Consider the following 56,380-nt stretch of genomic DNA (forward strand, 5'->3'; position numbering starts at 1 on the left):
ATGAAGGAAAGCCTGCGCCTGACCCGTGGGCATTTCTGGCGCATCCTCGTGTGCCTGCTGTGCGTGATGACCCCACTGTGGTTGCTCAAGGGCGCCAGCGTGGCGGTCTACCCGGATCCGAACCCGCTGCTGGGCCTGCTGATGGACAGCGCGCAAAGCTTCCTGCAGCTGTTCACCAGCGTGGTGTTGTTCCGCCTGTTCATGTTGATTGGTGGCGACGCCGACGCGCGGTGATATGCTCCGGGCCTTGTCCTGCAACGCCATAAGCCGAGCCGATGACCCGATTACTGCGCATTACCTTGCTGGGCCTGCTGATCCTCGCGGCCCTGCTGACCGGCTTGATCTACAGCCTGACCTGGCGCCCTGCCGACAAGGAAACCCTGCCCATCCGCTGCGTCGCGCCCCGTGCGCCGACCCTGCTGCCGGGCCAGGCCCTCAAGGTCATGACCTGGAACGTGCAATACCTGGCGGGCAAGAACTACGTGTTCTGGTACGACACCGCGGACGGCAGCGGCCCGGACGACCGCCCCACCGTTGAAGACATGGCCGCCAGCCTCGACGAAGTGGCACGGGTGATCCGCGACGAGCAGCCAGACATCCTGCTGTTGCAGGAAGTCGACGAAGGCGCCAAGCCTTCCAGCTACCAGGACCAACTGGCCTTGCTCCAGGAGCGCCTGGCCGACCTCTATCCGTGCAGCGTCCAGGCATTCGACTGGAAAGCCGACTTTGTGCCCGACCTGCACATCTTCGGCAGCGTCGGCCGCAAGCTGGTGACCATGAGCCGCTACCAGATCGAACACGCCGAACGCCTGCAATTGCCCGTGGCACAGGCCAATCTGATCAGCCGCCAATTCCAGGCCAAACCCGCGTTATTGCTGACCTACCTGCCGTTGAGCGACGGCGGCCAGTTGGCCGTCCTCAATACTCGCCTCGACGGCACGGCCCCATGGCACAACGCGGTGCTGGAACAGGTGCAGGCGACCGTCAAGCTGGTGGATAAATTCGAAAGCCGTGGCACGCCATGGCTGATGGGCGGGGATTTCAACCTGCTGCCCCTGGGGCAGTTCCTGCGCCTGGACGCCGGCAAGCGCGTGCAATATTCGCCGGACAGTGAACTGCATCTGCTGTGGGAAAAGTACCCGATGATCCCGAGCAACAACGAATCCAGCGGCATTGATCGGGATAAATGGCTGACGTATTTCCCGAATGACCCGACCGTGGACGGGCCGGATCGTACGCTGGACTACCTGTTCTACAGTTCGCGAATCAAAAAGGTTGAGAGCAAGGTGCGACAGAGCGATACGGTGCGTATCTCCAATCACTTGCCGGTGATTGCGCGGTTCCTGTTGCCCGCCGCGCAGTAAGCCACACTGCAAATACTCTGTGAAAACCGATTTATGTGGGAGCGGGCTTGCTCGCGAAAGCGTTGGGTCAGTCGACATCTACATTGACTGACACTCCGCTTTCGCGAGCAAGCCCACTCCCACATTTGATCTTCATCGCGCTTACTTTCTCGGTTTGATCCGAGCAGTCGGTTCAGCGATCAACGGATCATCCGGCCAGTAATGCTTCGGATACCGCCCTTTCAAATCCTTCTTCACCTCGGCGTAAGTACTGCGCCAGAAGTTCGCCAGATCCTGGGTTACCTGCACCGGACGCCTTGCCGGTGACAACAGGTGCAGCTTGACCACCTGCCGCCCGCCGGCTATCCGTGGGGTGTCCGCCAGCCCGAACAATTCCTGCAAGCGCACCGCCAGAATCGGCGGCTGCTCGCTGTAGTCCAGACGCACCGACGAGCCCGACGGCACCTTCAGATGGTGCGGCGCCAACTCGTCCAACCGCGCAGGCAACGGCCACGGCAGCAAGTTATGCAGGAAGCTGGAAATATCCAGATTGGCAAAATGGCTCAGGCGCGACACCTTGCCCAGGTAGGGCATCAACCAATGTTCCAGGCTGGCGAGCAAGGCGCTGTCGCTGACATCCGGCCATTCACTGGCCTTGCCGGTGTCCAGATGACGCAGCAGCATCACCCGCGCCTGCCATTGGCGCAGTTCAGGGGTCCAGGGCAGCAGTTCGAGGCCTTTGCGCCGTACCAGGTTTACCAGCGCCTGGCTGCGGGCAGACTCGTCAAGGCCGGTCAGCGGCTCGCGGCTGAGCACCAGTTCGCCAACCTTGCGCTGGCGTTCGGCCCGCAGTACGCCTTCGCGTTCGTCCCAATCCAGCTGGTCGACGTTGCGCACCTGCTCGGCCAATACCGAATCAAACAACGCCGGATCAAAATCCGCCGCGAGGTAAATCCGTTCTTCGCGCTGGCCCTGGCGGCTGCCCAGGTCGGCGATCACCAGCCAGGGTTGTTTCATCAGGCTGTCGGCTTCGGCGAACAGCGCGGCGCGGCCATTGGCGAGGCGGTATTCGGCACCGCCCGCACGCCGTTGCTGGGCGACACGGTCCGGGTAGGCCAGCGCCAGCAACGCGCCGAGCCAGCGCGGATGATCGGGATCAGCGACCGGTTGCTCAGCCTTGCCTCTTAAATAGCCACGGTACTGCCGAGCCAGTTGTTTGGCACGCTGCACGCCACCTTGGGTTCCACGGGCCTTTTCTTCGCCGGATAACAACGCCAGGCGACTGTGCAAATCCGCGCCGGCACCGCGCAAGATATCGCGTTCACCCAGCAGCGCCGCTACGTCACAGGCCATGTTTGCCAGGCCCAAATCCTGACCACGCAACAGCAAATGAGCGATACGAGGATGCGCGGGTAACCCGGCCATTTTTTGGCCGTGGGCGGTCAGCTTGGTATCGCTCAACGCGCCAAGACGCTCGAGCAAATCCTGGGCCTGTGCATAAGCGGCGGTTGGCGGCACGTCGAGCCACACCAACTGAGTCGGCGCTACGCCCCAGCGGCCTAATTGCAGCGCCAAACCGGAAAGATCCGCCGAGAGAATTTCCGCGCTGGAATACGCCGCCAGCCCTTCATGTTGATCCTCGGACCACAACCGATAACACACCCCCGGCTCCAGTCGCCCTGCCCGGCCGGCACGCTGGGTGGCGCTGGCGCGGGAGATGCGCTGGGTGTCGAGACGGGTCATGCCGCTGCCCGGGTCAAAGCGCGGGACCCGCGCCAGCCCGGCGTCGATCACCACGCGCACGCCGTTGATGGTCAGGCTGGTCTCGGCAATGTTGGTGGCCAGCACCACTTTGCGCTGGCCGGCGGGCGCCGGGTCGATGGCGGCGCGTTGGGCCGCCAGGTCCAGTTCGCCATGCAACGGGCACAGCAGCACGTTGGTGTTATCACCCAGTGCGTCAGCCAACTGCTGATTGACCCGACGAATTTCCGCCTGGCCCGGCAGGAACACCAGCACGCTGCCGGTTTCATCGTGCAGGGCTTCAAGGATGGTCTGCACCAACCGCGGCTCGATAAATTCGCCGGGCTGGAATGGCCGACCCCAGCGCGTCTGCACCGGGTACATGCGCCCTTCGCTGCGCAGGATCGGCGCGTCGTCCAGCAACCCGGCCAGGCGCTCGCCTTCCAGGGTGGCGGACATCAGCAGGATCTTCAGTGGCTGCTCGTCGCGAAACAGGTCTCGGCCATTGAGGCTCAGGGCCAACGCCAGGTCGGCGTCCAGGCTGCGTTCGTGGAACTCGTCGAAGATCAACAAACCCACGCCGTCCAGCGCCGGATCATCCTGCAAGCGGCGAGTGAGGATGCCTTCGGTGACCACTTCGATACGGGTGTTGGGGCCGACCTTACTGTCCAGGCGAATACGGTAGCCGACGGTTTCGCCGACCTTTTCACCCAGCTCGCTGGCCAGCCTTTCTGCCGCTGCGCGGGCGGCCAGGCGGCGGGGTTCGAGCATCAAGATGGTTTGCCCGGCCAGCCAGGGTTCATTCAACAGCGCCAACGGCACCCGTGTGGTTTTACCGGCGCCGGGCGGTGCTTCGAGCACGGCTTCATGGCGCGTCGCCAAGGCGTCACGCAGGGCGGGTAAAACATCATCGATTGGCAACGAATTCATACTGGCTCCAAAGCAGAGCGGCGAGTATAACGGCGAACTGCCGGGTGTCAGTGGTGGTCTCAAAGGCATACCCTTCACTTGTAGGCGCGAGTTTGCTCGCGAAAAACCCGAGAGCGCCGCGCGCACTCAGGCAGTACGCGTTATCGTTGACGTTTTTCGCGAGCAAGCTCGCTCCTACAGTTCATTTCAGGAGAGTCCCATGCGTGTTGCTTCCCGTGTCATCGGCAGTGTTCTGGCCGTCACCCTGCTGAGCCAGTTGACGGCGTGCGGTTCGATTTTCTACCCCGACCGCCGTGGCCAGATCGACGGCAAGATCGACCCGGCGATTGCCGTGCTCGATGCGGTCGGCCTGCTGTTCTACGTGATCCCGGGCCTGATCGCCTTTGGTGTCGACTTCGCCACCGGCGCGATTTATTTCGAACCGGGCAAAACCGCCCAAGTGGCCCCGGAAAAACTCCAGCAAGCCATCGGCGCCGACGGCAAGGTCGACAACGCCAAGCTGCAAACCATCATCCAGAAAGAAACCGGGCGTAACCTGCCGCTGGACGACCCGCGCATGATCCAGTTCAAGGGCAGCGTGCAACAGCTCGCCACCCTGGGCCTGCAACCCGCCGCTTAAGGACTGACCCGCCCCATGACCACCAGTCCCGAACACGCCCGGCTGTTGCGCCTGGCCACCCGCGCGTCCGTCGGCGTGGCCTGTGTGCTGATTGTGACCAAGGCCATCGCCTGGTGGCTCAGCGGCTCGGTGAGCATGCTCGCCGGGCTGACCGACTCGCTGCTCGACGGCGTCACCTCGCTGCTGAATTTGCTGGCCGTGCACTACGCGTTGCGCCCGGCGGATGACGATCATCGTTATGGCCATGGCAAGGCAGAATCTCTGTCGGGCATGGCCCAGGCGCTGTTCATCGCCGGCAGTGCGGTGTTGATCGCGTTCCAGGCGTTCCAGCGCTTGCAGCATCCGGAGCCGGTGGGCGCGCCATGGCTGAGCATTGGCGTGATCGTTCTGTCCCTGGCGCTGACGGCGGCGCTGCTGATCCTGCAATACCGGGTGATCCGCGAAACCGGCTCGAATGCCATCCGCGCCGACTCGCTGCACTATCGCTCAGACTTGATGCTCAACGGCAGCATCCTGGTGGCGCTGGTGCTGGCGGCGTTCGGCTTTCATCAGGTGGACGCCTGGTTCGGCCTGGGCATCGCGGCCTACATCTTGTGGAGCGCCATCCAGATCGCCCGGGAAAGTTTTTCGGTGCTGATGGACGAGGAACTGCCGCCGGATGTCAGCCAGCACATGCTCGAACTGGCGTGCAGTGTGCCCGGTGTATTGGGGGCGCATGATTTGCGCACGCGGATTTCCGGCAGCCACTGGTTCGTGCAGTTGCACCTGGAGTTACCGGGAGAGTTGAGTTTGTCCGTGGCCCACGGCATCAGCGATCAAGCCGCCGATGCCATCCACAAAGCCTACCCGCGAGCCGAAGTGCTGGTGCACGCCGACCCGCAGGAAGTGGTCAAGGGCGCGAAGGCCTAGTACTGCACCTGATAGCCGCGACTGCTCAGGCAGTTGCCTTGGGCCTGGCGGTAGGTTTGCACCACGGCCGGGTCTGGGGCGTAGGTGACGGTCCTTGGGTCAAAACCACTTTGTTGCACCGCCCAGCGATAGCAGTCGTAACCGTCCTGCTGGACCTGCGCCGGTGATTGGCCGTTGGCCGGGTAAGCCACCACGTCATACCCATTGCCTTGGGGAGCAGGCTGCGGCGCTGGCGCGGCGGGTGGCGGCTGCACCACCACGTACTGCTGGCTGCTTTCCTCGTAGGTGTAATAGGCACCGGCGGCAAGGAAAAACAGTGCGCTGCCCACCCACACTTCCCGTGCGTAATCCGGCAGGTATTGCACGCGAATCCCGTATGGCGGCGCCACTACGACATAGCGCGGGCCTTGTGGGCGATACCAGTAGCCACCCGAGAAAAAGTAGTCCTGGCCACGATACGGCACGCGGTAGTTGCGGTCGGGGAAACGGTCGACGGTGTAACCGGGACGGTACTGCGGGCCGGGACCCCAGCCATTACCGTGCCCGTCGGGACGGCCCGGCCAGCGGTGATCGTTGGGGTGGTTATTGCCACCGCCATTAAAGCCGGGCCGGCCGGGACCACCTTGGCCGCCATTGCCGGACTGCCAGTGCTGATTGCCATCGTTGCGACGCGGAATGTCCTGGTAGTTGCCGGGACGCGGTTCCTGGGTCTGGCGCACGGTATCCGGGCGGCCCTGGATCGGCAGATTATTGGCCGGCTGGGGCGCCTGGTGCGGAGGTTGTTGCTGATTGCCTTGCGGGCGACCTTGCCACTGGCCACCACCGTTCGGGCGCTCGAAATTCTGATTCTGCGGCCGTGGCTGATTATTTTCGAAATGCTGGTTCTGCGGACGCGGCTGATTGTTCTCGGGACGAGGGGCTTCAGGACGTGGTTGATTATTTTGCGGTCGAGGCTGGTTGTTCTGCGGCCGCGGCTGGTTATTGCCCGGGCGCCCTTCCTCACGCTGGCCACCGCCTTCAGAGCGAGGCTGTTCGTCGGCCATCACTTGCGCACCAACGGTTACCATCAGCAAACCAACACCTGCCAAACGCCAGATGCGCTTCATGCTATTCCTCACTGCGGATTAGGGCCTACTCGTAAGACTGGAAAACCGGGGCCCGGTTCTGCGACAGGTTATCAGTCACGAGAATTATTTTCGCAGGCAATAAAAAGGGGCGACCCGTCGGTCGCCCCTTGAGAACTTCGTCCTGGCTCAACGCTTTTGACGTTGGCTCACCTCACGCCGTCTTGTGGACAGTGTGCAGCCCGGGGGCCGGGGCAACCCGGTGGGGTTGGCGGCCGCAGCCGGCGGTATGAGCGGGCTGCAGTGGACTGTATGTCCGGGCGGTGATTCTGTTGATAACTTTACGCCCCAGGCCCGGACAGAGGATTGCGAAGATTGCGTCAATAAACAGTGCTTGCGCAATTTTTAACCCTGGATAGATAATTCGCCGCAATAGTTACGACAAAGGCCAGCCCCATGAGCAAGCTTGACCGATACGACCTGAGTATTTTGGCGGAATTACAGCGCGACGCGAGGATCTCCAACCAGGAGTTGGCCGAGCGCATCGGCCTGTCGCCTTCGCCGTGCTCACGCCGGGTCAAGCAATTGGAGGACGACGGCTACATCGCCCGCCAGGTCGCCCTGCTCGACCGCAAGATGCTCGGCCTGAGTCTCACGGCCTACGTACTGATCGGCATGGACCGACACACACCCGAGCGTTTCGAGAACTTCGAAGCCGCCATCCGCACCTTGCCGCAAGTGCTGGAGTGCAGTTTGGTGACCGGGATGGACGCTGACTACCAACTGAAGGTGGTGGTGCCAGACATGGACCACTACCAGAAACTGCTGCTGGGGCACCTGACCCGCATCGAAGGCGTCACCAGCGTGCGCTCAAGCTTTGTGCTGAACCAGGTGCTCAACAGCACCGAGTTGCCGCTGACCCACTTGCGCACTTAAGGCCAGCGCGGAACAAATGTGGGAGCGGGCTTGCTCGCGAATGCGGTGTGTCAGGCACCGAACATGCTGGCTGATCCACCGCATTCGCGAGCAAGCCCGCTCCCACATTTTGACTGTGTTTCAGCAGGGTGATAAGTCTGCGGCGGACCGACGCAGGTCAATGATGAGCTGATCATGCTGGCGTATACTTGCCGCCCTGCCTCAGCCGGAAACGACCCGATGAACTCGATTGATCCCGCCGTGCTTGAAGAATGGATGATGACCGGCCTGGTCAGCATCCTGATCATTTTCATGGGCTTTATCGTCTGGGACCTGGCGAAGAAATCCAAGGCCGGGCGCTTTGGCTCGATGATCCTGTTCTTCGTGCTGGGCCTGGGCGTCGCCGCGTTTATCATCAAGAGCGTGGTGATCGGCCTGATCGAGTCCGGCGCCTTATAAGCGCGCCGGCACTTCCTTCCACTGGCCTTGATCCAGGCCGTCGATCGACCAGTCACCAATCCGCACCCGCACCAGACGCAGCGTCGGCAAGCCTACGGCGGCCGTCATGCGCCGCACCTGGCGGTTACGCCCTTCTCGAATCACCAACTCCAGCCAATGGGTCGGCACGCTTTTGCGAAACCGCACCGGCGGATTGCGCGGCCACAACTGCGGCTCGTCCAGTTGCCGGGCTTCGGCGGGCAGGGTCATGCCGTCGTTGAGTTCCACGCCGTCGCGCAGGCGTTGCAGTTGTTCTTCCGTCGGCTCGCCTTCCACCTGCACCCAGTAGGTTTTCGCCAGCTTGTGCTTGGGGTCGGCAATGCGCGCCTGCAACTGGCCGTCGTTGGTCAGCAGCAACAGGCCTTCACTGTCACGGTCCAGGCGTCCGGCCGGGTAAATACCGGGGATGTCGATGAAATCCTTGAGGGTCGCCCGCCCGCCTTCGTCGCTGAACTGGGTCAGCACGTCGAAGGGTTTATTGAACAGGATCAACTTGGGCTCAGCCGGTGGCGCCTTGGCGACACGACGCGGGGCCGACGAAGTTTGCGGACTTTTCACACCAGGGCGGCGGGAAACGGGACGGGCAGGACGGGACATGGCAAAGGAACATCTAACGGTCAGGACCGACAATGCTAGTGGCCTGACCGTTAAATAACCATCCCAACCGTTTAGCGGAACGGCGGCTCGTCGAAGCTGCGCAGTTTGCGCGAGTGCAGCGAGTTGAGTTCGGTGCGCAACAGATCCACCGCCTCGATGCCGATCTTCAAGTGCTGGCTGACCGCACGCTCATAGAACGCGTTGGCCGAACCCGGCAGCTTGATCTCGCTGTGTAGCGGTTTGTCCGACACACACAGCAACGTGCCATACGGCACCCGCAGGCGGTAGCCCTGGGCTGCGATGGTGCCGCTTTCCATGTCCACGGCCACGGCGCGGGACAGGTTGATCAGCGGTCGCTCCTGGGCCCAACGCAGCTCCCAGTTGCGGTCGTCGTAGGTCAACACGGTGCCGGTGCGCAGGCGCTTTTTCAGCTCCTCGCCCTTCTCGCCGGTGACGTTGGCGGCGGCTTGCTGCAAGGCCATCTGCACTTCGGCCAGGGCCGGGATCGGGATGTTCGGCGGCACGACCCGGTCGAGAATCCCGTCGCGGCGCATATAGGCGTGAGCCAGCACGTAGTCGCCGATGGTCTGGGACTGGCGCAGGCCGCCGCAGTGGCCAATCATCAGCCAGCAATGCGGGCGCAATACGGCCAGGTGATCGGTGATGTTCTTGGCGTTGGACGGGCCGACACCGATGTTCACCAGAGTCACACCGTGGCCATCGCTGGCCTGCAAGTGGTAGGCCGGCATCTGGTAGCGGTGCCAGACCACGCCCGCGGCGATGGCAGACGCTTCGCCGTGGTCCATGCTCTTGTCGATGATCACATTGCCCGGCAGCACCATGCGGATAAAGCGCGGGTCGCTGCGCAACTGTTCCAGGCCATGCACGATGAACTGGTCAACGTAACGGTGGTAGTTGGTCAGCAAAATCCACGGCTGCACATGGCGCCAGTCGCTGCCGGTGTAGTGCACCAGGCGACGCAGGGAAAAGTCGACACGGGCGGCATCGAACAGCGCCAATGGCAGCGGATCGGTGTTTTCCCAATCGTAGAGACCGTCGGCAATGCCATCGGTGGCGGCTGACAGGTCGGTACTCGGGAACACCCGCGCCAGCGTGGCGGCGGTCACGCCGGAGCCGGCGAGCTCGTCGCCCTGCTCCACCACGTACGGGTAAGGAATGTTCTGCTGGCTGACGCCCACTTCCACCGTCACGGTGAAGTCGTGCATCAACGGCACCAGTTGCTCCAGCAAGTATTTGCGGAAGGCTGAAGGATGGGTGACGGTGACGCTGTAGGTCCCCGGCAACTGGACCTTGGCATACGCCCGGGTGGTCTGTGTGACTTCGCCCTGCACCAGGTAGGTCAGGCGAAGTTCCGGGTAGCGAAACATCGCGCGTTGTTCGGCGTCGGGCTCGACGCGGTCTTTGAGGTAGCGCTTGAGGGCCTGATTGAGCGCGCCAGTGGCACGCTCATGGAGAGCCGCCAGCCGATCCACGGCTTCTTCGGCGGTTTGAACGACAACAAAAGCTTCGGTCACGGTAAGCATCCTGTGTTCTGACTTGCAGGCGTTCATCTTGCCTGTATCCCTGAGCGACGGAAACTCTGAATTGGAATCGAATCAATGTGGGAGCGGCGGTGCGACGATTCGACTTGCTCGCGAAGGCGGTGAATCAGTCGACATCTACATTGACTGACACTCCGCCTTCGCGAGCAAGCCCGCTCCCACATTTTGACCGTGTTTGTTCAGGAAAACAGAGGTGTCGACCGGGCAACAATCGCTCCCACATCCACACCACGCGGCAAGGTGCCATAGACCCGGCCAGACGACTCACCCAGTCGGCTGGCGATAAAACCATCACTCACACTGGCATTACCCGCCTCCAGCAACAGCTTGGCCTGTAACGCCACCGCAATATCCTCAGTGAGTTGCCGGGCACGGTACTGAATGTCCTGGGTGTCCATGAACGCTGACTTCAACTGCTCGATGTGCCGCGCCAAGTGTTTATGACCATGACCATCCCCCAGCTCGGCAAACAACGCTTCCAGTACGCCCGGTTCTTTCGACAAGGCCCGCAGCACATCCAGGCACTGCACATTGCCGGAACCTTCCCACGTGGAATTAACCGGCGCCTCACGGTACAAACGCGGCAGGATGCTGTCCTCCACATACCCGGCCCCGCCCATGCATTCGGCGGCTTCGTTGATCATCGCCGGGGCGCGCTTGCAGATCCAATACTTGCCCACCGCCGTTACCAGCCGGGCGAATTTGGCTTCCTGTTCGTTATCCAGATGGTCCAGCGCGCGGCCCATGCGCATGCTCAAGGCCAGGGACGCTTCGCTTTCCAGGGCCAGGTCGGCCAATACGTTTTGCATCAGTGGTTGCTCGCTGAGCACCCGGCCGCCCACCAGTCGATGGGCGCAATGATGGCTGGCCTGGGTCAGTGCCTGGCGCATCAAGGCACTGGAGCCGACCATGCAATCGAAACGGGTCATGGCCACCATTTCGATAATGGTCGGTACACCGCGCCCTTCCTCGCCGATCATCCAGGCCAGCGCTCCGCGAAACTCCACTTCGCTGGAAGCGTTGGAGCAATTGCCGAGTTTGTTTTTCAGGCGCTGGATGTAGAACTCGTTGCGGGTGTCATCCGGGCGGTGCCGGGGCAGCAGGAAACAGGTCAGGCCCTTGTCGGTCTGGGCCAGGGTCAGGAAGCCATCGCACATCGGTGCCGAGCAGAACCACTTGTGCCCCACCAGCTCATACGCCTGGCCCGAGCCACCGGCGCCCACGGGGTAAGCGCGGGTGGTGTTGGCGCGCACGTCGGTGCCGCCCTGTTTCTCGGTCATTGCCATGCCGATAGTGGCGCCGGCCTTGTGGGCGATGCCGACGTTGCGCGGGTCGTATTCAGTGGCGAGGATTTTCGGCAGCCAGGTTTCAGCCAGGTCCGGCTGCAAACGCAGGGCCGGCACGCAGGCGAAGGTCATGGTCAGCGGGCAGCCGGTGCCGGCTTCGGCCTGGCTGTGCAGGTAGGTCATCGCCGCGCGGGCCACATGGGCACCGGATTGCGGATGGGCCCACGGCAACGAAGGCAAACCATGCTCGACGGCGGTGCGCATCAGTTCGTGGTAGGCCGGATGAAATTCCACCAGGTCGATACGATGACCAAAACGGTCGTGGCTGTTGAACACCGGTTTGTTCTGGTTGGCCAGGAAACCGGCCTCCATCAGCGGCCCGCCCGCCAGCGCGCCGTAGGTGTCGATACGCTGCTCGGCCCAGCCGGCACCAAAGCGCCGGGACCATTCTTGCAGGGGCAAATCGATACGGTACAGGTTGGTGCCGTCCAGGGACGGTGGCTGGTTGGTGACGTCGTGGGTTTCGGCAAACGGGTGCAGGTTCATGACGGGCCTCCTGAAAAAAGGCCACGTTCATTGAGGCCTGAATTTCAGTTAAGCACCGTCAACCGGGTTAAAAAAGTGGCATAAGCGCCTAAGTGGCGGCGCTTTCACCCTCAACCATATGCAACAACCGCAGCTGCAGCACCAACTGCAAGGCCTCGAAGCGCACCGGCTTGGCCACTCGGTCGGTGACACCCACGCCATGGCAGCTCTCACGCTCCGGGGCTTGCAAGGAGGTGCTCAAGGCGATCACCGGCAACTCGGCACAGCCGGGCAATGCACGGATCTGGCAGCACAGCGAGAATCCGCCTTCCGGCACATCCAGTAGCACCGCATCAAAGGTGTCACTCTGCAACAGCGCCAGGGCGGCCGGCCCGTTATCGACGGTTTTCACGCGGTAACCGAGCTTGAGCAACATGCCGCGCACCACCAATTGCGCGACGCTGTTGTCGTCCACCAGCAACACCGTGCACTCCTGAGGCGTGCGTTGTGCCTGCGGCACTCGGCGCACAGGCGCAGGTTCGGGCTGGACCGGACTGACGGCAAGCTCCAGCTGGAAGCGACTGCCGCGCCGCGGCTCGGAATTATGGGTGAGGCGGCCTCCGAGCAACTCGATCAATTGCCGGCAGATTGCCAGGCCAATGCCCATGCCGCCGTATCGGCGAGTGGTCGAGCCGTCGAGCTGGAAGAAGCGCTGATACAGGGTCGCCTCATCGAGGTAGGCGAACCCGATGCCGGTGTCGGTGACAATAAAGGTCAGGCGCAGCGTCCCGTCGGCCTGGGGCACGCCGACCACCCGAACCCGTACCGAGCCTTCGTGGGTAAACTTGAACGCGTTGTCCAACAGGCAATCCAGGCATTGCGCCAACTTGCCGGGATCGCCATTGACGCGGTCCGGCAACTCATCTGCCAGATCAATCGAAAACTCCAGGCCCTTGCTCTGGGCGCTGGCCGCAAACTGCTGGCGCAAGGTGTCGAGCAACCCGCGCAGGCTGAACACCTGGGGTTGCGGGCTGAGGCGCCCGGCCTGCAATTCGGTAAGGGTGAGGATGCCGTTGACCATGCGCATCATCTCGCGGGCCGAGCCGGCGGCGGTTTGGTGATACTGCGCCAGGTCGCCTTCCAGTGGCTCGGTCTGCATCAATTCCAGGGAGCCGATCACGCCGTTCATCGGGGTGCGCAACTCGTGGGTCAACGTGGCGAGGAATTCGTCCTTGAGCCGATTGCTGTGGGCCAGCTGCGTGTTGAGCACTTCGAGTTTCTGGCTGGCATCCAGCAGGATCTGCGCCTGTTGCTCGCGCATCGAATTGATCCGGTCGGCCAGGGCCAGGGACAACAGGGCCACTTCAAGTGCCGAGCCGATCTGGCTGGCGTACATCGTGAGGAACACATTGGGCAGGTAGCCCAGGACCATCATCGTATTCACCACACCGCCCAGCAGGAACGCGGTCCAGGCGATGATGAAGTAGCGCGCCATCCGCTGGCCGCAGTACCAGGCCTTGATGGCGGCGACGAAGATGGTCACGGTAAACACCAGCGCCAAAGCGGTGGCCAGACGCAGCGCCAGCGCATAACTGGTGAACAGGGCCAGCACCATCACCGCCGCGCCGCTGACCGCCAGCGCCAGCAACAGCCGGTTGATCCAGCGGCTGTAAAGCGCGGTGTGCAGGAAGCTGCGGGCAAACAGGCTGCCGAACAGCGCCGCCGAACCGATCAGGAACGGCACCGCCGCATTCGCCCACCACGGGTTATTCGGCCAGAAGTACTGCACGGCCACGCCGTTGACCGACAGCTGATACAGGCCGAACGAGGCAATATAGAGGATGTAATAGAGGTAGCTGGTGTCGCGCACGCTCAGGTAGATGAACAGGTTGTAGATCAGCATGCCCAGCAACACGCCGTAGATCACACCCAGCACATAGAGGCGCAATGGCTGTTCTTCGAGGTACGCGGTGGTCGACCAGAGGGTCAGCGGCGCCTGGATCGAGCCCTGGCTTTGCAGGCGCAGGTACAGGGTTTCCCGCTGATCAGGCGCCAAGTCGAGCTTGAACAGGTAGTTGCTCTGGCGAATTTCGCGGCTGGAAAACGGCAGAATGCTGCCGGTGCGCGACACCAGTCGATAATTGCCGACGCTGTCGGGCTGGTACAGCTCCAGTTGGTTCAGCGGCGGATAGGCCAATTCCAGCAGCCAGTTGCGCGAGGCCTCCGGGTTTTTCGGACGGTAATGAAGGTCGACCTTGAGCCAGAACACCGAGCGCGAATAGCCGGCATTCAAGGTGGCTTTGTCATGAGTTTTGAAGCGACTGGCGAGGACCGGCGAGCTGATATCGCCAATCGTCAAGGCGCCGCTTGGGTCTTCAAGGACTTGCATCACTTGGCCCAGGGACAACCGGGAGGTGGACTCGTTGAACTCGACTGCGCCCGCCAGCATCGGCAGCCCGCTCAACAGTAACATCAGCAAATAGCGCATAGAGCCCCAGCGTGACCTGTCCGGTTATGTCAAAAGCCTCCATTCCTTTTGAGCAGACGTAAACCGGCGATACAGTTATTGGTTTGGATCCACTCTAGCATAGCCATTACAGGCCAAAAGACACCATTGAAACAATTTTTTGAAAGGCTCTAGAGCGGGCTTTACAGAGCATTTGACCTGTATTTACCAATGATAGCAAACAGCCATTTATCTCCACTCATCCGCTAAAAATTCAACCTTCGCCCGACAGCCACCCAAAAAGCGTTTGGTGGTAAGCTCGCGCACCATGAATACCTACAGCTCTCGCCCCGTTGTCCTCTGTCTCTCCGGCCATGATCCCAGTGGTGGCGCCGGCTTGCAGGCAGATATCGAAGCCCTGCTCGCCCAGGGTTGTCATGCGGCCCCGGCCGTCACCGCGCTGACTGTGCAGAACACCGTCAATGTCAGCGATTTCCGCGTGCTGGATCGCGAGTGGGTGCTGGCCCAGGCCAACGCGGTGCTCGGCGACTCCGAAGTGGCGGCGGTGAAACTGGGCATGCTCGGTTCCCTGGAAATGGTCGACACCGTGGTCGAGCTGCTCAAGGCGCACCCGCATTTGCCGGTGGTCTGCGACCCGGTGCTGCGCGCCGGCGGTGGCGGCAGCCTGGGCAAGGACGAAGTGGGCTACGCCATGCGCGAGCGGCTGTTGCCGCTGTCGCTGATCGCCACGCCGAACCTGCCCGAAGCCCGCATCCTCGCCGAACTGCCCGAAGGCACGGCGGACGAATGCGCCGCGAAACTGCTGCCTTTCATCAAGCACCTGCTGATCACCGGCGGCCACGGCGACGAGCACGAAGTGCACAACCGCCTCTACAGCCGCGACGGCACGCACCAGACCTTTACCTGCCAGCGCCTGCCCGGCAGCTATCACGGTTCCGGCTGCACCCTGGCCAGCGCACTGGCCGGTCGGCTGGCACAAGGCGAAGGTTTGGTCAGCGCGGTGCAATCGGCCCTCAACTACACTTGGCGCACCCTGCGTGACGCTGAACAACTCGGCCAGGGGCAATTCGTGCCTCGTCGTCTGCCGTTGGATTTCTGCTCGTAACACCGAGAGGCCTGCCCGATGAAACTACGTGGCCTTTATGCCATTACCGACAGCCAACTGTTGGCCGGCAAGTTCCTGGCCTACGTCGAAGCGGCGTTGGACGGTGGCGTGACCCTGCTGCAATACCGCGATAAAAGCAGCGACGAAGCGCGCCGCCTGCGGGAAGCCGAAAAACTGCGGGAGCTGTGCTCGCGCTACAAGACGCAACTGATCATCAACGATGACGCCGAACTGGCCGCGCGCCTCGGCGTTGGCGTGCACCTGGGCCAGACCGACGGCCCGCTGACCCCGGCCCGCGCACTGCTGGGTTCCAAGGCGATCATCGGTTCCACCTGCCACAGCCAGATCGAACTGGCCGAGCAGGCCGCCAAAGAGGGTGCCAGTTACGTCGCCTTCGGCCGCTTCTTCAACTCCAACACCAAGCCGGGCGCCCCGGCTGCCACCGTTGAACTGCTGGCCCAGGCACGCGCACGGCTGCACCTGCCGATCTGCGTGATCGGCGGTATTACCCTGGAAAACGCCGAACCATTGGTGGCCCACGGTGCCGACCTGCTGGCGGTGGTCCACGGCCTGTTTGGTGCCGACAGCACCCAGGAAGTCACGCGTCGCGCCCGCGCCTTCAACGATCTTCTAAAATCTTGAATTCAGAGAACACGATAATGTCCCGTTCCGAAACCCTGTTTGCCAATGCCCAGAAACACATCCCCGGCGGTGTGAACTCCCCCGTGCGAGCGTTCAAGAGCGTTGGCGGCACGCCGTTGTTCTTCAAACATGCCGAAGGCGCCTACGTCACCGACGAAGATGACAAGCGCTACGTCGACTACGTGGGTTCGTGGGGCCCGATGATCCTCGGCCACAGCCATCCGGACGTACTGGACGCAGTGCGCCAGCAGCTGCAACACGGCTTGTCCTATGGCGCACCCACCGCCATGGAAACCGAGATGGCCGACCTGGTGTGCTCCATCGTGCCGTCGATGGAGATGGTGCGGATGGTCAGCTCCGGCACCGAAGCCACCATGAGTGCGATTCGCCTGGCCCGTGGTTTCACCGGCCGCGACAGCATCATCAAGTTCGAAGGCTGCTACCACGGCCACTCCGACAGCCTGCTGGTCAAGGCCGGCTCTGGCGCGTTGACCCAGGGCGTACCGAGCTCCGCCGGTGTGCCGGCAGCATTTGCCAAACACACCCTGACCCTGCCGTTCAACGACATCGCTGCCGTCGAGCAGATGCTCAGCGAAGTCGGCCAGGAAGTGGCGTGCATCATCGTCGAGCCAGTGGCCGGCAACATGAACTGCGTGCCGCCGGCGCCGGGGTTCCTGGAAGGCCTGCGCGAACAGTGCGACAAGCACGGCGTGGTGCTGATTTTTGATGAAGTGATGACCGGTTTCCGCGTGGCCCTCGGCGGCGCCCAGGCTTACTACGGCGTTACGCCGGACCTGAGCACCTTCGGCAAGATCATCGGTGGCGGCATGCCGGTGGGCTGCTTCGGCGGCAAGCGCGAAATCATGCAACACATCGCGCCGCTGGGCCCTGTGTACCAGGCAGGCACCCTGTCGGGTAACCCGCTGGCCATGGCTGCCGGCCTGACCACCTTGCGCCTGATCAGCCGCCCGGGCTTCCACGCCGAACTGACCGACTACACCACTCGCCTGCTGGACGGCCTGCAACAGCGCGCCGATGCGGCCGGCATTCCGTTCGTGACCACCCAGGCGGGCGGCATGTTCGGCCTGTACTTCAGCGGCGCCGACGACATCGTCACCTTCGACGACGTGATGGGCAGCGATGCCGACCTGTTCAAGCGCTTCTTCCACCTGATGCTGGACGGTGGTGTGTATCTGGCACCGAGCGCCTTTGAAGCCGGGTTCACCTCGATCGCCCATGGTGATGCCGAGCTGAAACTGACCCTTGATGCCGCCGAGCGCGCCTTCGCCGCCTTGAAATAAGCGGCTCAAAAATCCGACGTCGCCCCTGGCGGCGTCAGATTTGCTACTTTGCTTACAGGCATTTCCGTCTTTTTTCGAGAATTCACCTGCAATCCGGCAGATAACTTGCCCACGCAGCAGAAAAACGAGTAAAGACTTTGTAAGCAGGTGCCTGCTTATTTCATAATGCGCGCTTATTGGATCCCCCCGTGGGTCCCGCGCCCCGTCAGAGGTAAGTCGATTCCCATGAAACGCACCGGCCGCACCCTGGTTCTGGGCTGCCTGTTGCTCCTTCAGCCGCTGCTGGCGATTGCCCAGGCAGGCGGCAACTCGTTGTTAATCCCAGCGATGGGTCGTTGCACCCTCAATACCCAGCCAGAAAGCCAGGCCGAAGCCCTGAGCGCGTGCCAGAAACAGGCCGACGGCGGGGATGCGCAGGCGCAATACGAGTTGGGCGAGTACTTCTACGAGAGTAAAAATCCCGCACGCGACCTCAACAAGGCTTTGAGCTACTTCGAGAAAGCCTCGTTGCAGGGCCACGCCCAGGCGCAATTCCAGCTGGGCACCATGTTTTTCCACGGCGAAGGCGTACCGGCCAATAACGTTCAGGCGTATATCGTGCTGAAAATGGCGGCAGTCAACGGCGCCGAAGATGCGCTGGACACGGCAGACGAAGTGGCCGAGCACATGCAGCGGGACGAACTGGAAGTGGCGACCCAGGTGCTGGGACAGATTTTCCGTAACTACCTGCAGGAACTGCAGAGCGCAGATGGCAGCTCGCCATTTTCGCCACTTCCCTGAGTTTTGTAGCGCCTTTACTGCCGCCTTCGCGAGCAAGCCCGCTCCCACCTTCGACTGTATTCCAAAGGTGGAACTCGGTCGAAGGTGGGAGCGGGCTTGCTCGCGAAGGGGTCGACGCGGTCTTAAGCCTTACTTCTCAGGCATCGGCATCGGAAACGGCATGACATTGCTCATGCCACGGGCCTCACTGATTTTCGGCGTGCCCAGGCGCTCGACTTCATCGATGCGCACGATCGAATGCATCGGCACAAAACTGCGCACCACGCCCTCGAACTGAGCCTTGAGTTTTTCCTCGCCCGGGTCGACGACCAGCTGTGTGCGCTCGCCAAAGACGAACTCTTCCACTTCCAGGAAGCCCCACAGATCACTTTGATAGATCTGCTTGGCGTACATTTCGAACACCTGGCCCTGGTTAAGGAAAATCACCTTGTAGATTGGAGCTTCACGTTTGGTCATGGTGGGCGGGTAACACATCGGGGGATATAAAAGAGGGCGCGAACTATAGCATGGCGTCCGATGCACAGTGCTAGGAACCTATCGGCATGCCCCCTATAATGCGCGGTTCTTTACCACCAGTTGACGATCCCCATGGCCAAGAAGCTTTACATCGAAACCCACGGTTGCCAGATGAACGAGTACGACAGCTCGCGCATGGTCGATCTGCTGGGTGAACATCAGGCCCTGGAAGTCACCGCCCGCGCTGAAGATGCCGACGTGATCCTGCTCAATACCTGCTCGATCCGCGAGCGGGCCCAGGACCGGGTCTACTCGCAGCTGGGCCGCTGGCGTGAACTGAAACTGGCCAACCCGGACATGGTGATCGCCGTCGGCGGTTGCGTGGCCAGCCAGGAAGGCGCCGCCATTCGCGACCGTGCACCGTACGTCGACGTGGTGTTCGGCCCGCAAACCCTGCACCGCCTGCCGGAAATGATCGACGCCGCACGCATCACCAAGCTGCCGCAAGTCGACGTCTCGTTCCCGGAAATCGAAAAATTCGACCATTTGCCCGAGCCGCGCATCGACGGCCCGAGCGCTTATGTGTCGGTAATGGAAGGCTGCAGCAAGTACTGCACTTTCTGCGTCGTGCCCTACACCCGCGGTGAAGAAGTCAGCCGGCCGTTCGACGACGTGCTGGCAGAAATCATTCACCTGGCCGAAAACGGCGTGCGTGAAGTGACCCTGCTGGGGCAGAACGTCAACGGCTATCGCGGCCAGACCCATGACGGGCGCCTGGCAGACCTCGCAGAGCTGATCCGCGTGGTGGCGGCCGTCGACGGGATCGAGCGAATTCGCTACACCACCTCGCACCCGCTGGAGTTCTCCGACAGCCTGATCCAGGCTCACGCCGAAGTGCCGGAGCTGGTCAAACACCTGCACTTGCCGGTGCAATCAGGCTCGGACCGCATCCTCTCGGCGATGAAACGCAACCACACCGCCCTGGAATACAAATCCAAGCTGCGCAAATTGCGTGCGGCGGTGCCGGGGATCTGCATCAGCTCGGACTTTATCGTCGGCTTCCCGGGTGAAACCGAGAAAGACTTCCAGCAGACCATGAAGCTGATTGAAGACGTCGGGTTCGACTTCTCCTACTCGTTCGTCTACAGCCAGCGCCCGGGCACCCCGGCGGCGGATCTGGCGGACGAGACCCCGGAAGCGTTGAAGAAAGAGCGATTGAACGCCCTGCAACATCGCCTCAACCAACAAGGCTTCGAGATCAGCCGACAGATGGTGGGCTCGACCCAGCGCATCCTGGTGACCGACTACTCGAAAAAAGACCCTGGCGAATTGCAGGGCCGGACCGAGAACAACCGGATCGTCAACTTCCGCTGCGATAATCCGACACTGATCGGGCAGTTCGCCGACGTGCACATCGACGCGGCACAACCGCACTCGCTGCGCGGCTCGCTGATCCAATAAACCAAGTTTCTGTAGGAGCGAGCTTGCTCGCGAAAAACCTGAGGGCACCGCGTATATTCAGGCTGCAAGCGGTATCGTTGACGTTTTTCGCGAGCAAGCTCGCTCCTACAGAATCGCCCTCAGCCAAGATGCTCCGTTTAAGTGCTTTCGCACCCGGCCTGCTGGCGTTATCCTTGATTTCATCTTAATTGCCCCAGGGCGGCTAAAAACGACCTTGAACGCACCCATAGAACCACATCGTTTTCTCCTCGAGCCCTTTGAGGCTCGCCGTTTCGCCAATCTGTGCGGACAGTTCGACGAGCATCTGCGCCTGATCGAACAACGCCTGAGCATCGAGATCCGCAACCGCGGCAATCAATTCGAGCTTATTGGTGAACCCGAACACACCACCTCGGCAGAAAACCTCCTGCGCCGCCTCTACCGGGAAACCAAAGGTAGCGAGCTGTCGCCGGAAACGGTGCACCTGTACCTGCAGGAATCTGCGGTGCAAGACCTGGCGAATAACCCGGTAGCCGAAGCCAGCGTCGCGTTGCGCACCAAGAAAGGCATGATTCGCCCTCGCGGCTTGAATCAGCAGCGCTACGTCAAAGAGATCCTGGGTAACGACATCAACTTCGGCATCGGCCCGGCCGGTACCGGCAAGACCTACCTGGCCGTGGCCTGTGCGGTCGACGCCCTGGAGCGTGAGCAGGTGCGACGCATCCTGCTGGTGCGCCCGGCGGTGGAAGCCGGCGAGAAACTGGGCTTTTTGCCCGGCGACCTGGCCCAGAAGATCGACCCGTACCTGCGCCCGCTCTACGACGCACTCTACGAGATGCTCGGCTTCGAATACGTGGCCAAGCTGATCGAGCGCCAGGTGATCGAGATCGCCCCGCTGGCCTACATGCGTGGCCGGACGCTGAACAACAGCTTCATCATCCTCGACGAAAGCCAGAACACCACCGTCGAGCAGATGAAGATGTTCCTGACCCGGATCGGCTTCGGCTCAACGGCCGTGATCACCGGCGACGTCACCCAGGTCGACCTGCCAAAAGGCACCAAGTCGGGCCTGGCCCAGGTGATCGACGTGCTCAAGGACGTGCCAGGGATCAGCTTCACGCACTTCATGCCCAAAGACGTGGTCCGTCACCCGCTGGTGCAGCGCATTGTCGAAGCCTACGAGCGCTTCGAACACCGCGACGACCAACCGGCCAAGGACACTCGCCGCGATGCTTGAGCTTGACCTGCAGCTGGCCACCGAAGCGCCTGCCCCCAGCGAAGAACAGTTCCGCCAATGGTGCACACTGGCCCTGCGCCAGCGCACCGCCGACTCGGAACTGACCATTCGCCTGGTGGACGAGCGCGAAGGCCGTGAACTGAATCACACCTGGCGACAGAAAGACTACGCGACCAACGTGCTGTCGTTTCCCGCTGACGTACCCGATGAGTTACTGGACATCCCATTGCTGGGCGACCTGGTGATCTGCGTCGAAGTGGTCGAGCGTGAAGCGGCGGAACAAGGAAAGGAACTTGAGGCCCATTGGGCTCATCTAGTCATCCACGGCTGCTTGCATCTCTTGGGTTACGACCATATAGACGATGACGAAGCCGAAGAAATGGAAGCACTGGAACGAACGTTGCTTGCAGAACTGGGTCATCGCGACCCGTATGCAGATGACGAAATTGAAACTACACCTAACTGAAACAACAAAGGATTTAGAGTAATCGCTATGAGCGAAGACCGATCGAGCAACGGGCAAAAGTCATGGCTGGGGAAACTCACCCAGGCCTTTGCCCACGAGCCGAAAAACCGCCAGGAGCTGCTGGAGCTGCTGCGCGAGGCACATCAGAACAAGTTGCTGGACAGCGAAGCGCTGGCCATCGTCGAAGGCGCCATCCAGGTCGCTGACTTGCAGGTGCGGGACATCATGGTTCCGCGCTCGCAGATGGTCAGCATCAAGGCGACCCAGACCCCACGGGAGTTCCTCCCGGCCGTCATCGACTCGGCGCACTCGCGCTACCCGGTGATCGGCGAAAGCCATGACGACGTCATGGGTGTCCTTCTGGCCAAGGACCTGCTGCCGCTGATCCTCAAGGAAAACGGTGACAGCTTCAACATCAAGGACCTGCTGCGTCCTGCCACTTTCGTCCCCGAATCCAAGCGCCTGAATGTGCTGCTGCGCGAATTTCGTGCGAACCACAATCACATGGCCATCGTGATTGACGAATACGGCGGTGTGGCCGGCTTGGTGACCATCGAAGACGTGCTGGAACAGATCGTCGGTGACATCGAAGACGAACACGATGTGGAAGAAGACAGCTACATCAAGCCGCTGCCCAGCGGTGACTTCCTGGTCAAGGCCCTGACGCCGATCGAGAACTTCAACGAGTTCTTCGACAGCGAATTCTCCGACGATGAGTTCGACACGGTTGGCGGCCTGGTGATGAGTGCGTTCGGGCACCTGCCCAAGCGTAACGAGACCACGGAAATCGGTGCCTATCGCTTCCGCATCCTGAATGCCGACAGCCGCAGGATCCATCTGATTCGCCTGACACCTATTGCCCGCTAAGGAAGGGGTGGGTCATCAGCTATTTCCTGTGTCGCGTTGCACCTGAGAGCCGGCCAGGCAAGGCGCAGGCCGCAGGGAATGGCGCTCCCTTTCCAAGGCCTGCAACGCAGCATGGCCGGTTCTCAGGGGCAACCCGAAGGGCCGGCCTGCTGTGGCGCAGGGCTACGTTACTCGTCGTTCATTTGGAAAAATCAAACCACACTCCTCGCGCCTTGCCCTGCGCCACAGCAGGCCGGCGCGACACAGGAAATAGCTGATGACCCACCCCTACATGCGCCGTATGATTGCACCCGGCTGGCCCGGTAACTTGCTGGCCGTGGTGGCCGGCGCCATCACTACCCTGGCGCTGGCGCCGTTCGACCTTTGGCCGTTTGCGCTGGTGGCCGTCGGGTTCTTTTATGCGGGATTGCGTGAACTGACACCACGCCAGGCCCTGGGCCGTGGCTGGTGTTTCGGTTTCGGTCTGTTTGGCGCCGGTACCAGCTGGATCTACTACAGCATCCACCATTTTGGCGGCGCTTCAGTGCTGCTGGCCGGCATGCTGATGCTGGCGTTTACGGCGGCAATTGCCTGGTTCTTTGCCCTGCCCGCCTGGGTGTGGGCGCGCTGGCTGCGTCGCAATGAAGCGCCATTGGCCGATGCCCTGGCCTTCGCGGCACTCTGGGTGGGCCAGGAAGCGTTTCGCGGCTGGTTCCTCACCGGCTTCCCATGGCTTTATTCCGGTTACAGCCAGCTCGACGGCCCTCTCACCGGCCTCGCGCCGCTGGGTGGCATGTGGCTGATTTCCTTTGCCCTGGCGCTGACCGCCGCACTGATCTGCAACCTGCCGCGTCTGCTGGCGGCTAAGCGCAACCTGTTCATCGGTGCGGGCTTGCTGCTGTTGGTGGCGCCATGGGCCATCGGCCTGGCACTCAAGCATCACGCCTGGACAAGCCCTTCTGGCGCACCGCTGACCGTGGCGGCCGTCCAGGGCAACGTCGAACAAAGCATGAAGTGGGACCCCGAGCAGTTGAATGCGCAGCTCGCGCTGTACCGCGACATGAGCTTCAGCTCCAAGCCTGTCGACCTGCTGGTATGGCCGGAAACCGCCGTGCCGGTGCTCAAGGAATCCGTCGAGGGTTACCTGGGCATGATGGGCAAGTTCGCCGCGGACCGGCACACCGCGCTGATCACCGGCGTACCGATCCGCCAGGAAGTGCACCACCAGAAGCGCTTCTTCAATGGCATCACGGTGGTGGGCGAAGGCGACGGTACCTACCTGAAGCAGAAGCTGGTGCCGTTTGGCGAGTACGTGCCGCTGCAGGACATGTTGCGCGGCTTGATCGCATTCTTTGACCTGCCGATGTCGGACTTCGCCCGCGGGCCATCCGACCAGGCTTTGCTGCAAGCCAAGGGCTATCAGATTGCGCCGTTCATTTGCTATGAAGTGGTGTACCCGGAGTTCGCCGCCAGCTTGTCAGCCCGTAGCGATTTGTTGCTGACCATCAGCAACGACACCTGGTTTGGCCGCTCCATCGGCCCGCTGCAGCATTTGCAGATGGCCCAGATGCGCGCCCTGGAAGCGGGTCGCTGGATGATTCGCGCCACCAACAATGGCGTCACCGGCCTGATCAACCCGTACGGGCAGATCACCGTGCAGATCCCGCAGTTTGAGCGCGGGATTCTCTACGGCGAGGTGGTGCCGATGCACAACCTCACGCCCTACCTGGAATGGCGTTCGTGGCCGTTAATCATCCTGTGCCTTGGTTTGTTTGGCTGGGCGCTGTTGGCGAGCCGGATGTCCAAAACGGTGTAATAGAAATACTCAAATAATGTGGGAGCGGGCTTGCTCGCGAATGCGGTCTGTCAGGTAATGCACCAGTGACTGACACACTGCATTCGCGAGCAAGCCCGCTCCCACATTTGCCCTGCGGTATTACCTGTAAAACATCCGGTAGCCCACCTGCCCCACCGCTTCATTCAGCAACTGCCCGCTCTGCCAAATTGACTTGAATTCCGGCATCCAGCCACCCAGTGGCCGAGCATTGTCCAGGCTCAGGAATCCCACCGGCGCCGGAACCACCGTAAACCCAGCCTTTTCGAAGCTCCAGCGCGAGCGCGGCATGTGCCAAGCCTGGGTTACGACGACCACACGCTTGATCCCCTGCGGCAATAAAATCTCGGCGCTCATCTGAGCGTTTTCCCAGGTGGTACGGCTGCGCTCTTCCTTCCAGCGCACGCTCACACCGAAGTCATCCTGCATCGACACCGCCATCAACTCCGCCTCGCTCGGCGGCGTGCCGTAGTGCAAGCCACCGCTGGTCAGCACCGGCAAACCCGAAGCCTTGGCCAGTCTCGCCGCGTAGCGCTGGCGCTCAAGCCCGATCCCCGTCGGCTGATCGGAGCCCCAGGCCGGATCCCCACGCTCACGCCCGGAACCCAACACCACAATGGCATCAGCCCGCTGCGCCAGGGTTGCCCATTCGTCCCGGGCCAACGGCGGCTCGGTCTCCAGGGCCTTTGCCCCCCACTGCACCGCCACCGGCAGGCTCATCAACCACATCCCGCCAAACCCCAGGGCAAAGCACACCGCTGCCAGTCGTGGCCGGCTGCGACGAAACCACCAGGCAAGCGCCAGCAACAGCAACAGAACGCCGGGCGGCAACAGCAATTGTTTAATGAAGTAACGAATAGGCATCGGGCATCTCCAAAGATGCCCGAAGCCTAAGGTGTAACGGGGTTTAGCGACAATCTTTACAAGAACAGATTTTGAGAAGGCTACAGATAACGCGGTACTTCACTTGAAACGCACGGACCGGAGTTTTTCCGGGCTGCGACCGGCCGAGAAATCCTTGAGCCATACCACCTTGGCCGAGCGCGAAAACTCCTCGGCTGGCGGGGAGGCCATGCCATGGGGCGCGCGATGCTCATTTAGCTCCAGATACACCTTGATTACGTCCAGCTCTGCCTGGCTCAAGCCACGCAGTTCCAACTCCAGAGGCCGCTCATCACACAATCGGCCAGCGGTTTTTGCTGCATCCAGTGCTCGACCCAAACGGTCGATCAGTCCTTCGTACACCTGCGGTTTCGTTAAAGTTCGCTGCGAATCAACCATCCCTCACCTCATTGAAGATAAGACTCACTCCCCACTAAACAGCGTAGTCCTGCTGGCCCTGCCTGCCTGACGCCGCGACCAACGGCCTCGGCGGCGCAATCAGGGTTTCCCTCGATAGAGTGGGGTCATGTATGCTACGGCGCTTCCTGTAACTCCACTTCCCGCAGGGTTTGGGCACGGACGCGCCGCTTTTTGGTGTCGATCAACCTGAACGTTGCACCGAAGAGGATTAGGCCACCCCTATTCAGTTCAAAAGTAGCCATGCACGAACAATATCAGCCCCGTGAAATAGAAAATGCCGCCCAGTCGTTCTGGGATGAGCAAAAGTCCTTTGAAGTCAGTGAACAGCCAGGCAAGGAGACTTTCTATTGCCTATCGATGTTCCCTTACCCCAGCGGCAAGCTACACATGGGGCATGTGCGCAACTACACCATCGGCGACGTAATTTCCCGCTACCAGCGCATGCTGGGCAAGAATGTCCTGCAACCCATGGGTTGGGACGCCTTCGGCATGCCGGCGGAAAACGCCGCGATGAAGAACAACGTAGCGCCCGCCAAGTGGACCTACGAAAACATCGCCTACATGAAGACCCAGCTGCGCAGCCTGGGCCTGGCGGTGGACTGGTCCCGCGAGGTGACCACCTGCAAGCCTGATTACTACCGCTGGGAACAATGGCTGTTCACTCGCCTGTTCGAAAAAGGCGTGATCTACAAGAAAAGCGGCACCGTGAACTGGGACCCGGTGGACCAGACCGTACTGGCCAACGAACAAGTGATCGACGGCCGCGGCTGGCGCTCCGGCGCGCTGATCGAAAAGCGCGAAATCCCGATGTACTACTTCAAGATCACCGCCTACGCGGATGAACTATTGTCGAGCCTCGACGATTTGCCGGGCTGGCCCGAGCAGGTCAAGACCATGCAGCGCAACTGGATCGGCAAGTCCAAGGGCATGGAAGTGCAGTTCCCGTACAACGTCGACTCCATCGGCGCAGAAGGCGTACTGAAAGTCTTCACTACCCGTCCGGACACCCTGCTGGGCGCGACCTACGTCGCCGTGGCCGCTGAACACCCGCTGGCCACCCAGGCTGCACAGAACAACCCTGAGCTGCAGGCGTTCATCGCCGAATGCAAAGGCGGCAGCGTCGCCGAAGCCGACGTCGCCACCCAAGAGAAAAAAGGCCTGCCGACCTCGTTGTTCGTCGAGCACCCGCTGACCGGCGAGAAGCTGCCGGTGTGGGTCGCCAACTACGTGCTGATGCACTACGGCGATGGCGCGGTAATGGCTGTGCCAGCACACGACGAGCGCGATTTCGAATTCGCCACCAAGTACAACCTGCCCATCAAGTCCGTGGTGCGCACCAGTTCCGGCGACACCAACCCGGCCCCGTGGCAAGACGCCTACGGCGAGCACGGCACCCTGATCAACTCCGGTGAGTTCGACGGCCTGGATTTCGAAGGCGCGTTCGACGCTATCGAAGTTGCGCTGATCAAGAAAAACCTCGGTGCCTCGCGCACCCAGTTCCGCCTGCGCGACTGGGGCATCAGCCGCCAGCGCTACTGGGGCTGCCCGATCCCGATCATCCACTGCGAAACCTGCGGTGACGTGCCGGTGCCGGAAGACCAACTGCCCGTCGTACTCCCGGAAGATGTAGTACCGGACGGCGCTGGCTCGCCCTTGGCGCGCATGCCTGAATTCTACGAGTGCACCTGCCCGAACTGCGGCGCACCGGCCAAGCGTGAAACCGACACCATGGACACCTTCGTGGAGTCCTCGTGGTACTACGCCCGCTACGCCTCGCCGCACTATGAAGGCGGCCTGGTGGAAAAATCCGCGGCCGACCACTGGCTGCCGGTAGACCAGTACATCGGCGGTATCGAACACGCCATCCTTCACCTGCTGTACGCGCGCTTCTTCCACAAGCTGATGCGTGACGAAGGCCTGGTGAGCTCCGACGAGCCGTTCAAGAACCTGCTGACCCAAGGCATGGTGATTGCCGAAACTTACTACCGTCGCGAAGCCAATGGCGCCTACACCTGGTTCAACCCGGCGGACGTCGAGTTGGTGCGTGACAGCAAGGCCAAGGTGATCAGCGCCAAGTTGATCTCCGACGGCCTGCCGGTGGAAATCGGCGGCACCGAGAAGATGGCGAAGTCGAAGAACAACGGCGTCGACCCACAGTCGATGATCGACCAGTTCGGCGCAGACACCTGCCGCCTGTTCATGATGTTCGCCTCGCCGCCCGACATGAGCGCGGAATGGTCCGACTCCGGCGTAGAGGGTTCGCACCGTTTCCTCAAGCGCGTCTGGCGCCTGGCGCACGCCCATGTCAGCCAGGGCTTGCCGGGCAAACTGGACGTGGCAGCCTTGAGCGATGAGCAAAAAGCCATTCGCCGCAGCACCCACCTGGCCATCAAGCACGCCAGCCAGGACGTGGGCCAGCACCATAAATTCAACACTGCCATCGCCCAGGTGATGACGCTGATGAACGTGCTGGAAAAAGCCCCACAGGCCACCGAACAAGACCGCGCGCTGGTACAGGAAGGCCTGGAAACGGTCACCCTGCTGCTGGCTCCGATCACGCCACACATCAGCCACGACCTGTGGAGCCGCTTGGGCCACAGCGGTGCAGTCATCGATGCCGCCTGGCCAGTACAGGATGACAGCGCCCTGGTACAGGACACCCTGCAACTGGTGATTCAGGTCAACGGCAAGCTGCGTGGCCAGATCGACATGCCTGCCAGCGCCACTCGTGAAGAAGTCGAAGCCGCCGCCCGTACCAATGAGAACGTGCTGCGCTTCACCGAAGGCCTGACGATCCGCAAAGTGATCGTGGTGCCCGGCAAACTGGTCAATATCGTCGCTAGCTAATCGGATCGGGCGCCAGGGGCATAACCCTGGCGCCGAACAAAACCTCCAGGGCCTCGATAAGGCCCATATGGTTTCAAGGGGAGCATCAAAATGATCAAACGCAATCTGCTGGTTATGGGCCTTGCCGTGCTACTGAGCGCTTGCGGCTTCCAGCTGCGCGGCACCGGCACCACCGACCTGACGCTCAAGGAACTGGACGTCACCGCACGCAACTCCTACGGAGAAACGGTGCAACAGCTGCGCCAGGTCCTGGAAAACAGTGGCGTCAAAGTCTATACAGGCGCGGCTTACAAACTGAACCTGGCGGATGAAAAAGAAGAGCAGCGCAACCTCAGCTACGCCAGTGCCGGCCGTGCTTCGGACATTGAGCTGAGCACCACGCTCTTCTACGAAATCCAGGGCCATGACAACCTGCCGCTGATGGGCGACAAGATCCAGGTACAGAAAGTCGTGAGCCACGACGGCAACAACTTGGTGGGCTCGGATTCCGAAACCATCCAGGTGCGCAAGGAAATGCGTCGTGAACTGGTGCAGCGCATGGTTCTGCGCCTGCAACAGATCACCCCGGAGAAACTGGATCAACTGCAGCAAACGGCAGACAACAAAGCCAAGGCAGATGCCGATGCACTGAAAGCTGCGCAAGAGTATGAAAACAGCCAGCCTAAACAGTCGCCTGTCGAAGTTCCTGCCGAGTAAGCCAGACGGGGCGCCCCAGGTGCCCCGTTCGCCCTGCCTATGAAACTTGCCCCCGCCCAACTCGCCAAGCACCTGCAAGGCAACCTCGCGCCCGTCTACATCGTCAGCGGTGATGACCCACTGCTGTGCCAGGAGGCTGCGGACGCGATCCGCACCGCCGCCCGGCAACAGGGCTTCGATGAACGCCAGGTATTCAGCGCCGACGCCAGTTTCGACTGGGGCACGCTGCTGCAAGCCGGGGCGAGCATGTCGCTGTTCGCCGAAAAACGCCTGTTGGAACTGCGCCTGCCTTCGGGCAAGCCCGGCGATAAAGGCGCGGCGGCATTGATGGAATACTGCGCACGCCCTGCCGAAGACACGCTGCTGCTGATCAGCCTGCCCAAGCTTGATGGCAGCGCGCAGAAGACCAAGTGGGGCAAGGCGCTGGTGGAAGGCGGCCAGACCCAGTTCATACAGATCTGGCCGGTGGACAGCAGCCAGCTGCCGCAGTGGATTCGTCAGCGCCTGTCGCAATCCGGGCTGACTGCCAGCCAGGACGCGGTGGAGCTGATCGCTGCGCGGGTGGAAGGCAACCTGTTGGCGGCCGCCCAGGAAATCGAAAAGCTCAAGCTGATGGCTGAAGGCGGCCAGATCACCGTCGAAACCGTACAAGGCGCCGTGGCTGACAGCGCGCGCTTTGACGTATTTGGCCTGGTGGACGCGATCCTCAACGGCGAACCCGCCCACGCCTTGCGCATGCTCGAAGGGCTGCGCGGCGAAGGCGTCGAGCCACCGGTGATTCTCTGGGCCCTCGCCCGGGAATTACGCCTGCTGGCCAATATTGCCCTGCAATACAGCCAGGGCATCCCGCTGGACAAGGCTTTCAGCCAGGCACGGCCACCGGTGTGGGACAAGCGCAAACCCCTGATCAGCAAAGCCCTGCAACGGCACTCGGCGCAACGCTGGGCGCAATTGCTGCTCGAGGCCCAGCGCATTGACGCGCAGATCAAGGGCCAGGCGGCTGGATCGCCCTGGATGAGCTTGAGTCGTTTGTCACTTTTGATGTCAGGACAGCGCTTGGCGCTGCCTGCTGAATAGTCCTACGTCTCGCTGGGCTGGACAGAATCCAAACTTCGGCCGATGATTCGCACCGCATCATCAACCCGCCAAAGAGTACCCATCATGAGCAAAAAGCCATCCAAGCATGGCCCCAACAAGGCCAAATCCATCATCGCCCAGCCGTTGTTCCGCAGTCGCCAGGAACGAGCCGGCAAAGGCAAAGGCAGCTACCGCCGCGAAGCCTTCCAGTCTAATAGCTGGGAGGCTTCTTACTTTCTGGCTGCCTGAAGGCAAGCGCCCCTCTGGCATGATAAGGTCTGTACCTGATTCGTACTCCCTGGACCTGTGCATGCCCTCTAGTCTTTCCCGTCGTTGGCACCTTCGCCAACTGATCGCTGCCTCCAGCCTCATTCTGTTAGTCGCCTGCGCGGAAAAACCCACCGCCGCCGATGCTCAACCCCTGCCCCCGCTCCAGACTGCACCGGTAGCCGCACCTGCCGTCGTTGCACCACTGGCGGTGGACAACCTTGATATCCAGCCGACCCAGACCTTTGCCGAATGGCAGGCAGGCTTTCGCGTAGAAGCCCTGAAGGCCGGTATCACGCCACAGGTTTTCGACACAGCCTTTGCCAATGTCGTACCCGACATGGCGGTGATTCGGGCCGACCGCAGCCAGCCGGAGTTTTCCCGCCCGGTGTGGGAATACCTCGACGGCGCCCTGTCGCCGCTGCGCGTACGTAATGGCCAGGCACTGCTGGTGAAGTACGCCGACATTCTGCAACGCATTGAAGATCGTTATGGCGTCGACCGCCTGGCGCTGGTCTCGGTGTGGGGCATGGAGAGTAACTTCGGCCAGTTCCAGGGCAACAATTCGGTGATCCGCTCACTGGCGACCCTGGCGTATGAAGGACGTCGCCCGGCGTTCGCCCACGCTCAACTGCTGGCGGCGCTGCAAATCATCCAGCATGGCGACATCGCGGCTGACCAGATGAAAGGCTCCTGGGCCGGCGCCATGGGCCAGACCCAGTTCATCCCGACCACCTACAACACCCACGCCGTGGACTTCGACGGCGACGGTCGCCGCGATATCTGGAACAGCCCGGCCGACGCCCTCGCCTCCACCGCGCACTACCTGCAAAGCTCCGGCTGGCAAAAAGGCCAGCCGTGGGGTTTTGAGGTGCAGCAACTGCCGTTGAACTTCGATTACGCCCTGGCTGATGGCAGCGTGCGCAAGACCGTTGGCGAGTGGCTGAAGCTCGGGATCCAGGTGCCGCCTGGCGCCAGCGTGCCGGCCAACGTCGACCAGCTTTCTGCCGCCCTGCTGCTGCCCGCTGGCTATCGTGGCCCAGCGTTCCTGGTGCTGGATAACTTCCGCGCGATCCTCAAGTACAACAACTCGTCGTCCTATGCGTTGGCGGTTGGTTTGTTGTCGGAACGGTTCGCTGGCGGTGGCGTGATTCGTGGGAGCTGGCCGAAAGATGAGCTGCCGTTGAGCCGCTCACAACGGATTGATTTGCAAACAGCACTCAGCGCCCAGGGTTACGATGCCGGCAACCCGGACGGGATCATCGGCGCCAACACCCGCAAGGCGATTCGTGCAGCGCAGCAGTCGCTGGGCTGGCCGGCGGATGGGTATCCGACGGTGAAGTTGCTGGAGTCGCTGCAAAGCCGATAGATCGGCGCATGGCGACTACCGCCATCGCAGGCAAGCCAGCTCCCACCTTTGACCGCGTCGTTCATGATATACACGGTCAATGTGGGAGCTGGCTTGCCTGCGATGAGGCCTTAAGAAGCAGCGGAAATCTCAGGCCTTAAACACCACATCCTGCTCCAACACCAACCGCTTCTCCCCCGCATCCAACCGCACCCTCGCGCCCATCGGCAAGGTAAGGTTCGGGTTGCAGTGCCCGCTGCGCCAGCCGGACAGCACAGGAATGCACAACGGCTCGAAGGTCTGTTTCAGCAAGCGCTCAAGCGCAAGGCTATCAACCCCTGCCACATCCCCCACCACCACACCCGCCACCTGAGCCAACTTGCCGGCCAGGCGCAAATGGGTGAGCAACCGATCAATGCGGTACAGCGGCTCGTTAATGTCTTCGATAAACAGAATGATACCCTCGGCATCAATCTCGTACGCCGTGCCCATCACCGCCGCGATCATCGACAGATTACCGCCCAGCAAGCGCCCGCAGGCGATGCCTGGCTCAACGGTGGTCAATGGGTAGGCCACCGGGTGGGTCAACTGGCTACCGGCCTTCACTTGTCCGCGCAGCATGCTGAACAGCGACGACTCGGTAGGTTGTTGCTTCTCACCTAACAGGTCAGCGTTGTACATCGGCCCGTGGAAGGTGACGAAACCGGCATAGCGGTTGATCGCCAAGTGTAAGGCGGTGATATCGCTGTAGCCGACAAATGGCTTGGGATTGGCCCGCAGCAGGTCGAAGTCCAGGCGGTCCAGCAGGCGTGGGGTGCCATAGCCGCCGCGCAGGCAAAAAATCGCGTCGATGGACGGGTCGGCGAACGCCCCGTGCAGGTCATTCAGGCGTACGTCATCGCTGCCGGCCAGGTAGCCATCACGCTCGCCTACCCCCGGGAAAACCCGCAGTGTGTAGCCCCGGGCGCGCATCCATTGCGTGGCCTTGTCGATATCCAGCTCGGCCGGCCCGGCAGGGGCAATCAGCCCGATCACGCCTTCGGCGCGCAGCGCAGGTACCGCACAAGTGGTCAATTGAGTCGTCATCCATGGTTCTCCTCGTGTGGATTGCCCAAGGCACTCTAAACAGCAATGGTTGCAAACAGAAGAGGATGACTTAACCGCAACCTGTAGGAGCGAGCTTGCTCGCGAAGGTCGTAAACGATAACGCGCGCATCCTCGATGCGCGCGGTGCTCTTGAGTTCTTCGCGAGCAAGCTCGCTCCTACAGTGAGGGCGAGACTTACGAAACCAGGCTGGCCTTGACCAGTTTCGCCTGCTCGTCGGCGTGGTACGAGGAACGTACCAGCGGGCCGGAAGCGACGTTCTTGAAGCCCATCTTGTAGCCTTCTTCGGCAAACCAAGCAAACACGTCCGGGTGCACGAAGCGCTGTACCGGCAAGTGGCTACGGGATGGCTGCAGGTACTGGCCGAGGGTCAGCATGTCGATGTCGTGTTCGCGCATGCGTTTCATGACTTCGATCACTTCTTCGTCGGTTTCGCCCAGGCCCAGCATCAGGCCGGATTTGGTCGGAATGTGCGGCATCATCTGCTTGAATTTCTGCAGCAGGGTCAGCGACCACTGGTAATCCGAACCCGGACGCGCAGCCTTGTACAGGCGCGGTACGGTTTCCAGGTTGTGGTTGAATACATCCGGCGGCTCGGCAGCGGTGATTTCCAGCGCCACGTCCATACGGCCACGGTAGTCCGGGACCAGGGTTTCGAGCATCACGTTCGGCGACAGCTTGCGGATCTCGCGGATGCAGTCGGCAAAGTGCTGTGCACCGCCGTCGCGCAGGTCGTCACGGTCTACGGAGGTGATCACGACGTACTTGAGCTTCAGGTCGGCGATGGCGATGGCCAGGCTTTCCGGCTCGTTGACGTCCAGTGGCTTCGGCCGGCCGTGGCCAACGTCGCAGAACGGGCAACGACGGGTGCAGATGTCACCCATGATCATGAAGGTCGCGGTGCCACCGGAGAAGCACTCGCCCAGGTTCGGGCAGGACGCTTCTTCGCAGACGCTGTGCAACTTGTGTTTACGCAACAGCGCCTTGATGCGGTCGACTTCCGGCGAAACCGGGATACGCACGCGAATCCAGTCAGGCTTTTTCGGCAGTTCGGTGGTCGGAATGATCTTCACCGGGATGCGTGCAACCTTCTCGGCGCCGCGCAGCTTGACGCCGGCTTCTACCTTGGCACGCGGGGCCGGACGCTCGGTAACATCCAGCGTCGGGATCATGGTTTGCACTGCATCAGTAGTCATAATCAGTCGATTCCGCCCGTTAGGGTCGTCTGCTCAGCATAGTCGAGGTGTTTGACGAGCTGCGCGCGCAGCCGGGCACTTACCTCGGCAAATTCTAGTGGTGTTGCGTGATCGCTCAACTGGGTCATCGCCAAACCGGCGTAACCGCAGGGATTGATCCGTCGAAACGGCGCCAGGTCCATGTCCACATTCAAGGCCAGGCCATGAAAGGAACAGCCGTGGCGAATCCGCAGGCCCAGGGAGGCGATTTTCGCGCCATCGACGTAAACCCCCGGTGCATCCGGCTTGGCCGCCGCGGCCACACCGTAGCTGGCCAACAGTTCGATCAGGCATGACTCCATGCGACTGACCAACTCACGTACGCCAAAACCCAGCCTGCGCACGTCCAGCAACAGATAAGCCACCAATTGGCCTGGGCCATGGTAAGTCACCTGCCCGCCGCGGTCGACCTGCACCACCGGGATTTCTCCTGGCAGCAGCAAATGCTCGGCCTTGCCGGCCTGGCCCTGGGTGAAAACCGGCGGGTGTTCGACCAGCCAGATCTCATCCGGGGCTTCGGTGCCGCGCTCGTTGGTGAACCGCTGCATGGCGTGCCACACCGGCTCGTATGCCATTTGGCCGAGCTCGCGAAAGCCCAGGGTCTGTGACATCACAACACCATATGCACGAAGCCGGTAGCCCGCAGTTCGCTGTTGATGTTGTAGAGCTGGTCTTGATCGGTCGCCAGGATATACAGCTGGGTCGTGGTGTACTTACCTGTGCTGCTTTGACGATCAATGGTCTTATCAAGATTGATCTCGGCGTGCTTCAACACGATGGCAATCACCGCGTCTTTGCGGCCCACGCCAGTATCGCTGATCACTTTGATCGGATAGTCCTTTTGAGGGAACTCGATCTTTGGCGCCTGTACTTCTTTATCGGTCATGGCAGAACAGCCTCGTAAGCGGTAAGCCGTGGCGACGGCAAAGCCCCGCGTCAGATCAACGCGGGGCTTTGCAGGTGCACACTATCAGTTGAACAAGCCGTAGAAGAATAGACGGATGCTATCCCACACGCGTCGGAAGATACCACCTTCGTCGACGGCGTCCAGAGCGATCAGGTCGGCGCTGTGCACCACCTTGTCGTCCAGCTTCACTTCGACTTTACCGATGACATCGCCCTTGGCGATCGGTGCGACCAGTTGCGGGTTCATGGTCATGCTGGCAACCAGCTTCTTGAGCTGGCCTTTAGGCATGGTCAGGGTCAGGTCTTCAGCCAGGCCGGCCTTGACTTGATGGGTTGCGCCTTTCCATACAGGGGCTTGAGCCAGCTCGGTGCCTTTCTGGTAGAAGGTCTGGGTTTCGAAGAAACGGAAGCCATAGGTCAGCAGCTTCTGCGTCTCGGCCGCACGGGCCTGCTCGCTGTTGGTACCGAACACCACGGCAATCAGGCGCTGGCCGTCACGGACAGCGGACGACACCATGCAGTAGCCAGCTTCTTCGGTGTGGCCGGTTTTCAGACCATCGACGGTCTTGTCACGCCACAGCAACAGGTTGCGGTTAGGCTGCTTGATGTTGTTCCAGAAGAACTCTTTCTGGGAGTAGATCGCGTAGTGCACCGGGTCGACACGAATGATCGCGCGGGCCAGGATCGCCATGTCGTGAGCCGACGAGTAATGCTCAGGGTTCGGCAGTCCGGTCGGGTTCATGAAGTGGCTGTTGGTCATGCCCAGGTCAGCCACGGTTTTGTTCATCATGTCGGCGAATGCGTCTTCGCTGCCGGCGATGTGCTCGGCCAAGGCCACGCTGGCATCGTTACCGGACTGGATGATGATGCCGTGCAGCAGGTCGCTTACAGTCACTTGCGAACCGACCTTGATGAACATCCGCGAACCGCCGGTGCGCCAGGCGTTTTCGCTGACGGTCACCGGATCGTTTTCACCGATCTGGCCGCGACGGATTTCCAGGGTCGCGATGTAGGCGGTCATCAGCTTGGTCAGGCTGGCTGGGGGCAGGCGCTGGTCACCGTTGTTCTCCACCAGCACGTTGCCGCTGGCGGCATCCATCAGGACCCAGGCCTTGGCAGCCAGTTGCGGGGAAGCCGGCACCATTTCAACCGCCCAGGCGGCCGGGGTGATGATCAGCGAAAGAAGCAGGCACGTGCGTTTGGCTAAGGTGGTGATGTTCATCCGTCTCTCGAAATTGCTTATGGAAACTTGCCCTCGCGGGCAAAACTATTCAGACAGCCCGTCGCCAGACTGTCGCGTGTTCGGTTGTACGCCCACCCCTTGCCCCTGGGTTTTTATTGTTCAACGAGCCAACAACCAGGGTTCAAACCCGCATGCGAGCCTGAACCATCAATCCTTTGTATCGCTTATTCGGCGGTGACCACGCTGGGTTGCCCCAGGTTGGCCAGGCGCACGCTGTTCTGCACTTGCGCAACCTCGCTCGGCGAGCCGATAGGGCCCATGCGCACACGGTGCAGGGTCTGCTGGTTACGCACAATAGAGCTGATAAAGACCGGCGCATTGACCATCCCGCTGAGCTTGGACCTTAACAGCTCTGCCGCATCGGGGTTGGCGAAAGCGCCGACTTGCAAGTACTGCCCGCCCACGGTAGAAGCCCCCGGAGCTGCTCGCGGTACGACGACCGTGTCCGGAGCGTGTTGCGCCGGCGGCGGCGTCCACTGTTCGATCTTGCCTGTCGACGCGGTCACTTGCGGTTGCTGGGTTTGCGGCTCGTTAAGCATCAACGGCGCCGGCTTGCCACGCTGGGCCCAGTACTGGGCCGGGTCGATACCTTCAACCTTCACGCGTGCCGTACCGATTTCGGCATACCCGAGTTTCTTCGCGGCAGCGTAGGACAAGTCGATGATCCGGTCCGAATAGAACGGCCCACGGTCATTGACCCGCAGGATCACCGTGCGGTTGTTGTCCAGGTTGGTCACGCGTACATAGCTGGGCAGCGGCAGGGTCTTGTGCGCCGCGCTCATGCCGTAGAGGTCATACACTTCGCCGTTGGCGGTGTTCTGGCCATGGAACTTGGTCCCGTACCAGGACGCCGTACCCGATTGCACGTAAGTCTTCGATTCTTGCAGCGGGAAGTAGTTTTTGCCCAACACGGTGTAGGGGTTGGCCTTGTAAGGGCCGGTGTGCAGGGTCGGCGTGGCATCCGGGATCTTCGACACATCCACATCCCACCACGGCGCGCCGTCTTTGTGGGCGCGGTTGATGTCCAGCCCCGGTTGGGAGCGGACCACGGTGCCACCGGCTTTTTGCACCGGTGCACGGCTGGTAGAGCAACTGACCACCAATAACGACAATGCGGCGTAAGCCACCAGCTTCAGGGGTTTGTACATCGGTGATACCGGCATTACTTGACGCCCCGTGCTTGGACCAGCATGTCTGACAGCTGATGCACGGCCATGGCGTACATCACACTGCGGTTATAACGCGTGATTGCGTAGAAATTCTTCAGGCCCATCCAATATTCCGGGCCGTTCTCGCCTTCAAGGCGGAACGCCGTCACCGGCATATCATCGCGTGGCGCATTCTGACTCGACCAGCCCAGCGCCCGCAACTCCCCTACCGTCTTGACGGGCTCGATACCCTGGGTCAGGCCTTCGTCGGCGCGATCGCCCGTCACATCGGCACGGATCACCACCGGCTCGCCGGCTACCCATCCATGACGCTTGAAGTAGCTGGCAACGCTGCCGATGGCGTCATCGGGGTTGCTCCAGATATTGATATGGCCGTCGCCGTCAAAGTCCACGGCATAGGCGCGAAAGCTGCTCGGCATGAACTGCGGCAAGCCCATGGCCCCGGCGTAGGAGCCCTTGAGGGTCAACGGGTCGACCTGCTCTTCACGGGCCAACAACAGGAACTCGCGCAGCTCTTTGCGGAAGAATTCGGCGCGCGGCGGGTAATCGAAGCCCAGGGTCGACAAGGCGTCGATCACCCGGTAGCTGCCGGTGTTGCGGCCGTAAAAGGTTTCGATGCCGATGATGGCCACGATCACTTGGGCTGGCACCCCGTATTCCTGCTCGGCGCGGGCCAGCACGGCTTCGTGCTGGCGCCAGAAGTCCACGCCACGCGCCACGCGGGCGTCGGTCAGGAACATCGGACGATATTCCTTCCACTGCTTCACGCGTTCGGCGGGCCGGGAAATGGCGTCGAGGATTGCCTGCTTGCGCTGGGCCTCGCGGAAAACGCCCATCAGTTGCTCACCGGCGAAACCATAGTCACGGGTCATCTCACCGACAAATTCGGCGACCTGGGGCGAGCCGTCGTAGTCGCCGGCCTGCGCTTCCTGCACAGCGGCTCCCAGCAGGCCCAACAGGCCCATCCAGGACACGTGCCGAGCCGCCCAGCCGCGCATTACTTGCATTGACATCTTCACCTTATTCAAACCTGTGCGATCCACTTACGATGGGTATGGATCGACATCAAAACCCCAAACGCTGACATCAATGTCACCAGCGAAGTTCCGCCGTAGCTAATGAACGGCAACGGCACCCCAACCACCGGCAACAGGCCACTGACCATACCGATGTTGACGAAAACGTAAACAAAAAACGTCATGGTGAGGCTGCCGGCGAGCAATTTGCCGAACAGCGTTTGCGCCTGGGCGGTAATCACCAGGCCGCGGCCGATCAGCAGCAAGTAAATCAGCAACAGTGCGCAGATGCCCACCAGGCCGAACTCCTCGCCCATCACCGCGATAATAAAGTCGGTGTGGCTTTCCGGCAAAAAGTCCAGGTGCGACTGGGTGCCCAACAGCCAACCCTTGCCGAACACACCGCCGGAACCGATGGCGGCCTTGGACTGGATGATGTTCCAGCCGGTGCCCAGCGGATCGCTCTCCGGGTCGAGGAACGTGAGGATTCGCTGCTTCTGATAGTCATGCATGAAGAAGAACCACATGGCCACGGCCACCGGCACGGCGGCGGCCAGCACGCTGAGGATCCAGCGCCAGCGCAAGCCACCCATAAACAGCACGAACGCGCCGCCCGCGAGGATCAGCAGCGAGGTGCCGAGGTCAGGCTGGCGCACGATCAGCACGAACGGCACGCCAATCAATATCAGGCTGATGCCCACGTGCTTGAGTTGGGGCGGCAATGTACGTTTTGACAGGTACCAGGCGATGGTCGCCGGCATCAGGATCTTCATGAATTCCGACGGCTGGAAGCGAATCACCCCCGGGATGTTGATCCAGCGGGTAGCCCCCATGGCGTTGTGCCCCATGACATCCACCACCACCAGCAGCAACACACCGGCGACGTAACCCAGCGGCACCCAGCGCGCCATGAAGCGCGGCTCCAGCTGGGCGATCACCACCATCGACAACAGGCCCAGGCCAAACGAGGACGCTTGCTTGATCAGCAGGTCCCAGTTTTTGCCACTGGCCGAGTACAAAACGAACAGGCTGCCGGCCGCCAGGGTCAGCAGCAGGATCAGCAACGGGCCATCAATGTGCATGCGCTGCAGCAAGGTGGCACGACGGCGCATCACATCCTCGCTGGAGAGGATGCGATCAAAATTACTCTTCACGGGCCGTAGCCTCCACGCTGGATGGGGTGCCGCCATATTCGGACTTGAGCTTGCCGTCTTCGGTCAACAGCCAGGCATCCATGATTTGACGCACCACCGGAGCGGCCACACCGGAACCGGACTCGCCGTTCTCGACCATCACTGCCACGACGATTTTCGGGTTGTCGGCCGGGGCAAAGCCGACGAACAAGGCGTGGTCACGGTGGCGCTCCTGAACTTTGGAGCGGTCGTATTTCTCGCCCTGCTTGATCGCGACCACCTGGGCGGTACCGCTCTTGCCGGCAATCCGGTATTGCGCGCCGGCCGCCGCTTTACGCGCGGTACCCCGGGCGCCGTGCATCACTTGCTGCATGCCGTGGTTGACCTTGGCCCAGTCGGACGGGTCGCGCAGCACAATGTCGGGAATCGGGTTTTCATCCACCGGGCGTTCGCCCTCGATGGTCTTGGCCAGGTGCGGACGGTTCCACACACCCTTGTTGGCCACCAGCGCGGTCGCCTGGGCCAGTTGCAGCGGCGTGGCCTGCATATAGCCCTGGCCGATCCCCAGGATCAGGGTTTCGCCCGGGAACCACGCCTGCCTGCGGGTGGCTCGCTTCCACTCGCGGGACGGCATCAGGCCCGGCGATTCTTCGAACATGTCCAGGGAGACTTTCTGACCGAGGCCGAACTTGCCCATGTAGGCCGAGAGCCGATCAATCCCCAGCTTATGGGCCAGGTCATAGAAGTAGGTGTCATTGGAACGCATGATCGCCGTGTCCAGGTCCACAAAGCCGTCGCCGGTGCGGTTCCAGTTACGGTATTTGTGATCGTAGTTGGGCAGCATGTAGTAGCCGGGGTCGAACACGCGGCTCGACGCCGTGACCACGCCCGAGTCCAGGCCGGCAATCGCCACTGCCGGCTTGATGGTCGAACCCGGTGGGTACAGGCCGCGCAGCACGCGGTTGAACAACGGCCGGTCAATCGAATCGCGCAGCTCGGCGTAGGCCTTGAAGCTGATCCCGGTGACAAACAGGTTCGGGTCAAAACTTGGCTGGCTGACCATCGCCAGCACTTCGCCAGTACTCGGGTCCAGCGCCACCACAGCACCACGGCGACCGCCCAGGGCCATCTCCGCCGCTTCCTGCAACTTGATGTCCAGGCTCAGCACAATGTCCTTGCCGGGCACCGGGTCGGTGCGCTTGAGCACCCGCAGCACGCGGCCTCGGGCGTTGGTCTCGACTTCCTCGTAACCCACCTGGCCGTGCAGTTCCGGCTCGTAGAAACGCTCGATGCCGGTCTTGCCGATATGGTGGGTGCCGCTGTAGTTGACCGGGTCGAGGGTCTTCAGCTCTTTCTCGTTGATTCGGCCCATGTAGCCGACCGAATGCGCGAAGTGCGCCCCTTGCGGGTAATGCCGCACCAACTGCGCCACCACTTCCACACCCGGCAGCCGGAACTGGTTCACCGCGATCCGGGCGATCTGCTCTTCGGTCAGCTCGAACAGAATCGGCACTGGCTCAAACGGCCGGCGCCCCTGCTTCATGCGTTTCTCGAAGATCACCCGGTCTTCCGGTGTCAGTTGCAGCACCTCGACGATCACATCGAGGATCTGCTGCCAATCGCCGGAACGTTCGCGGGTCATGCTCAGGCTGAAGCTGGGCCGGTTATCCGCGACCACCACACCGTTGCGGTCGAAAATCAGCCCACGGGTCGGAGGAATCGGCTGCACGTGCACCCGGTTGTTTTCCGACAGCGTGGAGTGATAGTCGTACTGGATTACCTGCAGGAAATACAGGCGCGCAATCAGCACCCCCAGTAGCACCACCACCAAAATCGCGCCAAACACCACCCGCGCGCGTACAAGACGTGCGTCTTTCTCGTGGTCCTTGATGCGGATCGGCTGGGTCATCAGGCAGGGCGCAGATTATTTGTGGTAAGGGTGCCCGGACAGAACTGTCCAGGCGCGATACAGCTGTTCACCGATCAGGATTCTTACCAACGGGTGCGGCAGTGTCAGGGGCGACAGCGACCAGCGCTGGTCCGCCCGCGCGCACACTTCCGGCGCCAGCCCCTCGGGGCCGCCGACCATGAAGTTGACCGTGCGCGAATCCAGGCGCCAGCGATCCAGCTCCACCGCCAACTGCTCGGTGCTCCAGGGCTTGCCGTGCACTTCGAGGGTCACGATCCGCTCGTTGGGCCCGACCTTGGCCAGCATGGCTTCGCCTTCCTGACGGATAAAGCGGGCCACGTCGGCATTTTTGCCCCGGGTATTGAGCGGTATTTCCACCAGTTCCAGCGCCAATTCGGATGGCAGGCGCTTGGCATATTCATGCCAGCCTTCTTCCACCCACTTGGGCATGCGTGAACCGACAGCGATCAGACGCAGGCGCACAGCCGTTCCTTATTCCTGGTCTTTGTTGAGCTTGTCGAAGTGCGCGTGGCCGACTTCAGGGCTGTGGTGCTTGCCATCAGCGGCACGGCTCTGCTCGGCGCCTTTCCACAGACGTTCCAGGTCGTAGAACTGACGGGCGTTGCTGGTCATCATGTGAACGATCACGTCGTCCATGTCCAATAGTACCCAGTCGCTGTCGCCCTTGCCTTCTTCACCCAATGGCTTGACGCCCTGGGCTTTGACCGCTTCGCGAACCTTGTCCAGCATCGCGCCGATCTGGCGGTTGGAGGTACCGGTAGCGATGATCATGAAGTCGGTGATGCTCTGCTTGTCGCGCACGTCCAGGACTTGAATGTCCTGGGCCTTCACGTCTTCCAGGGCAGCCACGGCAACCTTGACCAGCTCTTCGCCGGCCAGCTCAGGGCCGGTGTGGGCTTCTACTGGCAGAGGAGCGCTCTTGAACGTGCCTTTGCGCTTAACTTTGCTTACGTCTTTGTTCGTCATATAAAACTCGTTTTGCTCGTATGTTCGGGCGCTCGCTGCACGACTGTTCGTGCGTTCAAGCGCGCCTTTTCAGTTCGACGCACGGTAAAGCCCGTGCGCATCGATGTAGGCCAGGACCGCGTCAGGCACCAGGAAACGTACCGACTTCCCGCTGGCCAGCAGTTGACGGATCTGGGTGGCAGACACCGCAAGCGGGGTTTGCCAGACGAATGCAATATTCCCGCTCGGCCCGGTCAGGGCCAAAGGGTCACTTACCGACCGCGCTGCCAGCAGGTTGCGCAAGGCATCCGGCGATTCTGCGTCGGCATCCGGGCGTTGCAGCACCAGGATGTGGCAATGCTGGAGCAACTCTTCCCAGCGGTGCCAAGTGGGCAGGCCGCAAAACGCGTCCCAGCCCAAAAGTAGAAATAACTGGTCATCCGCGGCCAACTCGGCCCGCATCAGTTCCAGAGTGTCGACAGTGTAGGACGGTTTGTCGCGTTTGAGTTCGCGGTCGTCCACCACCAGCGGTGCGATGCCGGCCACAGCCAGGCGGACCATCTCCAGGCGCTGCTGCGCAGACACCTGCGGCGTGTCGCGATGGGGCGGCCGGGCATTCGGTGCCAGGCGCAGCTCATCCAGCCCGAGGGCGTCCGCGACTTCCAGTGCACTGCGCAAATGGCCGATGTGCACGGGGTCGAAGGTGCCGCCGAGCAGCCCGATGCGTTTACCCATCAAGTGCGCACATGACCGTCACCGAACACCACGTACTTCTCGCTGGTCAGCCCTTCCAGGCCAACCGGGCCGCGTGCGTGGAGCTTGTCGGTGGAGATACCGATCTCTGCCCCCAGGCCATACTCGAAGCCGTCGGCAAAGCGCGTCGAGGCGTTGACCATCACCGAAGCGGAATCCACTTCGTTGAGGAAACGCCGGGCATCGCTGAAATGCTCGGTGACGATGGCGTCGGTGTGCTTGGAGCCGTATTGGTTGATGTGCTCGATGGCCTGGTCCAGGTCATCGACGATACGGATCGACAGGATCGGCGCCGTGTATTCGGTGTACCAGTCTTGCTCGGTGGCTTCGATCACGTCGCTGCCGAGCATCGCCCGGGTACCCTCGCAGCCACGCAGTTCAACGCCCTTGTCGCGGTAGATGGCAGCCAGCGGCGGCAGCACGCGATCGGCAATGCCTGCGTGCACCAACAGGGTTTCCATGGTGTTGCACGGGGCGTAGCGGTGGGTCTTGGCGTTGTCGGCGATGCGGATCGCCTTGTCGAGGTCGGCAGCGACGTCGATGAACACGTGGCAGACGCCGTCCAGGTGCTTGATGACCGGCACCTTGGCATCACGGCTCACGCGCTCGATCAGGCTCTTGCCACCACGCGGCACGATCACGTCGACGAATTCAGGCATGGTGATCAGCGCACCAACGGCAGCGCGGTCAGTGGTCTCGACCACTTGCACCACTTCGGCCGGCAGTTCGGCCACGGCCAGGCCCTGCTGAATGCACGCGGCGATGGCACGGTTGGAATTGATGGCCTCGGAACCGCCCCGCAGGATGGTGGCGTTGCCGGACTTGAGGCACAGGCTCGCGGCGTCGATGGTCACGTTCGGGCGCGACTCATAGATGATGCCGATCACGCCCAGGGGCACGCGCATCTTGCCCACCTGGATACCCGATGGCAGGTAGCGCATGTCGCGGATTTCACCGATGGGGTCAGGCAGCTTGGCCACCTGGCGCAAACCCTCGATCATGTCGTCGATGCGTTCCGGCGTCAGCGCCAGGCGATCCAGCAAGGCAGGTTCCAGACCATTTGCCCGGCCGTTGGCCAGGTCTTGCTCGTTGGCGGCGGTCAGCTCGGAGCGCGAAGCATCCAGAGCGTCGGCAGCCGCCAGCAAGGCGCGGTTCTTCTGCGCCGTGCTCGCACGGGCGATCAACCGCGAGGCCTGACGGGCAGCGCGACCCAGGCGGGTCATGTAGTCAAGAACGGACTCAGTCATGGTCTGGTGGGGTCTTGGCAAAGAGGAAAGCGGCAGATTATAGCTGTGACGCCGTCCCACGGACAGCGGTGAGGGGCGGATGGTCGAAATGAACTGTAAAAACCCGACGTTCAGCGGGAATTAAGGCTGGAGTTGTTATCATCCTGTCACATTTAGCCGTATTACCTTTGATCGCCATGTCCAGTTTTTCGCCATTGATCCCCGCCAATGCCCTGCCCGACGGCTTTTTCGACCGTGACGCGCAACTGCTCGCGCGCGAATTGCTCGGAAAAGTCATTCGCCACCGTGTCGGTGATTTGTGGCTGTCGGCGCGAATTATCGAAACCGAAGCCTATTACCTCGCCGAAAAAGGCAGCCACGCGTCCCTCGGCTACACAGAAAAGCGTAAGGCTTTGTTTCTGGATGGCGGCCACATCTATATGTACTACGCCCGTGGCGGCGATTCGCTGAACTTCAGCGCCCACGGCGCAGGCAATGCGGTGTTGATCAAATCGGCCTATCCGTGGGTCGACGAAGTGTCAGGCCCGGCCAGCCTGGCGCAGATGCTGCTGAACAACCCGGACGCCAGCGGCAAGCCCCGCCCCTCGCAAAAGCTGTGTGCCGGCCAGACCTTGCTGTGCAAGGCACTGGGTTTGAAGGTGCCGATGTGGGATGCCAAACGCTTTGACCAGGAGTTGCTCTACGTGGAAGACGTGGGGCTTGCGCCGGCGCAGATCATCCAGGCCACCCGACTGGGCATCCCCGGCGGGCGCGATGAACACCTGATGTACCGCTTCGTGGATGCCGGTTATGCGCCGTATTGCACACGGAACCCGCTGCGCCGAGGCCAGGTCGAAGGCCGCGACTATTTTTTGATTTGAAACACACTCGCCCTTTGTAGGAGCGAGCTTGCTCGCGAAGAACCCGAGAGCGCCGCGCTAAACCAGAAAGCCCGCGTTATCGTTAACGACCTTCGCGAGCAAGCTCGCTCCTACAGAGGGGGCAATATTCACAAAGGGAGTTTGATTGTATGGGCCCATGGCTCGATGGCATTACCGGCTGGCTGACCCTAAACCCGCAATGGCTCGCCGTGGCGGTATTTATCGTGGCGTGCGTGGAGTGCCTGGCCATTGCCGGCCTGATCGTACCGGGCACGGTGTTGCTGTTTGCTATCGCCGCGCTGGCCGGCAGCGGCGCAGTGTCCCTGGGGGAAACCCTGTTGCTGGGCTTCCTCGGTGGCATGCTGGGTGATGTTGCTTCCTACTTCCTCGGTCGTCATTTCCACCAGAACATCCGGCGCCTGCCCGGCCTGCGGCATCACCCTGAATGGATGAGCGGCGCTGAGGCTTACTTCCACAAGTACGGCATTGCGAGCCTGCTGGTAGGACGCTTCATTGGTCCGTTGCGGCCGATGTTGCCGATGGTCGCGGGCATGTGTGACATGCCCTTCCCACGCTTTGTTGCCGTGAGCCTGCTGGCCGGCGCGGGATGGTCGGTGGCGTATCTGCTGCCGGGTTGGGCCACCGGCGCGGCCTTCCGCCTGCCATTGCCCGAGGGCTTCTGGCCAGAAGCCGGGATTGTCGCCGCCTGCCTGGCGGTGCTGATCGGCGTGAGCCTCAACACCAGCCTGCGCGGCCACCGGCGCGCCACCCTATGGATAGGCTGCATCGGCGGCACACTGCTGATTGCGTTGTTTATCGGCTATCACTACCTGAACGACTTTGACCAGGGCTTGATGGCGCTGGTGCAGGAACACCGCGGCCCGGCGATCGACCGGGCCATGGTGATGGTGACCCAGCTCGGCGAGTTCAAGAAGATGTTTGTGGCCAGTGCCGTATTGACCGGCCTGCTGGTAGTGGCGCGGCAATGGCGCCAGGCAATCTTTGTCGGCGCCACCCTGCTGGGCGCTGCGCTGATCAATACCGGCACCAAACTGTTTTTCGCGCGGATGCGCCCTGAAGTGCTGACCGATCCGCTGACCAGTTTCAGCATGCCCAGCGGCCATGCGTCCGGCTCGTTTGCATTCTTCCTGGCGTTGGCAGTGCTGGCCGGCCGTGGTCAACCGACCCGCCTGCGCCTGACCTGGCTGGTGCTTGGCTGCATTCCCGCAGCGACCATCGCGATTTCCCGGGTGTACCTGGGAGCGCACTGGCCGACGGACATCCTGGCCGGCACCCTGTTGGCAATGACGGTCTGTGCCTTCAGCCTGCACTTCAGCCAGCAGCGCAGCCTATTACCAGCAATGCCGCCGAAAGTCTGGTGGCTGATCTTGCCCGTGTGTGGCGCGGTGCTCGCGTTCATTGCGTTTACCGGCACTTCTCACGCGCTGCTCAGGTACGCCTACTAAGCAGGCCCCAGCCAATCCAAGGGTGCAGCGCAACGTTCGACGCTGCGCTCGCGCCGCTCCAGAAACATTTCGTCAGCTATATGCGCGGCGCGTTCGGCGATGTCTTCCGCACCGCGACCGTCGTCCAACTGCAGTATCTGAGTTGTGATGGCTATAAAAAAGGCATCCCATACGACTTGCTCCGATTGCGAAAGCTGAATCATCCTTCCCCCTGATCATCGTTACGTGATTGCCAACTATTTCAGGCAACGAGATCAGGACAACGACGGAAAATCTGAAGACGGGGAAGGATAAATCCGAGTGGCACTCGCGGGTCAGGTGAACAGCTCGCCCTGCAATTCATCCAGCAACAGTTGGATCGCGTCCAGACGCTGTTGCGGGTCATCGAGTTGCAGCAGGTCGATCTTGTCGGCCTCGGTAAAGGGCAGCAGATACGCCAGCTGATTGCCCAAGGCCTGCTGGCCATCGGCGTGGGTGCCCATGTCCAGGGAGGCGACCATCGGGTGTTCAGCCAAGGCGTGCAGCAGCGCGAGCAAGTCGGCGTCTTCCTCTTCCAACGGCTGCTCGGGGTGCTCGTCCAGCCACTGCACCTCAGCCACCAGCAGTTGGTCCTTCTGCACACCGGCGTCACGTACGCGAAAACGCCGACCGCCCTCGACCCGAATCCCCAGCAGGCCATTGTCCTGCTGCTTGAAGTCGCGAATCAGCGCTTCGCAGCCAATCAACGCGTAGCCATCCGGCGCCAGCCCGACTTCCTTGCCGTCGAGGATGCACACCACGCCAAAGCTTTCGCCCTTTTTCATGCAGCGGCTGATCATGTCCAGGTAACGCACCTCGAACAATTGCAGGTCGAGGGTGCACCCGGGAAACAGCACGGTATTGAGCGGGAAAAGCGCCAGACTCATAAAAGGTTTCCTTAAACCCGACTTAAATAACCAGCGACACGGCCAACGGCAAGAACACCGCCGTGGCCACGCCCATCAAACTCATGGCCAGCGCCGCAAAGGCGCCGGTCTCTTCGCTTTCCTGCAAAGCCACCGAGGTACCCACCGCGTGGGCGGTCATGCCCAGCGCCATGCCACGCGCCTCGGGGCTGTGCACGCCCAGGCGCGACAAATACGCCGGCCCGATCATCGCGCCGATCACCCCGGTGATCAGCACAAACACCGCCGCCAATGCCGCCACGCCACCGATCTGCTCGGCCACCAGCATCGCAATCGGTGAGGTCACGGACTTGGGCGCCATGGTCATCAGCATCATGTGTTCGGCACCAAACCACCAGCCCAACAGCACGCACAGACCGGTGGCCAATACGCCTCCCACTACCAGCGTAGTAAAAATCGGCCAGAACAATTGGCGAATCCGTCGCAGATTCAGGTAAAGCGGCACCGCCAGGGCTACCGTTGCCGGGCCCAGCAGGATGCTCATGATCTCGGTGCTTTTGCGGTACTCGACGTAGGTCAGGCCGCAGCTGAGCAACACGCCGATCACCAGCAGCATCGACACCAGCACCGGCTGCAGGAAAATCCAGCGGGTTTTCTCGAAGCCAGCCAGCACCAGCTGATAGGCGCCGAGGGTGACGCCGATGCCGAACAGCGGGTGATGAATGACCGCCGACCACGCGCCGTGCCAGTCGAAGATCATTGGTCCTTCTCCTTGCGCTTGACCATCTGCTGCATCAACACGCCGACAAAACCCATGGCGATCACCAGCGACAACACCAACGCGCCGACGATGGCCCAGAAGTCGGCGGCGATATCCTTGGCATACACCATCACGCCCACCGCCGGCGGCACCAGCAGCAACGGCAGGTAACGCAGCAGGCTGCTGGCGGCCAGGCTCAGGGGTTCACCAACTTCGCCGCGCCACACCAGAAATGCCAGCATCAGCAGCAGGCCAATAATCGGCCCCGGCAACACCGGGACAAACAAATGATTGATCGCCGTGCCGAGCAATTGAAACAGCACCAGCCATGTCAGACCGCGTAACAGCATCCGTTCTTCCCCCCAAAAGCGTGTCGGCATTATAAGCACGCTGCCTCTATGGAGCGGCATTCGCCAAAAGCATGGTGGGTTGACCGGGCCAAGTGCCCGTGATGATCTACATTGGTTCTCTGGACCTGTCCAAAAACACAACATGATGAACCAAGGAGAGTCGCAATGCCCTCAGTACCCGTAGAGCAACTCAAGGATTATGTCGGCAAGGAACTGGGACGTTCCGCATGGCTCACCATCGACCAGGAGCGCATCAACCTGTTCGCGGAAGCCACCGGCGATTTTCAGTTCATCCACGTCGACCCGGTGAAAGCCGCCAAGACACCGTTTGGCGGCACCATCGCCCACGGTTTCCTGTCGCTGTCGCTGATACCCAAGCTGATCGAAGACATCCTGATCATGCCAGAAGGCCTGAAAATGGCCGTCAACTATGGCCTGGACAGTGTGCGCTTCATCCAGCCGGTGAAGGTGGATTCCAAGGTGCGCCTGGCCGTGACCCTGACCGACGCCACCGAGAAAAAGCCTGGGCAATGGCTGCTTAAGGCTACCTGCACCCTGGAAATCGATGGCCAGGAAAAACCCGCATATATAGCCGAGTCGTTGTCACTCTGCTTCGTCTGAGCCTGGCTGTGGTGGGCCCGACCGCTCACCACAATTCATGTAAATTTATGTATAGATCTCGCAGCTGCGGCATACTCGGCGCTCAATTATCCGGATCCCGCTATGCGCCCACTCGCCCCCCTTGCTCTTGTCCTGTTGCTCACTGCGTGCGGCGACGGCGAATCGCTGTTGCCGCCCGATGCGCGGCTGCCCGATGGCGGTCGTTACCGTGGCGATGTGGTCAATGGCTTGCTGCAAGGCCAGGGCCGAGTGGATTACCCCAACGGCAGCTGGTACGCCGGCCAGTTTGATAAAGGCCAATGGCACGGCCAGGGCGAGTGGCATGGCAGCAATGGCGAAGTCTATAAAGGCCAGTTCCAGCAAGGCCTGTTCGACGGCCAGGGCAGCCTGACCACGGTGGGCAACAGCTACGTCGGCGGGTTCAAGCAAGGCAAACGCAACGGCGAAGGCACCCTCAAAGAAGGGCAGATGACCTATCGCGGCGAATTCAAGGACGACCAGTATTCCGGCCTCGGCCGCCTCGAGCTGGCCGACGGCAGCCAGTACCAGGGCCAGTTCGCCCACGGCAAGCCCAACGGCGAAGGCCAGCGCAACGACGACAGCGGCAACCAGTTCAGCGGCCGCTTCGTCGATGGCCAGTTGGAGGGCAACGGCACCTTCAACAGTGCCGAAGGCGACATGTACATCGGCCACTTCAAACAGAACCAGCTCAACGGCAAGGGCCGTTATGAGAACGCCGACGGCGACGTATGGATCGGCGAGTTCAAGGAAGGCGCCCTCAGCGGCAAGGGCGAACTGATCGGCGTCGACGGCAGCCACTATGTCGGTCAATTCGTTGACTGGCGCTTCACAGGCCCGGGCCGCCTGAACCTCACCGACGGCAGCTTCTATATCGGCGGCTTTGACAGCGACAGCTATCAAGGGCGCGGAACCCTGGTGCTCACGGATGGCACCGTACAGGCCGGCACCTGGGTCAATGGCATGCGCGTGCGCGACGCCGACGGCAAGTTATTACCCGACCCGCTGGAAACCGGCCTGCTGGCCCAGGGCCGTTTGCTCGATGCAGCCCTCGCCGCCGTGCCTGCCTCCACCAAGGCGGTGGAGCTGTACACCCTGGTGGTGGCCGGCGACGGCAAGCAGAGCGTGTTCCTGCGTGAAGCCGACTACGTCAGCAACATGCTCGCCACCCGCTTCGGCGCCTACGGCCAGATCCGCCTGGTGAACCACCGCGACCATATTGCCGACCGCCCCATGGCCACTCGCGAAAGCCTGCGCCGCTCGGTCCAGACCCTGGCCGAACGCAGTGGTCCGGAAGACCTGGTGTTCATCTACCTGACCAGCCACGGCACCCACGAACACGAATTGGTGCTCGACCAGCCACGCATGGAGTTGGCCGACCTGCCGACCGATGAGTTGGCCGCCGTGTTGGAACCGCTGAAGACCCGCGACAAGATCATCGTGATTTCGGCCTGCTACTCCGGCGGGTTCATCCCGGCGCTGAAAGACGAACACACCCTGATCATGACCGCCTCACGGGCCGACCGCGTGTCGTTCGGCTGCTCCGAAGAGGCCGACTTCACCTACTTCGGCGACGCCCTCTTCGCCCAGGCCTTCAACCAGACCGACGATTTGCAGCAAGCCTTCAAACTGGCGCAAACCCACGTGGCCGAACGCGAACAGGCGGACAACTTCGAAGCCTCCGAACCGCAGATCTGGGCCCCCAAGGGCGTGATTGCCCATTGGCAATTATTACGAAAACAGCAGGCACGAAAAGCGTTGGAAAGCGTCTCAATGAATAGCAAGGAAGCCAAGAGCAACTAAGCTGAATCTGTATCTAGGGGGAAACACCATGTACCTGACGCCTCAGCATATCTTGCTCGCCGGAGCCTCCGGCCTGACCGGGGAACACCTGCTGGACCGCCTGCTCAACGAGCCGACAGTGACCCGCGTGCTGGCACCCAGCCGCAAGCCATTGGCCGAGCATCCACACCTGGAAAACCCGGTGGGCGACCCGAAAGTATTCCTGCCGCAACTGAGCGGCCAGGTGGACATCGCTTTCTGCTGCCTGGGCACCACCATCAAGCAAGCCGGGTCCGAAGCAGCCTTCCGCGCCGTCGACCTGGACATGGTCGTAGCCTTCGCCAAGCGCGCCCGGGAACTGGGCGCGCGGCACCTGATCGTGATCAGCGCGATCGGCGCCGATCCGAAATCCTCGATCTTCTACAACCGGGTCAAGGGGGAAATGGAACAGGCGCTGAAGGCTCAGGATTGGCCGCAGTTGACCATCGTGCGGCCTTCGCTGTTGCTGGGTGAGCGGTTGGAGCCACGCTTGGCCGAGCAACTGGCCGGGCCATTGTCGCGACTGATTCCGGGCAAGTACCACGGCATTGAAGTGTGCGAACTGGCACGCGCGATGTGGCGGCTGGCGCTGGAAGAGCAGGATGGGGTGCGGGTTGTGGAGTCGGATGAGCTGCGCAAGCTCGGCAAATAACCGTATTCCAGGGCGTACACCCTCCAAATGTGGGAGCGGGCTTGCTCGCGAATGCGCAGTATCAGTCAATACATCAGTGACTGATCCACCGCATTCGCGAGCAAGCCCGCTCCCACATTAGGTATAGGGTGTTCCTGAGATTTTGTACTACAGGCCACCCGTCGCGTTAAACCCAACCCCCAACACCGTCAGCACCGACAACGGCAACAGCAGTGTATCGAGCAACGCGCTGGCCGGCAGGTCGACATGGGGATAGCTCGGCGCCTCGGCCCCAAAGCGGTCCATCGCGCAACACCCACCTTGAATCGCATACAAATCCAGACGCGTCCCGGCATACACCACCGGCGCCCCGGGTTGTGCCGCGTCCAGCGTGCGCGCAGTCGCGCACCCCGTCAGCTGAGCCGCCAGCAACACCATCAATAATTTATTCATCACTGCTCAAGTGGTGCTCGCCCCAGCGCGGCAGCATGTCCTGGGGAATGTTCAACAGGTTGAGAATCCGCGCCACCACAAAATCCACCAGGTCATCGATGGTTTGCGGCTGGTGATAAAAGCCCGGCGACGCCGGCAGGATGGTCACGCCCATGTTCGAGAGCTTGAGCATGTGTTCCAGATGGATGCTCGAATACGGCGCCTCGCGCGGTACCAGAATCAACTGGCGGCGCTCCTTCAAGGTCACATCCGCTGCGCGCTCGATCAGGTTGTTGCAGGCCCCCGTGGCAATCGCCGACAGGGTCCCGGTGGAACACGGCACCACCACCATCGCAGCCGGTGCGCCGGAACCCGAAGCCACCGGCGACATCCAGTCTTCCTTGCCATAGACCTTGATCTGCCCCGCCGCCGCACCGGTGTACTCGGTGAGGAAGGCCTGCATCATCTGCACCTTGGGCGGCAACGCGACATCGGTCTCGGTGGCCAGTACCAGTTGCGCCGCCTTGGAGATCAGGAAGTGCACCTCGCGGTCTTCGCGCACCAGGCAATCCAGCAGGCGCAAGCCATAGGGCGCGCCCGATGCGCCGGTCATCGCCAGGGTGACGCGTTCCGGGCCGCTCATTTCAGGGCCTCGGCGAGTTTGCCGTGCAGGCCGCCGAAGCCGCCGTTACTCATGATCACCACGTGAGTGCCGGGCTTGGCCTGATGTTTCACGTGCTCGATGATGCCTTCCAGTGAGTCGCAGCAAATCGACGGCACCGTGCACAGCGCGGCAATGGCGGGCAAGTCCCAGCCGAGGTTGGCGGGTGCATACCACACAGCCTGGTCTGCATCGTTGACGCTTTCCGGCAAACCATCACGGTGGGCGCCCAGCTTCATGGAGTTGGAGCGTGGTTCGATAATCGCAATGACCTGGGCGTCACCCACGCGTTTGCGCAGGCCATCCAGGGTGGTGGCGATGGCCGTCGGGTGGTGGGCAAAGTCGTCGTAGATGGTAATCCCATTCACTTCGGCGACCTTTTCCATACGGCGCTTGACGCTTTTGAATGCGCTCAAGGCAGCGATGCCCATGGATGGCAACACCCCGACATGCCGCGCAGCCGCCAGGGTAACCAAGGCGTTGGCGACGTTGTGTTGGCCTGTCATGTCCCAATCGACGATGCCCTGGGCGACGCCTTCGAACAGGACTTCAAATTTTGAACCGTCTTCACTCAGCAGTTTGACCTGCCATTGACCGGCCGCACCGGTGGTTTGTACCGGAGTCCAGCAGCCCATCTCGATCACGCGCTGCAAGGCCGGTTCGGTAGTCGGGTGAATCACCAGGCCTTCGCTTGGGATAGTGCGCACCAAGTGATGGAACTGCCGCTCGATGGCCGCCAAGTCAGGGAAGATGTCAGCGTGATCGAACTCCAGGTTATTCAGGATCGCCGTGCGCGGGCGGTAGTGAACGAACTTGGAGCGTTTGTCGAAGAATGCGCTGTCGTACTCATCGGCTTCGATGACAAAGAACGGGGTGTCGCCGAGGCGCGCCGACACCGAGAAGTTCTGTGGCACGCCGCCGATCAGGAAGCCCGGGCTCATGCCCGCGTGCTCCAGCACCCAGGCCAGCATGCTGCTGGTGGTGGTCTTGCCGTGGGTTCCGGCAACCGCCAGCACCCAACGGCCTTGCAACACGTGGTCTGCCAGCCATTGCGGGCCAGACACGTAAGGCAAACCTTTATTGAGTACGTACTCGACCGCCGGGTTACCGCGGCTCATGGCATTGCCGATCACCACCAGGTCCGGGACCGGGTCGAACTGCGCCGGGTCGTAGCCTTGGGTCAGCTCAATGCCCTGAGCCTGCAACTGCGTGCTCATGGGAGGGTAAACGTTGGCATCGGAGCCAGTAACATGATGGCCCAGTTCTTTGGCGAGAACCGCCATAGAGCCCATGAACGTGCCGCAAATACCGAGAATATGAATGTGCATAGTCGACCTCGTAAAACATCGAGGCAGGTTAGCGTAGGGTGGAAAAATTCGCACTCTTTAGCTAACGGGCGATCCCGTGTTTACGCAGCTTTCTATACAAGGTGTTGCGGCTTACCCCCAGTTGCTCTGCCGTATGGCTCATGTGCCAGCGTTGTTGCTCCAAGGCATTGAGCAGCGCCAGGCGCTCTGCATCGTCCAAGGGCGAATCCGAACGGTCCTCTACTACTGCAGGCTGCGGGCGTGCCTGGCGAATGACCGCTGGCAGGTCCTCAAGCCCAATCCGTCCGTCGTCGCACAATGCCGCCAACGTGCGCAGCACCGTGCGCAACTGCCGTACATTGCCCGGCCAGGCAAATGCCAACAGTGCCTGACGCGCAGGGCTGTCGAGCAACACCGGCTCGTCGCCCGTCTCCTCAGCCAACAGAAAGTCGAGCAGTTGCGACTTATCGCTGCGCTCACGCAACGGCGGCAGGGCGATTTCCAGGCCGTTCAGCCGGTAGTACAGGTCTTCGCGAAAACTGCCGTCCTCTACCCGCTCCAGTAAATTACGGTGGGTGGCGCTGATGATTCTGACGTTCACCGCTTGCGGCTCGCCGCCGATGGGCACGACGAGTCGATCTTCCAAAACCCTTAACAGACGCGTTTGCAAAGCGAGGGGCATATCGCCGATTTCATCCAGAAACAACGTGCCACCATCCGCTTGTTGCAGCTTGCCGCGCATACCTTCCTTGCGGGCGCCGGTGAAACTGCCACCGCGATAGCCGAACAGCTCGCTCTCGATCAGGCTTTCCGGGATGGCCGCGCAGTTCAGGGCGATAAAGGCTTTATCGGCCCGGAGGCTGGCATGGTGCACCGCCTTGGCAAACGCCTCCTTACCGGAGCCGGTTTCGCCATTGATCAGTAAAGGTACATCACGCTCGAACACACGCAACGCCTTGCGGAAATCGTTTTGCAGCGCCGCATCGCCCAGGCAAATGCCCGGCAACCGGGGCCGTTCGGGCAAGGGCTGTGGAGCTGGCACCGGTACGCTGCGGGGCTGGCCGCGCAACACCGCGAACAACCCACGGCCATCGCGGGTACGCAACGGCCAACTGGCGCTGGCATTCGCGCTGGCACGCCCGAGCAACTCGTCCAGGGAGCAATCGAAAAATGCCTCCACCGGCTGCCCCAACAGGCCGCCACGGATCTGCCCGAGCAGGTTCAACGCACTCTGGTTGACCGCGCAAATGCGCCCTTCGCCATCGAACGCCAGCAACCCTTCGCTGAACAGGCCCACGGACTCCGCCTGCAAATGAAAGCGCAGTAACCAGTGGTTCTCGAAATGCCGCAGGAAGTAACAACTCTCGATCATCTTCGCCGAAAGATTGACCAGCGCCATGGTGTGGAATTGGCTTTGGCGCGACACCGCTTCCCGGGCCGAGGACACATCCAGCACCGCCAGCAGCTCGCCATGGGGGTCGAACACCGGGCTGGCAGAGCAGGTCAGCCCGGTATGCCGACCACGGAAGTGTTCATCGCGATGAATCGTCAGGGACTGGCGCTCCACCAGGCAGGTGCCGATGCCGTTGGTGCCTTCGCAGGCCTCGCTCCAGTCGGCGCCCAGCCACAGCCCGGCACGTTCGAAAATCTTGCGCTCGCTGGGCGCGGTGACGCAGTTGAGGATCACCCCGCGGGCATCGGTCAGCAGCACGGCATGGCCGGCGCCGGAGAGCTGTTGATGCAGGTTGTTCATTTCACTGCCGGCGATGCTCAACACTTGTTGCAGGC

At 61.6% G+C, this 56,380-nt stretch carries 55 protein-coding genes (2 of these 55 only partly in view); 25 read left to right on the forward strand and 30 right to left on the reverse strand.

Annotated elements, in window-relative coordinates; genetic code table 11:
* Together ACA046_RS28660 and ACA046_RS28665 are read left to right on the forward strand one after the other, a co-directional pair.
* Window positions 1-234, forward strand: partial view of a DUF7847 domain-containing protein gene (locus ACA046_RS28660; RefSeq protein WP_459023986.1) — the 3' portion only. It extends 426 nt beyond the left edge of the window; the window shows 234 of its 660 coding nt (coding positions 427-660); its start codon lies beyond the left edge, outside the window; the stop codon is at window positions 232-234.
* Between the two features lie 41 nt (window positions 235-275).
* Complete coding sequence (locus ACA046_RS28665; protein WP_497675403.1) at window positions 276-1,364, forward strand: endonuclease/exonuclease/phosphatase family protein; 1,089 nt, start codon at window positions 276-278, stop codon at window positions 1,362-1,364.
* Window positions 1,365-1,505: 141 nt separating this feature from the next.
* Here the strand turns inward: ACA046_RS28665 and hrpB are convergent, their stop codons facing one another.
* A complete protein-coding gene (hrpB, locus tag ACA046_RS28670; protein WP_497675404.1) occupies window positions 1,506-4,013 on the reverse strand; it encodes an ATP-dependent helicase HrpB in 2,508 nt (835 codons plus the stop codon).
* 199 nt (window positions 4,014-4,212) lie between these two features.
* Between hrpB and pmcY the strand changes: the two genes are divergently transcribed.
* Entirely contained in the window at window positions 4,213-4,632 is a 420-nt protein-coding gene (pmcY, locus tag ACA046_RS28675; protein ID WP_459023992.1) for a periplasmic Zn2+ metallochaperone PmcY, read from the forward strand.
* 15 nt (window positions 4,633-4,647) lie between these two features.
* The gene (locus ACA046_RS28680; RefSeq protein WP_076014068.1) at window positions 4,648-5,541 is read left to right on the forward strand and encodes a cation diffusion facilitator family transporter; all 894 of its coding nucleotides are present in this window, start codon (window positions 4,648-4,650) and stop codon (window positions 5,539-5,541) included.
* Here the strand turns inward: ACA046_RS28680 and ACA046_RS28685 are convergent.
* Complete coding sequence (locus tag ACA046_RS28685) at window positions 5,538-6,647, reverse strand: DUF6515 family protein (RefSeq protein ID WP_497675405.1); 1,110 nt, start codon at window positions 6,645-6,647, stop codon at window positions 5,538-5,540. The genes ACA046_RS28680 and ACA046_RS28685 overlap by 4 nt on opposite strands.
* A gap of 414 nt (window positions 6,648-7,061) precedes the next feature.
* Between ACA046_RS28685 and ACA046_RS28690 the strand changes: the two genes are divergently transcribed.
* Both ACA046_RS28690 and ACA046_RS28695 read left to right on the forward strand, forming a co-directional pair.
* On the forward strand, window positions 7,062-7,541 hold the full coding sequence (locus tag ACA046_RS28690; RefSeq protein ID WP_003194418.1) for an Lrp/AsnC family transcriptional regulator: 480 nt from the start codon (window positions 7,062-7,064) through the stop codon (window positions 7,539-7,541).
* A 228-nt stretch (window positions 7,542-7,769) separates the two neighbouring features.
* Entirely contained in the window at window positions 7,770-7,979 is a 210-nt protein-coding gene (locus ACA046_RS28695) for a DUF2788 domain-containing protein (protein WP_497677147.1), read from the forward strand.
* Here ACA046_RS28695 and ACA046_RS28700 read toward each other — a convergent pair.
* The 4 genes from ACA046_RS28700 to ACA046_RS28715 all read right to left on the reverse strand — a co-directional run bounded on the left by ACA046_RS28700 (window position 7,974) and on the right by ACA046_RS28715 (window position 14,476).
* Complete coding sequence (locus ACA046_RS28700; RefSeq protein WP_029616066.1) at window positions 7,974-8,615, reverse strand: pseudouridine synthase; 642 nt, start codon at window positions 8,613-8,615, stop codon at window positions 7,974-7,976. The genes ACA046_RS28695 and ACA046_RS28700 overlap by 6 nt on opposite strands.
* A gap of 71 nt (window positions 8,616-8,686) precedes the next feature.
* A complete protein-coding gene (gene amn, locus ACA046_RS28705; RefSeq protein ID WP_497675406.1) occupies window positions 8,687-10,186 on the reverse strand; it encodes an AMP nucleosidase in 1,500 nt (499 codons plus the stop codon).
* 170 nt (window positions 10,187-10,356) lie between these two features.
* Complete coding sequence (locus ACA046_RS28710) at window positions 10,357-12,009, reverse strand: acyl-CoA dehydrogenase family protein (protein ID WP_497675407.1); 1,653 nt, start codon at window positions 12,007-12,009, stop codon at window positions 10,357-10,359.
* Window positions 12,010-12,097: 88 nt separating this feature from the next.
* Window positions 12,098-14,476, reverse strand: coding sequence for a hybrid sensor histidine kinase/response regulator (locus tag ACA046_RS28715; RefSeq protein WP_459023999.1), 2,379 nt, complete (start codon window positions 14,474-14,476; stop codon window positions 12,098-12,100).
* Window positions 14,477-14,762: 286 nt separating this feature from the next.
* Here ACA046_RS28715 and ACA046_RS28720 point away from each other — a divergent pair, with 286 nt between their 5' ends.
* The 4 genes from ACA046_RS28720 to ACA046_RS28735 all read left to right on the forward strand — a co-directional run bounded on the left by ACA046_RS28720 (window position 14,763) and on the right by ACA046_RS28735 (window position 18,283).
* Window positions 14,763-15,560 carry a hydroxymethylpyrimidine/phosphomethylpyrimidine kinase gene (locus ACA046_RS28720; RefSeq protein ID WP_497675408.1) on the forward strand — a complete coding sequence of 266 codons (798 nt, stop codon included), beginning with the start codon at window positions 14,763-14,765 and terminating at the stop codon, window positions 15,558-15,560.
* 18 nt (window positions 15,561-15,578) lie between these two features.
* Entirely contained in the window at window positions 15,579-16,202 is a 624-nt protein-coding gene (thiE, locus tag ACA046_RS28725; RefSeq protein WP_076014073.1) for a thiamine phosphate synthase, read from the forward strand.
* Between the two features lie 17 nt (window positions 16,203-16,219).
* On the forward strand, window positions 16,220-17,503 hold the full coding sequence (gene hemL, locus ACA046_RS28730) for a glutamate-1-semialdehyde 2,1-aminomutase (protein ID WP_076014074.1): 1,284 nt from the start codon (window positions 16,220-16,222) through the stop codon (window positions 17,501-17,503).
* Window positions 17,504-17,728: 225 nt separating this feature from the next.
* Window positions 17,729-18,283, forward strand: coding sequence for a tetratricopeptide repeat protein (locus tag ACA046_RS28735; RefSeq protein ID WP_497675409.1), 555 nt, complete (start codon window positions 17,729-17,731; stop codon window positions 18,281-18,283).
* Window positions 18,284-18,412: 129 nt separating this feature from the next.
* Here the strand turns inward: ACA046_RS28735 and ACA046_RS28740 are convergent, their stop codons facing one another.
* Window positions 18,413-18,739, reverse strand: coding sequence for a DUF1820 family protein (locus ACA046_RS28740; RefSeq protein ID WP_003215457.1), 327 nt, complete (start codon window positions 18,737-18,739; stop codon window positions 18,413-18,415).
* Window positions 18,740-18,871: 132 nt separating this feature from the next.
* Here ACA046_RS28740 and miaB point away from each other — a divergent pair, with 132 nt between their 5' ends.
* From miaB to lnt, 5 genes are all read left to right on the forward strand, one after another.
* Window positions 18,872-20,200: a tRNA (N6-isopentenyl adenosine(37)-C2)-methylthiotransferase MiaB gene (miaB, locus tag ACA046_RS28745; RefSeq protein ID WP_076014076.1), complete on the forward strand. Its 1,329-nt coding sequence runs from the start codon at window positions 18,872-18,874 to the stop codon at window positions 20,198-20,200.
* Between the two features lie 214 nt (window positions 20,201-20,414).
* Window positions 20,415-21,416 carry a PhoH family protein gene (locus tag ACA046_RS28750; RefSeq protein ID WP_076014077.1) on the forward strand — a complete coding sequence of 334 codons (1,002 nt, stop codon included), beginning with the start codon at window positions 20,415-20,417 and terminating at the stop codon, window positions 21,414-21,416.
* Window positions 21,409-21,882 carry an rRNA maturation RNase YbeY gene (gene ybeY, locus ACA046_RS28755; protein ID WP_459024006.1) on the forward strand — a complete coding sequence of 158 codons (474 nt, stop codon included), beginning with the start codon at window positions 21,409-21,411 and terminating at the stop codon, window positions 21,880-21,882. Before ACA046_RS28750 ends, ybeY begins: the two co-directional genes overlap by 8 nt.
* Window positions 21,883-21,909: 27 nt before the next feature.
* On the forward strand, window positions 21,910-22,749 hold the full coding sequence (locus tag ACA046_RS28760; protein WP_003215451.1) for a CorC family transporter: 840 nt from the start codon (window positions 21,910-21,912) through the stop codon (window positions 22,747-22,749).
* 271 nt (window positions 22,750-23,020) lie between these two features.
* Window positions 23,021-24,544, forward strand: coding sequence for an apolipoprotein N-acyltransferase (lnt, locus tag ACA046_RS28765; protein WP_497677148.1), 1,524 nt, complete (start codon window positions 23,021-23,023; stop codon window positions 24,542-24,544).
* A 120-nt stretch (window positions 24,545-24,664) separates the two neighbouring features.
* On the opposite strand, the gene ACA046_RS28770 is transcribed toward lnt, so the two are convergent.
* Together ACA046_RS28770 and ACA046_RS28775 are read right to left on the reverse strand one after the other, a co-directional pair.
* Window positions 24,665-25,426 carry a YdcF family protein gene (locus ACA046_RS28770; protein ID WP_318302692.1) on the reverse strand — a complete coding sequence of 254 codons (762 nt, stop codon included), beginning with the start codon at window positions 25,424-25,426 and terminating at the stop codon, window positions 24,665-24,667.
* A 99-nt stretch (window positions 25,427-25,525) separates the two neighbouring features.
* Window positions 25,526-25,843 carry a hypothetical protein gene (locus tag ACA046_RS28775; protein WP_167665203.1) on the reverse strand — a complete coding sequence of 106 codons (318 nt, stop codon included), beginning with the start codon at window positions 25,841-25,843 and terminating at the stop codon, window positions 25,526-25,528.
* A 261-nt stretch (window positions 25,844-26,104) separates the two neighbouring features.
* Between ACA046_RS28775 and leuS the strand changes: the two genes are divergently transcribed.
* The 5 genes from leuS (at window position 26,105) to ACA046_RS28800 (ending at window position 32,120) form a co-directional block, all read left to right on the forward strand.
* Window positions 26,105-28,711 (forward strand): leucine--tRNA ligase, encoded by a 2,607-nt coding sequence (leuS, locus tag ACA046_RS28780; RefSeq protein WP_459024008.1) that lies wholly within the window; start codon window positions 26,105-26,107, stop codon window positions 28,709-28,711.
* A 90-nt stretch (window positions 28,712-28,801) separates the two neighbouring features.
* Window positions 28,802-29,407, forward strand: coding sequence for an LPS-assembly lipoprotein LptE (locus tag ACA046_RS28785; RefSeq protein WP_076014083.1), 606 nt, complete (start codon window positions 28,802-28,804; stop codon window positions 29,405-29,407).
* A gap of 39 nt (window positions 29,408-29,446) precedes the next feature.
* Window positions 29,447-30,484, forward strand: coding sequence for a DNA polymerase III subunit delta (gene holA / locus ACA046_RS28790; protein ID WP_459024011.1), 1,038 nt, complete (start codon window positions 29,447-29,449; stop codon window positions 30,482-30,484).
* 84 nt (window positions 30,485-30,568) lie between these two features.
* Window positions 30,569-30,733 carry an alternative ribosome rescue factor ArfA gene (gene arfA / locus ACA046_RS28795; protein ID WP_003176285.1) on the forward strand — a complete coding sequence of 55 codons (165 nt, stop codon included), beginning with the start codon at window positions 30,569-30,571 and terminating at the stop codon, window positions 30,731-30,733.
* A 61-nt stretch (window positions 30,734-30,794) separates the two neighbouring features.
* Complete coding sequence (locus tag ACA046_RS28800; protein ID WP_459024013.1) at window positions 30,795-32,120, forward strand: lytic murein transglycosylase; 1,326 nt, start codon at window positions 30,795-30,797, stop codon at window positions 32,118-32,120.
* A gap of 129 nt (window positions 32,121-32,249) precedes the next feature.
* Here ACA046_RS28800 and ACA046_RS28805 read toward each other — a convergent pair whose 3' ends face one another.
* The 13 genes from ACA046_RS28805 to ACA046_RS28865 form a co-directional block, all read right to left on the reverse strand.
* Complete coding sequence (locus tag ACA046_RS28805) at window positions 32,250-33,185, reverse strand: S66 peptidase family protein (RefSeq protein ID WP_497675410.1); 936 nt, start codon at window positions 33,183-33,185, stop codon at window positions 32,250-32,252.
* Window positions 33,186-33,380: 195 nt separating this feature from the next.
* Window positions 33,381-34,400, reverse strand: a complete 1,020-nt coding sequence (gene lipA, locus ACA046_RS28810) for a lipoyl synthase (RefSeq protein ID WP_003215441.1) — start codon at window positions 34,398-34,400, stop codon at window positions 33,381-33,383.
* Window positions 34,401-34,402: 2 nt separating this feature from the next.
* Entirely contained in the window at window positions 34,403-35,050 is a 648-nt protein-coding gene (gene lipB, locus ACA046_RS28815; RefSeq protein ID WP_459024018.1) for a lipoyl(octanoyl) transferase LipB, read from the reverse strand.
* Window positions 35,050-35,325: a DUF493 domain-containing protein gene (locus ACA046_RS28820; RefSeq protein WP_076014087.1), complete on the reverse strand. Its 276-nt coding sequence runs from the start codon at window positions 35,323-35,325 to the stop codon at window positions 35,050-35,052. The genes lipB and ACA046_RS28820 overlap by 1 nt, the downstream gene beginning before the upstream one ends.
* 84 nt (window positions 35,326-35,409) lie before the next feature.
* Window positions 35,410-36,567, reverse strand: a complete 1,158-nt coding sequence (locus tag ACA046_RS28825; protein ID WP_076014088.1) for a D-alanyl-D-alanine carboxypeptidase family protein — start codon at window positions 36,565-36,567, stop codon at window positions 35,410-35,412.
* Window positions 36,568-36,752: 185 nt separating this feature from the next.
* Window positions 36,753-37,751 carry a septal ring lytic transglycosylase RlpA family protein gene (locus ACA046_RS28830; protein ID WP_459024021.1) on the reverse strand — a complete coding sequence of 333 codons (999 nt, stop codon included), beginning with the start codon at window positions 37,749-37,751 and terminating at the stop codon, window positions 36,753-36,755.
* Window positions 37,751-38,764 carry a lytic murein transglycosylase B gene (gene mltB, locus ACA046_RS28835; RefSeq protein WP_063026905.1) on the reverse strand — a complete coding sequence of 338 codons (1,014 nt, stop codon included), beginning with the start codon at window positions 38,762-38,764 and terminating at the stop codon, window positions 37,751-37,753. The genes ACA046_RS28830 and mltB overlap by 1 nt, the downstream gene beginning before the upstream one ends.
* Before the next feature lie 17 nt (window positions 38,765-38,781).
* The gene (gene rodA / locus ACA046_RS28840; protein ID WP_322148760.1) at window positions 38,782-39,885 is read right to left on the reverse strand and encodes a rod shape-determining protein RodA; all 1,104 of its coding nucleotides are present in this window, start codon (window positions 39,883-39,885) and stop codon (window positions 38,782-38,784) included.
* Between the two features lie 31 nt (window positions 39,886-39,916).
* Entirely contained in the window at window positions 39,917-41,815 is a 1,899-nt protein-coding gene (gene mrdA, locus ACA046_RS28845) for a penicillin-binding protein 2 (RefSeq protein WP_497675411.1), read from the reverse strand.
* 15 nt (window positions 41,816-41,830) lie between these two features.
* A complete protein-coding gene (gene rlmH, locus ACA046_RS28850) occupies window positions 41,831-42,298 on the reverse strand; it encodes a 23S rRNA (pseudouridine(1915)-N(3))-methyltransferase RlmH (protein WP_003185785.1) in 468 nt (155 codons plus the stop codon).
* 9 nt (window positions 42,299-42,307) lie between these two features.
* Window positions 42,308-42,802: a ribosome silencing factor gene (rsfS, locus tag ACA046_RS28855; protein ID WP_003215432.1), complete on the reverse strand. Its 495-nt coding sequence runs from the start codon at window positions 42,800-42,802 to the stop codon at window positions 42,308-42,310.
* A 69-nt stretch (window positions 42,803-42,871) separates the two neighbouring features.
* Window positions 42,872-43,516 carry a nicotinate-nucleotide adenylyltransferase gene (gene nadD, locus ACA046_RS28860; protein WP_003215431.1) on the reverse strand — a complete coding sequence of 215 codons (645 nt, stop codon included), beginning with the start codon at window positions 43,514-43,516 and terminating at the stop codon, window positions 42,872-42,874.
* The gene (locus ACA046_RS28865; RefSeq protein WP_459024027.1) at window positions 43,516-44,781 is read right to left on the reverse strand and encodes a glutamate-5-semialdehyde dehydrogenase; all 1,266 of its coding nucleotides are present in this window, start codon (window positions 44,779-44,781) and stop codon (window positions 43,516-43,518) included. Before ACA046_RS28865 ends, nadD begins: the two co-directional genes overlap by 1 nt.
* 176 nt (window positions 44,782-44,957) lie before the next feature.
* Here ACA046_RS28865 and ACA046_RS28870 point away from each other — a divergent pair, with 176 nt between their 5' ends.
* Window positions 44,958-45,641 (forward strand): DNA-3-methyladenine glycosylase, encoded by a 684-nt coding sequence (locus tag ACA046_RS28870; protein WP_497675412.1) that lies wholly within the window; start codon window positions 44,958-44,960, stop codon window positions 45,639-45,641.
* Between the two features lie 149 nt (window positions 45,642-45,790).
* The gene (locus ACA046_RS28875; RefSeq protein WP_497675413.1) at window positions 45,791-47,107 is read left to right on the forward strand and encodes a bifunctional DedA family/phosphatase PAP2 family protein; all 1,317 of its coding nucleotides are present in this window, start codon (window positions 45,791-45,793) and stop codon (window positions 47,105-47,107) included.
* On the opposite strand, the gene ACA046_RS28880 is transcribed toward ACA046_RS28875, so the two are convergent.
* From ACA046_RS28880 to ACA046_RS28895, 4 genes are all read right to left on the reverse strand, one after another.
* Window positions 47,104-47,310, reverse strand: coding sequence for a hypothetical protein (locus ACA046_RS28880; protein ID WP_459024033.1), 207 nt, complete (start codon window positions 47,308-47,310; stop codon window positions 47,104-47,106). The genes ACA046_RS28875 and ACA046_RS28880 overlap by 4 nt on opposite strands.
* 111 nt (window positions 47,311-47,421) lie before the next feature.
* Window positions 47,422-48,012: an LON peptidase substrate-binding domain-containing protein gene (locus ACA046_RS28885; RefSeq protein WP_076014096.1), complete on the reverse strand. Its 591-nt coding sequence runs from the start codon at window positions 48,010-48,012 to the stop codon at window positions 47,422-47,424.
* Window positions 48,013-48,034: 22 nt separating this feature from the next.
* On the reverse strand, window positions 48,035-48,751 hold the full coding sequence (locus ACA046_RS28890) for an LrgB family protein (protein ID WP_459024037.1): 717 nt from the start codon (window positions 48,749-48,751) through the stop codon (window positions 48,035-48,037).
* A complete protein-coding gene (locus tag ACA046_RS28895) occupies window positions 48,748-49,101 on the reverse strand; it encodes a CidA/LrgA family protein (protein WP_017476261.1) in 354 nt (117 codons plus the stop codon). Before ACA046_RS28895 ends, ACA046_RS28890 begins: the two co-directional genes overlap by 4 nt.
* 165 nt (window positions 49,102-49,266) lie before the next feature.
* Between ACA046_RS28895 and ACA046_RS28900 the strand changes: the two genes are divergently transcribed.
* From ACA046_RS28900 to ACA046_RS28910, 3 genes are all read left to right on the forward strand, one after another.
* Window positions 49,267-49,722: a MaoC family dehydratase gene (locus ACA046_RS28900; RefSeq protein WP_167665193.1), complete on the forward strand. Its 456-nt coding sequence runs from the start codon at window positions 49,267-49,269 to the stop codon at window positions 49,720-49,722.
* Between the two features lie 102 nt (window positions 49,723-49,824).
* Window positions 49,825-51,543, forward strand: coding sequence for a C13 family peptidase (locus tag ACA046_RS28905; RefSeq protein WP_497675414.1), 1,719 nt, complete (start codon window positions 49,825-49,827; stop codon window positions 51,541-51,543).
* Between the two features lie 28 nt (window positions 51,544-51,571).
* On the forward strand, window positions 51,572-52,213 hold the full coding sequence (locus tag ACA046_RS28910) for an oxidoreductase (RefSeq protein WP_076014100.1): 642 nt from the start codon (window positions 51,572-51,574) through the stop codon (window positions 52,211-52,213).
* 147 nt (window positions 52,214-52,360) lie between these two features.
* Here the strand turns inward: ACA046_RS28910 and ACA046_RS28915 are convergent, their stop codons facing one another.
* The 4 genes from ACA046_RS28915 to ACA046_RS28930 form a co-directional block, all read right to left on the reverse strand.
* Window positions 52,361-52,645, reverse strand: a complete 285-nt coding sequence (locus ACA046_RS28915) for a YceK/YidQ family lipoprotein (protein WP_076014101.1) — start codon at window positions 52,643-52,645, stop codon at window positions 52,361-52,363.
* Window positions 52,638-53,267 (reverse strand): flavin prenyltransferase UbiX, encoded by a 630-nt coding sequence (gene ubiX / locus ACA046_RS28920; protein ID WP_003219402.1) that lies wholly within the window; start codon window positions 53,265-53,267, stop codon window positions 52,638-52,640. The genes ACA046_RS28915 and ubiX overlap by 8 nt, the downstream gene beginning before the upstream one ends.
* Window positions 53,264-54,613, reverse strand: coding sequence for a UDP-N-acetylmuramate:L-alanyl-gamma-D-glutamyl-meso-diaminopimelate ligase (mpl, locus tag ACA046_RS28925; protein ID WP_459024043.1), 1,350 nt, complete (start codon window positions 54,611-54,613; stop codon window positions 53,264-53,266). The genes ubiX and mpl overlap by 4 nt, the downstream gene beginning before the upstream one ends.
* Before the next feature lie 61 nt (window positions 54,614-54,674).
* A protein-coding gene (locus ACA046_RS28930; RefSeq protein WP_497675415.1) for a sigma-54-dependent Fis family transcriptional regulator crosses the window boundary here: on the reverse strand, window positions 54,675-56,380 show its 3' portion. Its footprint extends 199 nt past the window's final position; only the last 1,706 of its 1,905 coding nucleotides appear in the window; its start codon lies off the right edge, out of view — the gene reads right to left on this strand; it ends in the stop codon at window positions 54,675-54,677.

This window comes from Pseudomonas sp. LBUM1641, assembly GCF_059716235.1.

Bases quoted from the DNA above. Each gene is read 5' to 3' on its own strand.
- ACA046_RS28800 (WP_459024013.1), top strand. From the start codon at position 30,795: ATGCCCTCTAGTCTTTCCCGTCGTTGGCACCTTCGCCAACTGATCGCT.
- nadD (WP_003215431.1), bottom strand. From the start codon at position 43,516: ATGGGTAAACGCATCGGGCTGCTCGGCGGCACCTTCGACCCCGTGCAC.
- ACA046_RS28900 (WP_167665193.1), top strand. From the start codon at position 49,267: ATGCCCTCAGTACCCGTAGAGCAACTCAAGGATTATGTCGGCAAGGAA.
- ubiX (WP_003219402.1), bottom strand. From the start codon at position 53,267: ATGAGCGGCCCGGAACGCGTCACCCTGGCGATGACCGGCGCATCGGGC.
- ACA046_RS28785 (WP_076014083.1), top strand. From the start codon at position 28,802: ATGATCAAACGCAATCTGCTGGTTATGGGCCTTGCCGTGCTACTGAGC.
- hemL (WP_076014074.1), top strand. From the start codon at position 16,220: ATGTCCCGTTCCGAAACCCTGTTTGCCAATGCCCAGAAACACATCCCC.
- ACA046_RS28680 (WP_076014068.1), top strand. From the start codon at position 4,648: ATGACCACCAGTCCCGAACACGCCCGGCTGTTGCGCCTGGCCACCCGC.
- ACA046_RS28875 (WP_497675413.1), top strand. From the start codon at position 45,791: ATGGGCCCATGGCTCGATGGCATTACCGGCTGGCTGACCCTAAACCCG.
- ACA046_RS28775 (WP_167665203.1), bottom strand. From the start codon at position 25,843: ATGGTTGATTCGCAGCGAACTTTAACGAAACCGCAGGTGTACGAAGGA.
- amn (WP_497675406.1), bottom strand. From the start codon at position 10,186: ATGAACGCCTGCAAGTCAGAACACAGGATGCTTACCGTGACCGAAGCT.
- arfA (WP_003176285.1), top strand. From the start codon at position 30,569: ATGAGCAAAAAGCCATCCAAGCATGGCCCCAACAAGGCCAAATCCATC.
- mrdA (WP_497675411.1), bottom strand. From the start codon at position 41,815: ATGACCCAGCCGATCCGCATCAAGGACCACGAGAAAGACGCACGTCTT.
- ACA046_RS28865 (WP_459024027.1), bottom strand. From the start codon at position 44,781: ATGACTGAGTCCGTTCTTGACTACATGACCCGCCTGGGTCGCGCTGCC.
- ybeY (WP_459024006.1), top strand. From the start codon at position 21,409: ATGCTTGAGCTTGACCTGCAGCTGGCCACCGAAGCGCCTGCCCCCAGC.
- ACA046_RS28830 (WP_459024021.1), bottom strand. From the start codon at position 37,751: ATGCCGGTATCACCGATGTACAAACCCCTGAAGCTGGTGGCTTACGCC.
- ACA046_RS28905 (WP_497675414.1), top strand. From the start codon at position 49,825: ATGCGCCCACTCGCCCCCCTTGCTCTTGTCCTGTTGCTCACTGCGTGC.
- rsfS (WP_003215432.1), bottom strand. From the start codon at position 42,802: ATGACGAACAAAGACGTAAGCAAAGTTAAGCGCAAAGGCACGTTCAAG.
- ACA046_RS28665 (WP_497675403.1), top strand. From the start codon at position 276: ATGACCCGATTACTGCGCATTACCTTGCTGGGCCTGCTGATCCTCGCG.
- ACA046_RS28915 (WP_076014101.1), bottom strand. From the start codon at position 52,645: ATGAATAAATTATTGATGGTGTTGCTGGCGGCTCAGCTGACGGGGTGC.
- ACA046_RS28690 (WP_003194418.1), top strand. From the start codon at position 7,062: ATGAGCAAGCTTGACCGATACGACCTGAGTATTTTGGCGGAATTACAG.
- ACA046_RS28715 (WP_459023999.1), bottom strand. From the start codon at position 14,476: ATGCGCTATTTGCTGATGTTACTGTTGAGCGGGCTGCCGATGCTGGCG.
- ACA046_RS28880 (WP_459024033.1), bottom strand. From the start codon at position 47,310: ATGATTCAGCTTTCGCAATCGGAGCAAGTCGTATGGGATGCCTTTTTT.
- thiE (WP_076014073.1), top strand. From the start codon at position 15,579: ATGAAACTACGTGGCCTTTATGCCATTACCGACAGCCAACTGTTGGCC.
- mltB (WP_063026905.1), bottom strand. From the start codon at position 38,764: ATGCAAGTAATGCGCGGCTGGGCGGCTCGGCACGTGTCCTGGATGGGC.
- lipB (WP_459024018.1), bottom strand. From the start codon at position 35,050: ATGTCACAGACCCTGGGCTTTCGCGAGCTCGGCCAAATGGCATACGAG.
- lnt (WP_497677148.1), top strand. From the start codon at position 23,021: ATGCGCCGTATGATTGCACCCGGCTGGCCCGGTAACTTGCTGGCCGTG.
- mpl (WP_459024043.1), bottom strand. From the start codon at position 54,613: ATGCACATTCATATTCTCGGTATTTGCGGCACGTTCATGGGCTCTATG.
- ACA046_RS28895 (WP_017476261.1), bottom strand. From the start codon at position 49,101: ATGCTGTTACGCGGTCTGACATGGCTGGTGCTGTTTCAATTGCTCGGC.
- ACA046_RS28870 (WP_497675412.1), top strand. From the start codon at position 44,958: ATGTCCAGTTTTTCGCCATTGATCCCCGCCAATGCCCTGCCCGACGGC.
- ACA046_RS28910 (WP_076014100.1), top strand. From the start codon at position 51,572: ATGTACCTGACGCCTCAGCATATCTTGCTCGCCGGAGCCTCCGGCCTG.
- leuS (WP_459024008.1), top strand. From the start codon at position 26,105: ATGCACGAACAATATCAGCCCCGTGAAATAGAAAATGCCGCCCAGTCG.
- lipA (WP_003215441.1), bottom strand. From the start codon at position 34,400: ATGACTACTGATGCAGTGCAAACCATGATCCCGACGCTGGATGTTACC.
- ACA046_RS28735 (WP_497675409.1), top strand. From the start codon at position 17,729: ATGAAACGCACCGGCCGCACCCTGGTTCTGGGCTGCCTGTTGCTCCTT.
- ACA046_RS28710 (WP_497675407.1), bottom strand. From the start codon at position 12,009: ATGAACCTGCACCCGTTTGCCGAAACCCACGACGTCACCAACCAGCCA.
- ACA046_RS28760 (WP_003215451.1), top strand. From the start codon at position 21,910: ATGAGCGAAGACCGATCGAGCAACGGGCAAAAGTCATGGCTGGGGAAA.
- ACA046_RS28885 (WP_076014096.1), bottom strand. From the start codon at position 48,012: ATGAGTCTGGCGCTTTTCCCGCTCAATACCGTGCTGTTTCCCGGGTGC.
- ACA046_RS28700 (WP_029616066.1), bottom strand. From the start codon at position 8,615: ATGTCCCGTCCTGCCCGTCCCGTTTCCCGCCGCCCTGGTGTGAAAAGT.
- ACA046_RS28720 (WP_497675408.1), top strand. From the start codon at position 14,763: ATGAATACCTACAGCTCTCGCCCCGTTGTCCTCTGTCTCTCCGGCCAT.
- miaB (WP_076014076.1), top strand. From the start codon at position 18,872: ATGGCCAAGAAGCTTTACATCGAAACCCACGGTTGCCAGATGAACGAG.
- rodA (WP_322148760.1), bottom strand. From the start codon at position 39,885: ATGCGCCGTCGTGCCACCTTGCTGCAGCGCATGCACATTGATGGCCCG.
- ACA046_RS28820 (WP_076014087.1), bottom strand. From the start codon at position 35,325: ATGACCGATAAAGAAGTACAGGCGCCAAAGATCGAGTTCCCTCAAAAG.
- holA (WP_459024011.1), top strand. From the start codon at position 29,447: ATGAAACTTGCCCCCGCCCAACTCGCCAAGCACCTGCAAGGCAACCTC.
- ACA046_RS28685 (WP_497675405.1), bottom strand. From the start codon at position 6,647: ATGAAGCGCATCTGGCGTTTGGCAGGTGTTGGTTTGCTGATGGTAACC.
- ACA046_RS28770 (WP_318302692.1), bottom strand. From the start codon at position 25,426: ATGCCTATTCGTTACTTCATTAAACAATTGCTGTTGCCGCCCGGCGTT.
- hrpB (WP_497675404.1), bottom strand. From the start codon at position 4,013: ATGAATTCGTTGCCAATCGATGATGTTTTACCCGCCCTGCGTGACGCC.
- ACA046_RS28805 (WP_497675410.1), bottom strand. From the start codon at position 33,185: ATGACGACTCAATTGACCACTTGTGCGGTACCTGCGCTGCGCGCCGAA.
- ACA046_RS28825 (WP_076014088.1), bottom strand. From the start codon at position 36,567: ATGAACATCACCACCTTAGCCAAACGCACGTGCCTGCTTCTTTCGCTG.
- ACA046_RS28740 (WP_003215457.1), bottom strand. From the start codon at position 18,739: ATGACCAAACGTGAAGCTCCAATCTACAAGGTGATTTTCCTTAACCAG.
- pmcY (WP_459023992.1), top strand. From the start codon at position 4,213: ATGCGTGTTGCTTCCCGTGTCATCGGCAGTGTTCTGGCCGTCACCCTG.
- ACA046_RS28890 (WP_459024037.1), bottom strand. From the start codon at position 48,751: ATGATCTTCGACTGGCACGGCGCGTGGTCGGCGGTCATTCATCACCCG.